Source organism: Legionella lytica (genome assembly GCF_044626755.1).
Taxonomy (GTDB): domain Bacteria; phylum Pseudomonadota; class Gammaproteobacteria; order Legionellales; family Legionellaceae; genus Legionella; species Legionella lytica_A.
On the sequence record NZ_JBGORX010000013.1, the window covers coordinates 1 to 57,671 of the forward strand.

Below are 57,671 nucleotides of genomic sequence, written 5' to 3' on the forward strand. Positions count from 1 at the left end.
ATCCATAAGAGACACAAATGCTGCAGCTGATGGGGAATCCATAAGAGACACAAATGCTGCAGCTGATGGGGAATCCATAAGAGACACAAATGCTGCAGCTGATGGGGAATCCATAAGAGACACAAATGCTGCAGCTGATGGGGAATCTATAAGAGACACAAATGCTGCAGCTGAAGGGGAATCTATAAGAGAATCCAGTGTTGCAACTGGTGGTGAATCCATAAGAGGCACGATCAGTTCTCATGAGTTAGGAACTTTCGAAGATGGCACCCCAACGAAAGCAGATAAGAAAGAAAGTAGGTGGGGCATTTCAGATGACATTTCTTCTAGTCAATCACTAAAAAACAAAGTTAGAAAAGATGATAAGTTCTTACTCCCTAAAAAATACAAGCAAACCAATAAAGATACAAATAAATATGCATGCTTGATTGGAAATGCAAAGAAAATCGTGGATGAAATCGCCTATATATGTTTAATAAATAGTGCGCTGGAAACACATTTTATAGAGAAACATCTTTTTTCTAAAAATACAGGAGTTACAGTTGGTGCAATAAAAACAACGGTTTGTCGACTTAAAGACAAAGGAGTTTTGATAAACTACGAGGCCTCTAAAGGACGGCATTCAGCATGGAGATTTACATTAAATAAAGATGTATTTGAGCAATACCTAAAATGTCATAGGGGTGATTCTTTACTATAGCTCTTCATAATGCTTGAGGGATAGACAGTTATTTTGAGTCAATTTATCAAAAAATATTGAGGGTTCCGAGAAGGGTGGAGCTTTTAGAGAATGGTGGCGAAAGCTAAATTGTTAATGCTAATGCGTGTGGGGTAATCCTGATATTTTGCTGAAGATATTCAGACAGCCATTACAAATGAGAGAACTAAATTATGGGAAAATATTGTATAGCATTTTTGCCTAGTAACGATAACGAATTAATTTCGTTGTCTAATTCATTTACGAATTTAAATAAAGAATACAAATTGGGCATTGAATCAATTCCGCACGTAACTGTATGTCAGTTTTTTTATGAAGATAGTGAAATTGAAAATCTATGGGGTTTAATAACTAAAAATATAGAAACCCATCAGATTAATTTATCATTTGACTCATTCAGTTGTATTACTTTTGATAATGAAATTTTTTGGATATCATTATTACCCACTGAAACAGAAGATCTTCATAACATTAATCAACAGATAACTTCTATGTTGAAGATAGAAAGCAGCAGATTATATGATCCACACTTAACTTTATTAAGTACGAAAGATGCTTATTATGAATCAAAGGCAGAACAAAATATAGGGGAGTACAAAAAAATAGCTGATGATTTCATCTTATCAATGGGAGAGTGTGATGAAATAGGTCAATTTACGAAGATTTTATTTCAATGCGAATTAACTAGCTCATGCAAAAACGGAATTTAATCTAAACTAATTTTAACTGCTTAGAGCTTAGTTTATTTTCATTTGACTTTTCTTTAGCCTCATTGATTCCCGCCAATATACCGATATAGCATGATTGAAGAGGGGAAAATTTATCAATAAAGTTATTATCCCTCATAATTTCTAAGGGAGATGAAGATTTTATAGTTTGATTGTCATGCTGTACGTAAAGTAAGTTTCCCTTGCGGTCTATGCCATGTATTAAAAAAAAGGTCTTTTCATTTATTCCGAGATTGAACCAATCCTTAGTTGAAATATCATTATTCTTATTTGAAAGGTAATATAATCCGTAATAATACCCAAGGATGGAGGCATGCTTGGAGGAAAAGCTAGCCACAAATTCAAAATCATTAATTATATCTATGTACTTAATGTATAAGGGCTTATATATGCCTCTCGTATAAATGACAAAAGCTTTATTCTCCTCATCCACTTTTTCAATTCTGGAAAGACGAGCATGATTAAAAAAATTAGTATGAAAGATATATTTCAAAACCTTAAAAAAGCTAATTTTCCTTTTATAACTCATAAGACTATTTTCCTTAACGCTACATAACTTTTTTTGTAATTTTAGTTTCTCTATAAGCATTTAACTCATAAACATTTTCTAGAGAGAAGGGGTTGTAATTTGTTTTTAAATCAAATATCTCTATACCTTCATGTATTTTAATTTTATCTATAAGATACCATGCAATTGGTAATAGAATAATTTCACACAGGAATTTTTTAATGGAAGCTGCTAATAACAATTGACAATATACATTGAAAGGAACCGCTCCTAGGAATGCCAATGAAATAAAACATGTAATATCCACAGTATTGGCAATTGTATTAGATATCAAAATTCTTTTGGGTAAATTTTTTCCTTCGCATTTAATTTTCATGGTAGATATATAATAAGCATTAAGAAAAAATGAAATTACAAAGCTAACAATGGAAGCAAAAATTATTCTCGAGCTTTGTAGTAAAATATGATTATATTCGCTTTGCAGGCCCCAATGAGGGGATGAGGGTATTAAGCCCACAAAGAAAATAAAAAACACAAAGAAAATGTTAAGCAATAAACCACACCAAGCAGCTTGTCTTGCATTTTTGAATCCATATATTTCAACTAAAATTGTGCTACTTATGCTGGTAAGGGGAAAAATTATAAATCCCCCAGTCAAAGTAATACCGAATATAGAAACAAGCTTTACCGCAGCTACACAAGAGGTCAACCAACTTGCAGAAAATAGCGTAAATATTAAATATTTATATTTAAAATGAGATTTAGGTTGGGCTGAGTTTGAAAATAAAAGTTCATTATCAAACATATTTTTCCTTAAAAAGCTGTTAAATTAGAGATAGTTCCTATCTTCTCTTGCGCAAAAGCGATAAAACGACAACACCGATTATATCATGTTTTTGTTTATCATAATAAATCGTTTCTGATCCTGGTATTATTGCTTGTAATTGCCATTTCGGATAATCAATTATGAGTTCGCGCAGGGATAAATTACATTCATTTTTAAACTTAATTAATATTAGGTCTCCATCAATTGGTTGGACAATTGGATTTATGAAGAATAAAGTTCCCATTGGAAACCTAGGGTGCATTGATGGTCTACTTTCAATAGCAAATGTATACTCATCTATTAAGTCTTGATCTCCCGCGATTGTATACCATTCTGGCCAGTCTCCCAACGATAAATTTTCAACACCCTGATCTTCAATTACACTCCAGGTTAAGATAGGAACAACCAGTGGGGTGTTTTTGATCATTGTTCTCAGTGATTTTCCATTATTATCTTCTATTAGCGAATCTATACTTACTTGAAAATAATCGGTAATTAATTTTAAAGTAGAAATTCGAGGATCTTCAGTTTCCCCCGAAATAATTCGGCGGATAGTCATCACGGAAGTATTGAGAGCTCGTGCGATTTCAATTTCTGAAACCCCTCGACTCTCCATCAGTTTTTTTAAATTTTTGGCAATAGTTCGGACTTCTGTTTGGTCCATTGTAAATGCTTTGTTGTTATTCATGCCCTAGTACCATTCTTGAAGTTTCAATTATTCTACCTGTTGAATGAACTAGTCATCAATTAATTTCATATAAAGTAACATAAGTGGTGTTATTTTGGAAATTACATATCTTTAATGTTATTATTAATAACAAACTTGTTATTTATCTCGGTGCATTGTATCATTACTGATATTATGGTTCTTGGATTAGAGGGATATGAAAAACACACTTAAAGGACTAGATAAATTCTATTTTGCGCTAGAGAAAATAGAGTTGCCATTTAAAGGATTAGCACATACATCTTTGTTGCTAATAAAAAAACTAATCACCTGTGCAGACCCTATGACAGGCATAGTAAGTGGAATTACCTATGGTGATTTGGCCATTTCATTAGCTATTAATGCTGGTCCCGGTAGAAGAGTAAGCGGTACTCCGACAAAGCAAACGATCCGAAATTATATAAAATCTATAGAAAGAGAATGTAATATATATTTCAAAGTAGTTTCTGAAGGCCAAAAACTTCAATTTTTATTTCCCTATCTACCCAAAATTTTTAATGAATTTTTTGCAAGCTCAGAAGTTAACATGGATCTTAATTCGCATAAAACCCTGAAGGGCTCTGATGTTAAGGAAGATTTTCGAGTACTGCCTAACATAGAACTTAACACACCTAGTAGCACTGTAAAGAATATTATTTTTAATAATATAAATAACAACAATAACAACAAACAAAGCATCAGCAATAATTTCACACCCAACTCTGAAACCATTTCACGAGCCAAGGCTCTAGGTTATAGCAATGTAGAAGATTCCGCAGAAATCCAGAATTTTATTTCATACAACAAGGCATGTGGTGCGCAATGGGCTGACTTCAATCCCATTTATTTACGCTGGTTGGCTAAAAGCCAGGAGCGCCAACAACAAACACCACAAATGAAGAATACATGGAGTTTTAATCATGAAAACCAACAACGCAACAAAACCAAGACCAATACATCAAGTGTTCGTGAACGCGTCATTCAAGCCTACGCAAACGAATTTACCTTCTGCGAAGAGACAAGACGATTCGATTCAAAAGCCGAACAAGAGCAGCGGATTTATTGCGACTTTGTGGCTCCAATTAACTGATATCTACGGTTCACGTTTTATCAACATACATGGCGACAAAGATTCAGGCGTGTGGTTTCAAGCACTCTATGATGTGAACGAGGAAGAAATTGCGTTGGGATTAGGAGAAATGTTTCGTGATGAGCGTTTTGAAACATGGCCACCGAATTGCACCCAGTTCAGACACCTTTGTCTTAAGCGAAGAAAAAAAGAGCTTCCTAGCGTTCATAAGGCGTTTAATGAAGCCAGAAGTAATCTTAATTTTTCAACCATTACATGGAGTCACCCAGCCGTAAAATTTACAGTAAAGCACTTAGGTGTTGAGGTAGTGAATGCGGCCAGAGCAGACCTTGCTTTTGCAGAGTTTAGTAAGCTGTATGTCAAAGTCTGTGAGCGAATTCTTGAAGGTTTTGAAGTTCCCTATGTGGCTGATGAGGAGCTGGTGATACACCGAAAAATAACAGGAAAAGATATTCCACGATTATCTCAATTAATTAAGGTGAACTCATGAACAATTCTCCATTGAGCGTGTACCAACCGTACGACTTATTAAGACAATTGCGAATTTGCGCCCACAACTTACTGATTGCCTATGATGCGACATTAAACAATGACCTATGGATTGCGTTTGAAAAAGCCGTTGGGGTGTGCGAAGCCCTGATGAACCAATCACAACTGAAAGTATCAACAACGATTCACTAACCACAAAAGGGAAAAACAATGAGCGCTGCTCTGATGTATTGTCACAAAAAATTTAGAAAAGCCTTGAACACCGCGCATGAGCGTAAAGATATTTATGAGGCGTTTCATCAACTCGAACTAGAAATGAAACAACTGGACCAATTGGTTCAAATCAACCTGTATTCAGCCGCCACTCAGTTTATTGAAAGCTTAATTGAGGCCCCAGAGTATTCTATTAATGCTGTGGAGGTGTTTGATTTAAGATGCCGAACCATCCTGGATTCACAATACAACACCTCCTACTACATCGTGCTGGGTCTTTCCGCGATTGTGATCGCTTGCGCCACGCTGGCAATTGGCGGTGCGCTGGGGATAGGTATTGGCATGTTATCTGGTCTATGGCAAACCCCGCTTCTTTATATGGCCTCCCTGATGGCTTATGAAGTACCTGCTGTGAGCGTTGCGGCCTTAAGCACGACATTAGGCTTCGGAACAGGACTCATTTCTGCCTATTCATTTTTTAAAGAGCCAGGAGTGGTTACAGCAAAAAATCACTGCATTGACGTGATTAACGCCAATTATTTAGCAGAGCAGGTAGTTGAGGTGGGGCAGGAAGAGCCTGCTCGTGCAATGAATCAATAGAGATGCGGAATACAACTTTGAGTAGCAACCTGCTTAAGGGAACTGAACACATGAAACATAGGGAACATGAATGAGATTAAATAAAAGAAAACAAGCGATTACTATCGCAACCTTATTTTCTGGACTGCATTTTAGGGGAGTAGGTTTCTGTACGCAAGTGGATGAAGATGCTCTTGCTGTTCGATGTGAAAGAGTCTACACCACGTTAGACCGTATGTTTGAAGAGCAGAAATTTGCTCTTTGTGCCGATGATGTTGAATTTGCGCGATGGGTGATGGAAGACACCGGGGCTTTAATTCGAGCCTACCGCTATTCAGATGCGTTAGGTCATTTAAAAACAGCCGTCCGAGAATTAAGTGATATTTACCATAAAACGAATGAATGCGCCTATTTCTCTCCAAAGGTAAAACCCTCTTTAGACGAAGTCCATACCTTAGTCCATGAGCTTGAAGAAGTTCTAATGAATCAAACAGTCCATTAATAAAGGAGAATACGATGTTGATTTTTACTCGCAGAATTGGTGAAGCAGTAATCATCGGGGATAACGAAATTAATGTCACCATTTTAGGAGTCAAAGGGAATCAGGTGCGCTTAGGATTTAAGGCCTCGAAAGAAATAGCCATCCATCGAGACGAAATTTACAACCGCATTCAGCTTGAAAAACATCAACCCAATGCAGCACAAGCCTTTTCAATTGAGGAATCAATCATAGAGGAATTAGAGTTGAAATTTAAAAAAAACGCGCCTCGCGAACTTGCTCATTAATAACGGGAAACAAATCATAAGGAACCTAGTGATGAAACAGCACACAGTACACAGCGTGAAAGTAATTAGCCTCAGCGCCTGCATCGGGGCGATTGCCTTATTGACCAGCTGTGCGGCCACGCAAACTGCTTTGGAGCACCATAATTTAGAAGTAAAGACGAAGTTGAGTAAAACCATTTTTCTCGACCCCGTACCACCGTCGCAAAAAACCCTATTTATTGCGGTTAAAAATACCTCCGATGAGGCATTTGAATTGGGCAAACCGTTAACTCAAGCCCTCACTGCTAATGGGTATCGTGTGGTAACCAATCCCAATCAAGCACATTACCTGATTCAGGCCAATATTCTAAAGGTGGGTAAAATGAGTCGGTCTGCCTCGCAAAATGCATTGGGTGGAGGTTATGGTTCCGCACTGGTAGGTGCTGGAACTGGAGCAGCCCTTGGTGCCTTTGGCAATTCAAAAACGATGCTTGCAGGAGGCATTGCCGGTGGGATTGTGGGGTTAGCTGCGGATTCGCTAGTTAAAGAGGTCAATTACACGGTGATTACTGACGTTCAAATTTCAGAGCGTGTAGGTAAAGGAGTCACCGTAAAGGAGCGCTTTAATTCGGCACTGGAAAATGGAACGGCATCCAGCACCTATCAAACCTCGTATAAACACAGTGATTATCAACGCTATCGAACACGAGTGGTGTCTAATGCAAATAAAATGAATCTATCTTTTGCACAAGCACGTCCGGCGTTAGAGCAGGGGTTGGTGAAGGCATTAGCAGGGATATTTTAATCACAACAATTAGATAAGGACGTACTCATGAAAAAAATAATGCGTTTCACATGGCCTTTGGCATTTGGTGGCTTGCTGGTCTCTCAAATAAGCTTCGCAGGTTACCCTAATAAAAACAGGCTCGCCGATGAGTGTCATTTCGAAGAACTTAAGCTGATGCGCCTTATTGAAAGCAACCCTCATAATAAATGCTCTGGAGATGTTGCAGTAGCTGCAGCTTATCTGGGGGCCGCAGAAAACCAAATTCGTCATGAGCACTTCGACGAAGGACTGGTCTCGCTGCACTACAGTGAAACGGAGCTCAAGGAGATTGCTTATACACGAACCTATTGCACTCATTTTTCCTCACTCATAAAGCCTGCGATTGCCAGAGTAATCAAAATCAGCAGTGAGTTGGATGTACTGGAACGCATGAAGCTTAGGTCCCAGCTTAAATAATAAACCCAAGTTAATAGTGTAAAAAAATTGAGCAATATAAGGCTCAAGGGAATTGTGCAGCCTGAAGTTATAAAAAGGCTGCGAAACAACGCAATAAGTGAACAAATTAATTAAATAATGGGCGTGATCTTGCGCCTTGCAAAAGGAGAATCTTAATGAGTCAGGTGAAGGAAAAAAAGGGAAGAGTAATGCATACAGCCCTTTTATCAATACTCAGTAGTATGCCCACGATGAGTCATGCTGCAATCAGCCCAGAAAGCATTATTAGAGCAGTTACTCACTATCTAACGGGTTCTCTTGCTAAAGCGATAGCTATATTAACCATAGTGGGCCTGGGTTATATGTGCATCCAGCAACAGAAATTCCCCAAGGAATATTTCGTCTGGACCCTGCTTGGATTGGGAATAGTTTTTGGTGGAAGCCAACTGTATCAAGTATGGGTTAAGTAGGTTAAGCCATGAGCCAATCAATAAAAATAAATACCATTTTTGGAGCCTTAACGCGCCCCGCGATGACGGCAGGGGTGACCTTGGAGTATCACAGCTTAAACCTGATGATCTCGGTGATTACGTTCATCTTGCTTGATAACGTGTTGTATGGGTTGATTTTTATCCCAATCCACGTGTTTGGATGGTTGGTTTGTCGGTACGACAATCAATTTTTCTCCGTGATCGCCAAAGCGTTTTCAATGCCCAACATACCAAATAAATCCATCTGGGGAGTAAGAGCTTATGAACCCTATTGAAGCACTTAAGCGCGTACGCAACGAAGTCGGAATTTCCTCCATTTTTCCGATCACACATTTTAATACAGCCAGTGTTTTTGAAACCAAAGCAGGGCTATTAGGAAGTGTCATTTCGGTCGCAGGCACCTCGTTTATTACTGAAGAGCCCCACACCCTAAATGCCTTATCACATAGCTTACATCAAGCAATTTTAGGCCTTGGTGAGCAGTTTATGTGTTATGTGACCGTCCATCGCAAGAAAGAAAAGGCAACCCTTGAGGGGACGTTTTCCTCTGCATTGGCTCAGCGCATTAACGACAAGTACCATGCCCGATTTAAAAATAAGTCGTTGTATAAGAACCATCTTTACCTGACGGTGCTGCTTAAAGGTGATACCTCCAATTGGTTCGCGAAAGGCATGGGCTGGATGAAGCGTTTAGCGGACATTGGTTCTTCAGAGGCTAAAGCATTAAGTCGTGTGGAACACCTGAAAACCCTGACGAATGCCACCAATCAGCTCATGTCCTCTCTGAAAAAATTTACGCCGAAACTGTTAGGGGAACAGGATGAGCAGTTAGGGTATAGCGAATTGTTTGAGTTCTTGTCTTTAATTCCTAATGGTGGGGATGCTCTGCAATTTCAACAACCTAATCATTGCCCGGCCATTGCTCACAGCATTCCGCAAACCTTTATCGACACCGCACTTTACCCAGAAGGAAATCTAGGCCAATACCTGTGTTCCAAACAAGTACTTTTTGGTGAGTACATCCAATTTCAGGGAGCAGCATCCGCCGACACACGTTTTGCTGCCATGCTCTCGCTGAAGCAGTACGGTAGAAACAGTTCGAGTCTTCTTCTTGACCCGCTTTTGAGCCTGGATTGTGAGTTCATTACCACTCATACTTTTGCCGCGATTTCCTTAGAGGCAGCCCTTAGGGCCATTGATTTACAGCGCTCGAAACTCATCAGTTCCGCCGATAAAGGGGAGAGCCAAATTGAGGAGTTGAAAAAGCTCGAAGACGCGCTTGCTCGTGGTTTGGCGCAAATGGGACATCATCATAATAGCTTGATGATGATTGCACCAAGCATCAAGCACTTGGAGCGGGCCATTAATCAAACGGTCACCATCTATTCACATGTGGACGCCGTGGTGGTCAAAGAAAGCCCGAGCTTGGGAGCCGAACCCGCATTTGCGGCCCAAATTCCCGGCAACCAATCGTATATTGCGCGGGCAAGCCTGATTACTTCATTTAATTTCGTGGATTTTTGTTCGCTGCATAACTATCAAACGGGATTTCGCGATGGGAACAAACTTGGGGAAGCGGTGACCTTACTTGAAACCCCATCCAAAACGCCCGTATGGTTTAACTATCATGGTAAAGGAAGCAAAACCAACCCTTCAAATGGTCATACCTTGGTCTTGGGAAGTAGTGATGCGGGAAAAACAACCTTTGTCTCCTTTATGGACTCGCAAATGGGACGCTACAACGGTCGGTCCATTTTTTTAGACCGAGACCAAGCCTCTAAAATCTATATTCTTGCATCTGGAAATAGCTCCTATACGGTGATTGCGCCTGAAAATCAGCACAATATTCGCATGAACCCCTTGCAATTACCCGATACCCCAGAGAACCGAACTTTTGTAAAAACCTGGTTTGCCTCGCTGATTAAACAGTCCGGTGAAGTTGATTTACCGGCAGACATTGCAGGCCAAATCAATGAGTGCATCAATTACAACTTTGACCATCTGGATAAGCCGTACCGACGTTTAAGTCATCTAGTAAAAATTCTACCCCTTGATTTTCCACGCTGGCCTGAGCTGCATCAATGGCTCAAAGGGGATGATTTACGTGCCGATGGGGAATACGCATGGCTTTTTGATAATGAAGAGGATGTGCTGGAATTAGGATTTGAGCGAGTGGGTTTTGATATTACCTACCTTACGGATAACGTCAGCACACTCATTTCAACCCCGGTCTATCTTTATCTATTACATCGAATTCACCAATCACTTGATGGACAATTAACAACCATCAACATTGATGAAGCCTTTGCAGTATTTGACTCACCCTTCTGGATAGAGGCCCTTAAAAAGGACATTCCCACCATTCGAAAAATGAATGGCCATTTTGTCTTTATGACGCAATCACCCCAAACCATTATTGACTCGGTGATTAGCCCAACCATTCTCAATAACCTCATGACGATGATTATTTTTCCCAATTCCGAAGCCTGTCATACCACCTATACCCGACATTTAAAATTGAGTGAAACTCAATACCACATGGTTAAAACCAGCACTCCTGAATCACGGGTTTTTCTGTACAAGCAAAAAAACGAGGTGATTTTGTGCAAACTTGATTTGAGTGCATTAGAAGAAGAAATTCGCATCCTATCAGGGAATAAAGAGTCGGTTGCCTTAATGGATGCACTTCGCGCCGAGGTAGGAGATGAGCCTGAGCAATGGCTTCCTCTGTTTCTTGAACGGAGTGCCGCATGAACCCAATTCTTACCAAAACGACCTGCTCGTTCGCTTTGCTGTTCTCGCTCATTTCGGTATCGCATGCCGATCTGCTCGGGGTGGAGGATGCGGCATTACTCGCCAATGCGATTAAGCAATTAGATGAATTAAGGCGCCAATATAATGTACTGCAAGATACCTACGACACCGCGAAATCTCAAGCAGATACGCTCAAAAGTCTTAAAGAGTATAACAGCGGAAGCTATGGCTATGGTGCGTTTGATAATGGCTTAGATGCATTAAAAAGCTGGCAAAACCCTACCGATAATTGGAAAGAGGCTTTGGAAAAAATTTCCGGAGGAAATCCTGAGCGCTATGCGGAACTGGTTAAAAGCTATGAAGCAAGCCACCCCATGCTCAATGACGTGGACTATGCCAAAGGGACTACCTCCAACCAACTCACTCAATACAAATACAGTAAGAAGGTGAATAAAGCCGTCAGCGTGGAAACCACGAAAACGTTTAATGAAATCAATACGCGCTTAAAAAACATCAACAAATTGGCCCTAAAGATTGATGAAACACCCAATACCAAAAGTGCGATGGATTTAAATTCACGGATCACCGCGGAGCTCGCCTACATCAACGTCATGAACCTCAAACTGCAAACCTTATTAACCCAGCAACTGGCACAAAACAGCGCCAATGACCTGGCTGAAGAGGGTGAACTGGTTCGGTTTAATACGTCATCCCATTAAGTACAGGAGAAAGTAATGAAAATTAATCGTCACTTAATTTACTTGTTCAGCGCCATAGCTCTCGCCACGGTACTGGCAAGTTGTGCACGACCCCATGACTTGGATACGCCTTGCCCGGATTACGGCAGACAGTGTTCCCAAGCATTAATCAATACCTAAACCCGGGCATAAGGAGAAAACCCATGAGTAAAACAATTTCACTAATTGGCTTCGTGTTACTGACGTGTTTTTTAGGAGCTTGCCATAAAAACCCGCTCAACACGAAGTCTGTGCAATCCAGTTCCCGATTTTTAATCAATGCCTCCGTGGCTGCCGAAAAGAGCTTGCACTTAGGTCTTAGCGAGGTCTCGGCCCAAAGAGCCTACCTCAATTGCATGGACGGTAAAAACACGGCCTTTGATTGCAAAGCATTCTATCAAGCCATGGTCGATTTTACCCAAAGCGGGGCGTTCCCTGAATTTAAAGCCATTACCGTTGCGGACTTAACGGATAAATCAGCGTTTGACAGGGTTCGTGAAGAGTATGAGCAACGCTTCTTTTTTAATAATTTGGAGAACTAATCATGGGCTTTTTGTACTACGACACCGTAGTCACAGGCTTGGTACGCCAAATTGATACGTTAATGGTTGAATTTGTACACCATGGGTATAACGCTCTGACGCTTGCATTGAAAGGGCCACTGGCTGCAGTAGGCGCTTTATCGATTGTGCTCATTGGCTATGGCATTACCTATGGATTCATTAAGGCCCCAATGAAAGAGCTGTACAAATGGATTATTCGCATGGGATTTATTTACTTCTTTTTCATGAGTTGGGGGCATTTCTCAGAATATGTGGTGGGCTTATTTGATACGGGGGCAGGGCAGTTGGGCTCAGCCATAATGAAGGCCACCCACACACCGCTGGCGGGCAAATCGATTGCGCAAGGATTGCAAACCTCATTTACTGATGTCTTTCATGTGGGCTTATGGACCATCAAAAAAGCATCCCTAAAAAACTGGTGGCCTATTTTAACCGCGTTGTTTATTTGGTTATCCGGGACGTTGGTCACCGTGGTTGCACTGTATGAAATTATTGGGGCTAAAATTTTGCTCTCGATTTGCCTGGCAACAGCTCCCTTATTCATCATCTTTGTCCTCTTCGATAAAACACGAGCCTTTTTTGATCGCTGGCTTGGCCAGGTGATTGGCTATTCCCTGGTCATCATTTTTGTCTCCACGGTGATTGGTCTATCCAATAGCCTGATTCACGCCTCAATTGCGGGCTATCTCCCAGAACAAGCCGAGAGCATGAACAGTGTGGGGTGGGCGCCTATTTTCCTGGTGGCCTTATTGTGTACGGCCTTACTGGCTCAAGCTGCATTGATTGCCAAGCACATTGGCGGGGCTTGTCACACCGCAGGTGGTGGTGCCATGGCCGCGGCGGCCATTGGTGGTGCGGCTGGGGTATTGATGATGATGAAAAATTCGTATCAAAAAATGAAAGATTCTCCGCAGTCTAAAAGCAATTCAGGGGGCTCCAATGCCCAAGAAAATGGCCTTCAAGACACCACTCATTATGCAACGCGAGGTGAACTCTAATGACTCAAAAAACGAAACACACGCCTAAAGATTATTTCAGTCGGGCAAGAACTTGGGCGGATGATAATTTCAGTCAACTGCAGCAATCAAGAAACCGGTATCAGTTGGCTTTTGTGCTCTCCATGGGGCTGAACATGGCCGCCTGTCTTGCCGTGGCCGTACTTGCCAATTACCAAACCTTGGTGCCCATGCTGGTGCATCATTACGACAACGGCATCACAACGGTTGAGCCGCTGAGCAACACCAATGCACCCATGAATAAGGCTCAGGTTGAATCGGATATTGTGCGCTACGTAACCAATCGCGAATCCTATGACAGCAGCAGTTATCGAGCACAATTTGATTTAATCGGCTTGCTGTCCAACAGTACGGTGGGTGAAGAATACCTACAGGAACAAGACAAAAACAACAAAGAGGCCCCGATTAATCTTCTGGGTGCGAATGCTCATCGCCAGGTACACATCTACAGCATTAACTTTCTTGATGCCACCTTGTTTAACGAACAAGACATTTCTAAAAATCACCAAAACGTGGCTGAAGTGGTGTTTACCTTAACGGACACGGACAAAGAGCATGGAAAACCCATAGCTCATCACTACAGTGCGCTCATTTCCTGGCACTACGTCACCCCAAGTACCTCGCCTTTAGAGCGCTGGCACAACTGGGATGGGTTTCAGGTGATCCGCTACAACAAAACCTTTAGGAATGTCTAATGAAGACTCAAAAGAATAAGGAGTACCCCATGAACCGAATGCTATTAAACTCATTGGCCGCAGCGGCATTGCTGATAAGTCCGCAGACTGAGGGGGTCGCACAAAATACCCCGAAAGCCTATTCTCAAGATGGGCGTATTTTCCGGGTCAATTATCAAGACAATAACGTGGTGCCGTTGCGCGGAAAAGCATTCACCGCAACTCAAGTGGTGTTTGGTAAAGAGGAGCACATCATCGACATCCAAGGTGGGGACAGTGCGGCCTGGATGGTCACCCGCCACCCAATGATTGGAAACAGTGTGTTTATCAAACCCACTATTTTAGGGTCGGATTCCAACATCACGATTGTGAGCAACAAGCACACGTATTATTTCCATGTCACCAGTAATAAAACGCTGGATGAACAAATGACGTTACGTCCCTTTGCCATTAAGTTTATTTACCCGGAAGAAGAACTCCGTGAGTCGAAAGCCCGCGCAAATGCCGCGATGCGCGCGCAAAAAGAAGTCATTAATCCCCAGAAAAATCCTGAGAAATACAATTGGAATTACCGATTTAGCGGCAGTACGCAACTGACTCCCGTGCACGTTTTTGACGACGGCACCTTTACCTATTTTGAACTGGCAAAAAATCAGGCGGTTCCTGCCATTTTTGCCGTGGAAGACCGACAAGGAAAGGAATCAACCGTCAACATCAGACGCCAAGGCAACTACCTGATTGTCCAACGTATTGCCCCCCAATTTACGCTGAGAAATGGGGGTATTGTGACCTCGGTATTTAATACCAATGAAATTACTCGCATTCAACAAGGCCGGAGACCCGCATGAGTTCTAAAAACAACAATGAATTAAATGACGCCGAAAAGGCTGCTCGCGAACGCTCACAAGTCACGCCCAACAGCGCATTAAAAAAGAAAAAAGACAAACTGATGTTTTTGGGTGTGGTTGTCCTCTCCCTGGTGGTCTTGGTACTGATGTTTTTACCCGCCAAAGAAGAGGCACGTGCTGAAAACGAAAACCAATCAGGGGCTACTGTTCATGAAACCCTGGCGCAGAATCTTGAGCTCATTGCGAAAATGAGAACGGATGCGGAGAATGCTCTGCGCGCGACCGTGAGCTCCGCTCCCCATCGTGGACCCAATCATCCGCCGAGGCTACGCAGTAAAAACCAATCAGCGCCTAAATTAAATCAGGAACTGATGGCACGCATGAATGCGTCAAACTCATTTACCTCCGAGTCGTCCAGTTTCAATGCAGACAGTACCTCCGGAGATGCTGACGAGAGCCATAGAACGCTTGCTGGAACCGGCGCGAATGCTCAATTTATGAATCAGCAAGAGGACATTGTTGCCGTTGAAGCAAAACACATCCAGCACCCTACGTACACAATTCCTGCTGGAGAAATAATTCCTGCGACCTTAGAGGTGGCCATTAATTCGGATTTGCCAGGGATGGTACGTGCCATCACCACCCGAGATATTTATTCCCTGTCTGGGGTAAATAAACTCATTCCCAGCGGTTCAACCATTGTCGGTCAATACAGTTCAGGAATCGTACAAGGGCAAAGCCGTTTGCTGATGATTTGGAATCGCATTGAGCGTTCTGATGGCGTGATTGTCACCCTCAATAGCCCCGGAACGGATGCGATAGGACGTGCGGGACTGGGAGCCGATGTGGTTGAGCGCCACTTCCTGGAACGATTTGGAGCCAGTGCGTTGCTGTCCATTCTTGGGGGGTATACCGCCATCGGAGGGGTTGGCAGTCAGGACCAGTACAATTCCAAATCTCAATACCGCATGGGCGTTGCCAGCAGCTTACAACAAACCGCAAGTCAAACCTTAGAAGACAACATTGGCATTAAGCCCACACTGTCCATCAACCAGGGTGCGCGTATTAATGTATTTGTTGCCCACGATTTAGATTTCAGTTCGGTAGGGGCCGTCTTGGATACGGCGGCACCATCAGGTCGTGTTGGAGGTGGATTATGGAAGTAGTGGCTAAGAACAACTATTTCACTCCAGGCTCGGAAGGTCTGTTATCTCCTCTGAAGCAGTTTTTTCAGGATAAGGCCGTGAGTGAGATTCTCATTAACAAACCCTATGAAGTATTTGTTGAGCGGCATGGGGTTATGGAGTGTCACACGATCCCAACACTCGATCCCATGCATCTGAGACGGTTATTTACGTTTATTGCGAATGAAAATGGGCAATGCCTGTCTGAAGAAATGCCCATGCTTTCAGGAAATTTATACGATGGGTCACGGGTGCAGCTGGTGATTCCACCGGCAGCACGTTTTCATACCTTATCCATACGTCGGCCATCCATAAAAAAAATGACCCTGGAGGAGTACAAACAATCCGCATTTTATGACCGAGCACGGCCTTTTAATTTACATGCGGACAATCAAGAGCACTTAAGTGAGGAGGATTTGGCTTTGGCATCCCTTCACCAAAAAGGAAGGTGGGGTGATTTCATTGCCTTGGCCGTAGAGGCAAAGAAAAACATAGTCATCTCAGGCCAAACCTCCTCAGGAAAAACGACTTACTTGAATGCCTGCATTGGCAATATTCCACACCACGAGCGCATTATTACCCTGGAAGACACGTATGAAGTAGTCATTCCTCACCAAAATTTGGTGAGCTTACGTGCGCCCAAAAAAGGGGAGGGACAGGTCAACGGGTTAAGTATGCAGGACTTAGTGCAATGCTCCTTAAGACTGCGCCCTGACCGACTGATTATGGGTGAAATTCGAGGAGCGGAAGTTCTTGATTTTATCAGTGCCTGCTCCACTGGACATGAAGGGTCCATCACCAGCATTCATGCCAATAACCCACGCATCGCCTTCATGCGAATGACGCAACTCTACAAGCGCAACAACGTACCCAGCATGCGCGATGAGGACATTCTGAGGGAACTCCATGAGGTCATTGACGTCATCATCCAGGTAGCAAGAGATCCCAACGAACGGTTTGCCGATTCGATTTATTACAAACACGCCCACATGAACCATTAAGGAACCACTGATGAACCATTATTTAACGAGTATTTTATTAGGCGCCACACTCTGTGTGCCGCACACGCTACAAGCAAATCCCGCCTCAACGGACTATGTGAATCAACGCATTAGCGAGGCGGTAAACACCTTAACGAGTACGCTAAAGAGTGAAATTAATCGATTAGCCACTCAAATTACAAGCCAACGCATCCCAACGCATGCACTTGGTGAGCGCTATCAAGGTGGTGTGATTTTCTTTGTCGATGACAGCGGTTTGCATGGGCTTATTGCAGCTCTTCGTGACGCAAACAAGGGCGAGGGCATTCAATGGCAAAATGGCGTGAGTGGTGAAAAAATTGTCAATGCCCGCGCCAATGGCATTGGTGCTGGCGAAGGCAATACCCGCCTGATTATTAGCCAGCAAACAGTGGACGATCAAGAGGGGAATTTTGCAGCCTTAGCTGCCTTGAATTATTCCGTACTGGCCGATGGAACCACGCCCTGTCCTTACTCGGTGAAACCTTCAATGATGTGTTATGGCGGGTGGTATTTACCTTCCCTTTATGAGTTGGACCTCATGCGACGCAACCTCACCTCAAAATACCAATTAGCATCGCTTCCGTATTGGAGCTCTACCGAATCGAGTGTCACCGAAAGTTGGGCACAAGAGGTGGTGGGAACTCCTTTGCTGCTGGACAAGTCGACAGGGATTGTGCACGTCAGAGCCATACGTTCTTTTTAATTATTAACCAGAAACCCAATGAGGTTAGGAGCCAATGATGAGTCGAATTTTGTTACTGATTATGAGTATCTTTGCATCCTGTGCCACCTATGCAGAAGATGCAGGTGAATGGTGGTTGCTCTCACGTCTTCGCGTCATAGACAAAGAAATTGAGGGATTGAAAACGCAAATCGCCAATATTCCCCATGGAAAACAAGGGGAGCGGGGAGTACCTGGTGCACCAGGGGTGCGCGGTGAGCGAGGAGAAAAAGGAGAGCCAGGAATACAAGGAGTACAAGGTGTTCCAGGGGCGCGCGGCGAGAAAGGAGAACCCGGTGAGTACACTGCAGGCGATGGCATCTCCATTGAGGGGAATGTGATTAAAGTGCTCCATAAAACCCATCAAATAGGGGAGCTGTATCGCGGGGGCATTATTTTTTGGCTGGATGAAACCGGAGCGCATGGACTTATTGCATCCAAGCAGGACATTAATCACGGCCAAGGCATGCAGTGGCGAAATGGTGTCAGCGGCAATAAGGTGACAAATGCGCGTGCTGATGGAATTGGGGCAGGAGAGGGCAATACCAACATCATTATTGCTCAGCAAACAATAGACCATCAATCAGGTAATTTTGCAGCACTCATGGCGGTGAAATATCGTGTTCAGGAAGATGGCGAAACATCGTGCACCACACCCTCTGCGTTGAATGTGACCTGTTATGGTGCCTGGTATCTCCCCTCCATCCAAGAATTAGCATTACTGAGAACCAACTTAAGCCAACAAGGCTTTGCTCATTTTGCCCCCGATTTTTATTGGAGCTCGACTGAAGAGAGTGCGTCTACTGCCTGGATGCAAAATTTTTCTACGGGCGAACAAGTGGCTTTAAAAAAAGACAGTACGCAAGGACAGGTGCGTGCAGTAAGTCGCTTTTAATTCATTAATCAAGTAAGGAATGTACCATGAATTTTATTATAAAAAGCAGTGTGGTGACGCTATTGGGTGTACTGTCAATGACTCAAGTGCAAGCGAAAATAAATAATGCGCCAGAGCCGTATACGCCCTGGCATATCAACGCAAGCATGGGCTTGCAATCCACCTTAGATGCCGAGGCCCATCATGGGGAATCCGCAATTGGTCGTCTGTCTTTTGAATACATGCCAATCCAATACCTCGGTGTGGAGCTTGGAATACAATCTGGAAATGCCATGCGCTTTACCGCTGACAAAGAAACGATTGACACGCTGGGTGGTGTGGGGATTGAGGGGCGCATCAAACCGATGATTGATGTGCTGTTGACCGTCAAATCGCCCAACATCAGCAGTGCCCTTCCTTTATACGCCACGGCTAAAGCAGGCGTTGCTTATCGTCAATTGCAACTGGATAGAGAGTCCATTAATGATGTGTCACAAACCAAGCCCGAGTTTCAAGCTGGACTTGGCTATCGGGCCAATTCGCATTTAGAGATTACGCTGACCTACCAATACCTCTGTGGAGGCAATCCTAAAATCCGCGCAAATCCACTTACAGAGAGTGGGCATATTTCCAATATTCCCATTCAACGCGCACTCCTTTTAGGCCTAACCTACACGCTGGGGTAATGATGAACAGGAACAGACACGGTAAGGGAATGATTCTTCTTTTGGCTGTGATGGGGTGTATGGAGTTCATGAGTGCACTCGCATTGCATGCATTGGATTTAAAGCTTATCCCCTATCCTTGGCATTGGATGGTTTTATTAAAAAAAGGGTTTTATTCTGAGGTGGTCTTCGGTGCTCTGGTGGTTATTCCCTTACTGGGAGTGGGGCTTGGGTATGTGAGCAAAGGATTTTATCGTTATCTGAGTTTGATTGGCATCGGGGGTATTTTCTTCGCCATGTTCAGCGGGCTTTTAGGGTTATTATTCTTTGAGCTGGGCTGGGGCTATGAGTTGGAACTTACACGACTTATTCCTGAGTTATGGGCGTTAAAAAATAATCCCAATGACTTAAATCACCTGATTTGGGCACAAGGAGCATCGTTTCTACTGTTGATGTGCTTTGGGAGTGTTTGGGCCTTTGAACGCTGGCGTCCCGCGCGTAGAGCACTGGGGAATGCTCATTTTGCCAATGGCTTTGAGATTAAAAAGGAAGGTTTTTTAGATAAGAAGGATGAGAGCATCATTATTGGTAAAACCTTAGGTACACCTTTGTATTCAAATGGCTTTGAACATGTTTTAGCCTTTGCCCCTACAGGAAGCGGTAAAACGAGCTCAATTGCTATCCCGAATCTGTTTCATTACCCCTATTCGATGGTGTGTAATGATTTAAAGCTGTCCTTATTTAAAACCACATCAGGTTATCGCGAACAGGTCTTAGGCCATAAGTGTTTTTGTTGGTCACTCACCAATGCAGAAGGATTTACTCATCGGTATAACCCCATGTCGTTTATCTCAAGCGATAAACTGTTGCGCATTACCGACATTCAACGCACCGCCCACATCCTGATTCCTGATAATTCTAAAGAAGCCGGTATTTGGGCTAAGGAATCGCGAAAATTATTCAAAGCATTGGCGCTGTATTTACTGGATACGCCTGAGCGTCCGACGTCCTTAGGGGAAATGAACCGCTTGGTGAAACAAGAGCAATTTGATGCCTGGCTCAATCAATTGCTTACGGAAACCGAGTGCTATGATCCTGAGTTTTATCGTAATGGCTTCTCCTACATTAATGCCCATGAGGAAACGCGCACCAGCATTTTGATTTCGTTTTCAGGTTATCTGGAGCTTTTTGATGATCCGATTGTGGATGCTGCCACCAGTGCCAGTGATTTTGATATTCGCACCTTACGCAGCGAAAAAACAACGATTTATATTGGCTATACCGATGAGGACATGGAGCGTCTTGCCCCCATCCTCACCTTGTTCTGGCAGCAAGTGATTTCTGCAATGATTAAAGAGGTCCCCGATCCGATTAAAGAACCCTATCCTTTATTGTGTCTCATTGATGAATTCTCATCGCTAGGCCGTATTGAGCGCCTACGTCGCTCCTTAAAACTACTGCGTGAATACCGCGTGCGTTGTGTGTTGATGTTTCAATACATCTCACAGACCTATGAGCGTTATTCCCATGATGAGGCCAAAGCGTTTACGAACATTAAGACGAAAATTGCCTATGGCTGTGATGACATTTCCGATGCGGAGTACATCAGCAAAATGCTGGGAACGCGCACTCAAAAAGTGATATCTCGCTCTATTTCGAATCAAGCCAATGGCGGGGTTAATGACAGCAAAAATATAAGCTATCAGGCCATTCCATTAATGCGACCCGATGAAGTGATGCGTCTGAAACAAAGCCAGTCGCTCATTATGCGTTCAGGCACATCCCCCATCAATGCATCACAATTCATTTGGTATAAAGAACCGTCCATGAACAATTTATCCCGTACTCCAACCGTTGTTCCACAACAAATCATTCAACAAACCCCCTTTAAACGCGCCACGCTCAAAAGCCTACCTCAAGCCAGCAGCACCATGAACGACGAATCGGAGTTTGAGGAATGCGACGAACTGGAATGGATTGATAATGAATAGGATTGAACCCATGCAGATAATGAACACGTTAAATGAAGTTCTGGAGTGGAAACCGCAGCCTAAGTCACGGATTTCTCAGCTTTTATCAACACTGAGTTACTATTTTTGGTTGTATGTGCTTATCCGAAAAAAATCCCACCAAAAACGGGTGAGGCAGGCTATGCGCGTATTTCAGACCCTTCAGCGCCCTGAGTTCAAACAGGCCCCGGGTAAGCTTTTTTCCTACATAAGAACCCTCGACCCTTTTGTCTTTGAGGAATTATTGCTGCTTGCGTTTAAATCTCGCGGACTTAAAGTAATCCACAATAAACGCTACACCGGAGATGGGGGAATCGATGGCATGGTGGTGCTGCCTTCAACGCATCGAATTGCAATCCAAGCAAAACGCTATCAACAGCACATTAAGATACAGCATCTTCATGATTTTTCACGCGCCATCCAAGCATTCGGGTGTCATGGAGGCTATTTCATCCATTGCGGCAAAAGCGGGCCTGCAGCCTATCAACAGCTCCCCAAGGGAATTAGCTTAATTAGCGGGAATAATCTGCATCGTTTATTGACCGATTTTTAATGGTTTGTCCTACCTTGTGCTGGAGCTCGATTTGATGGGGTGCTCACAAAGACAAGGTATCATGTTACCGGAGGTTATAAGATGACTGAAGTAGCGTGTGTTTTGTGCACCGAGTGTTACTGTGCGATGATAAGACATCAAAAGAATCAAACAATCTTGTGGGTTTGTTCAAATTACACCACTTGCCCTGTAACTGCATTTTCCTATTTGGGAAAGCCTAAATTTTGTCATACAGCCCCTCATATAAAACCACCCAAAGACATGCCGTTGTAGGTGTTTGATTAGAGGCATGTAACAAATTAAGGAGAACTAATGAGTATCGATCAATTAAAAGAGTATTTTTTATGGAAGGGTATAGTATGAAGAAAGTATTGGGTTTATTTAGCGTATTAATAATCAATGGGTTTGTTCTCTATCTCATCTATCTGCATACCATGATAACGTGCTCCACAATGGCAAATAATATATGCCACGCTCCGTATGAGCCCTCTGGAACGCAATTACTTTTTTTTGTTTTTTCACTTCCTTTCTATGTGGTTCTGGGGTTTCTTAGTATCGTACTGTGTAATTATTTTAATTTAAAAAAAGGGCTGTCATTTGGTATTTTCATAATTTGGATAATTTATTTCCTATTCCTAACTTATGTTGATCAGGTAGACCATTACCGTACCACCCTATTTTACCAGGGCAGCCTGATGATTTCGTTCGGGGCATTTTTATTTATCGTATATAAAACCTACTCCCAGTTAAGACAGCTAATGAGCGCATCGGTACGAGGGGAGCAATAAATCATGAATACGGAGCAACTACTTCTAGTCCGCAACGCGAAAGAAATAAGTATGGAAGGGCATCTATATAAGGAGGCTCTTTGGTTTCTTATCTCAGCAAGCAGGAGCGAAAAAGAATTATCCGCAAATGATTTTTTTGATAAAAACTTCAAAATACCTCGGAGCGTAAAAAAATTTCGAGAGGAATACCGAGCTATTTGGTGTGCGACGCTCCTCGAACAAATTAATTTATTGCCTATTGAGAATAAAAATTTACTTTCAATGGCGCTTGTTGAATTACAGCAGCCTAAGCATGGTTTTAGCATCCCAGGGCTTTATTGAAATGTGACATTATTGTCTGCAAAAAAAACAGTGCTTAAATGCATACAAGCTATTCCCCACCTAACCTACAAACACATCATTTAATCCCTCGGGGATGTTTTTGTAGGTTTTGAGTTCGTTGCTTAATATCATGAGCCAGTTGAGGTAATTCCTTTTGCAAGGTAGCCATTAAGTGTTTATCTTTCGCCAGTTCCTTACATAAGGTATTCAGCTGCTTCTCCATTTGCTCTCGAGCAAATCCCGTTACTTTGAGACGTGCTTTCGAATCCTGTTCGTACTGCTTTAACATAGGATGCTCTTTAGTCAATTGATTCAATTGTTTTTGTGGTGTTTGAACTGCTTCAACCACCGCCGGTTTAAGGCTAACGAGTTTTTCGAAGCTCATTTTTAAACGCGACTTCTCAAGTGATTCATGATTAATTGGGGTCATTCGAGCCTCTTGGTTTGTTAAATAAAGTTCTGCTCCTGCCTCAATAAAGCGAGCACAGGAATGAGCAATCCGGATTTGTTGGTCGCGATCGCAACGTTCACTCACAACGGCTACTTTGATCGGATGAATCTTTTGTTCGCTCAAATAATGTTGGAGCTGCCCATGCTCCTCGATTTTACTGAGCACTACGGTTGCCTGAGGATTTCTTTGTACCGCTAATTTAGCGTTCAATAAGCTCTCTGCAATAATAAGCATCTCGCCTGTGCCGCGTTGTGCCATATAAAATCCAGGAGCATCTTTCTTAGTTCCTTCGCTTAAAATCTTTTTGCCATCAGCGGATAGCGCATACACTGTTTCACCACACAATAAGCCGGCACTGTTGGTGCGTGGGGCAAGCAGGGCGGGAACTTTTTGCCCCTTGTAGGCGATGGAATCCACAAAGCGGACATCGCTTAAATCAAGGGATGTGTCCGTCGTTTTAAAGAGGTTTTCCCCAAGCGTTCCGGCACAAGGACCTGCCTTTTCATAGAGGAATTGCGTCTTTGCCAGTTGCTCCTTAAATTCCGCCCTAAATGCCTCTTGACCACGTACCACCACCAGGTCATTCCAGTCTGTTTTTTGTTTTTCAGGCAATGCATTGGGGTACACGAGACGCACATCAATGCCTGCTGCGCGCAAGGTAGCGCATGCCTTTTCAGTCGTGATGCGGGATAACGCGTGTTCCCCATCATTATCTGCGGCAAGATAAACGCGTGTTGGGTTGTGGCTTTGAATCACCTCAACCATATTGGCAATATTACTGACGCTAAATGAAACCAGCACGGTGGCATTTCTATCAAAACGTGCAATCGTCGCACCCGTCTCAGGGCCTTCCGCGATGTACAAAATGCCGTTCGTACCGGTTTGAATAACGCCAGGAGCCCCTTTATTACTGCCCTTGGTGAGCTTTGCATCCTTTAAAAAGGTATTCTTTCCAGCGGTTTTTTCATCTAAATAAATACGTTGAACGCATTCAACCTCACCCTGGGCATTACGCCCAGCAATCAGTGCTGCGGGGAGTTTATTAACTCGCGTAATGGGTGCGCCTTGTTCATCAAAATCAACCCACGCAGCCCCTTTTGGCCAATAGCGAATCTCCATTCCATTAATATCATCGATTTTTCGGTGTTCCACAAAGTAACGCTCAGCAATACTTCCGGAAGCCTCAAGCGCCCCATCCCAAATGCTTCGAGCGGATGCAAGCCCTTTATTGACTTTAGGCTCAGCGACGGGCTTCGGTTCTTGGCGCAGTGGGAGGATTTTATCATTTGGTATTTTCGCCTCAAAATCCGAAAGTCCTGCAAGGGATGCGCCATAAGAAAGTGCTTCCGGAAACGACAGATTAAGGTATTTTTGCATCGCACTGATTGGCCCACCACCCACTTCTTCAGTGAACGAATACCATTTGCCCGCATCACTGCCTTTGGTTGCGACCACAATGGCTCCATCAAAACGCAGGTGATTGGTCTTGTGATGTTTAGGCTGCCCAAGAATAGCTGTGTAGGTATCAATAGGATTATTCATTAACGCCTGGGTAATGCGCTCAATATCCCATAGAGCGGGACGTTGTTTTGCAACAACGGGTTTATCGGTATTCTGGGAGACTTCGTTTAGGTGGCGTGCCTGCTCAAACCGTTTCGCCTCTTTTGTTAGGGTTTCAAATGAAAGATTGTGAGCAAAGACCAGGTGGTAGCCTGCTTTATTCGTTAAAATTGTAGATGCCAGTGAATCTCTAATCTCTTGAGGTGCTGCTAAATAGCGCATAATCAACGTATGAGCCTCATGTTGACTTGCTTCACGCTGTAATTGACTCACCTCTAAATTAATCCCGGTGGTTTCTTTAGTGAGCCATTCTTGATTGGAACAAGCGGACAGCAATGCATGTGCTGCGGCATTACGTTGATTCATCAATTGTTTTGCTTGCCGTTCAAGCCCATGGGTATCAATGTTGCGTTGCTTGAGCGCTTTGACCTGGCCCCAAACAAGCCCCGCTTCTCTTTTTTTCTCTTGATAGTCCAACGCCAGGCGAATCAGTGATTTAATCTCCTGCTCTGGGGCCTCTTTGATTCGTTTAAGGTAACTGAAATGAGCGGCATACTCTTTAACTTCTTGGTATAAGCCAAAAACGGCAAGACCTGCCTGGAATTCTTTGATGTGTTCATTAATGTGATGTGCCATACGTAATTTAAGCGTCTCGCGTGTTTCGGCACGATATCGGCTTAAGTAATCGACGCATAATGCTTGGCGATACAACTTATTCGTATCTACTTTTTCCATCGACAGTGCAGCCACATGGCGGGGCAGGGCGCTCATCAATTCATGGGCTAATAAGGAACGTTTCCAGCTTAAGCCTTGTGCTTGTTTAAACCCTTTGTTTTTATGAGGTGAGTCCTTCTGGCTTCGGGCGATTGCTTTTTGCCATTGGCTATACGCACTGCTTGCGGCTACTTTATATTGGCGAACTGTGCGAATACTGGATTTTAATGCAGGACTTCCTTGAGCGATTGTTTTACGCTGCTCATACAACCAATTTTCAATATTAATGCTCTTCCAGCCCTCAGATAAGAATTCATCAACATAAATACCAAAGCGCTTGGGCTCACTTTTAATTCGATGTGCGGCTGTTTGTTTGATGAGATTGCCTTGGGTTTTCGAACTGGCTTCATATTCAGCAAACGTTTTCACAAATTGTCGGTCACGATACTTGTCTGCATGCTTTTGAACACGCTCCGGCTGCAGAGCAAAATGGGCGACAATCTTCTCAAAATGTGGGCTTGCTGCCAGCTCATAGGCGAGCTTATCGCGTAAAACACCATCACGGTATAACTCGCTCTTCTCAAGAGCGGTTGCCGTAGCAAGGGCTTTAATCTGGGCGCCAATGGATTGATCCAGTGCTTTATAGCGGGTAGCGGCATTGATTAAGGGGCGATGCTCAAGTCCCATTGAATCGAGCGCTTGAGCTCGTCGATAAATGTCTGCAGACAATTCCATCTCAAGCAACCAGGCGGTGCGTGCCTCTTTATCCGGCAGTTGCTGACACACATGGCCGTAGTAGGCTTTCAGTTGATGAACGAGTTCAAAAGCTTTTTCTGGGGCAACGGTTTGAGCATTGTGCTGCTGGTCTAACAACGAGGCAACCAATTGGTGGCCTTGATGAAACTTCAAGGCCTTCTCCACATGCTCCCGAGTTACCCGATTACGCTCTAAAGCCATGGCGTAACGCTCAGGATGTTCGTCAATCGTGGCGGCAATAGCCCCGTTGCGCTGTTGTAGGGCATAAACTAAACCTTGTGTGACGGCCTTATCCAGGTCCTTCTGCGTCTTCATCTCATGAAGCAGAGCCGCTAACTCCTGACGGTTATCGCAAAATTCAGCAACAACCACCGCATCTTTTCGTCGCGATTCCAGCTCGCTAAGAGATAACTCATACGAAGAAGTGCCTTGCTCCAGTGCAGCCTGGTAATTAAATAAATAACTGATGGGGCTAAAGACACGGCGCTTCATGGTTTGAAGTGCCAGGGCTGCTTTGGTAGCGAGAGGCTCCACATCAAAGCCACGACGTTCGGCAAAGGCCACAGGAAAATCAGTCAATACATCATTAAGCCCATGTCGACTCACGGTTTCTTTCAGATGGGCTAAATCGTTAAACTGCTCACCAGAGGCATGAATGGTCAATGACTGTTTATGACGGGTTGCTGCAACCAGAAACTTATGTCGGTCCCAACCCTGGCCATCCACCATGACATGACATTCCGTGGCCGTATGCCCTTGCAGTTTATGTACTGTAGAGGCATAAGCGTAGGTAAATTTACGGTACTCAGTGCAATCAAGGTTAACTTGAGCGCCACCATCCAATTGCACCGTTAATTGATTCGTCTCTGCAGAAAAGGACAACACGGTGGCAAAACTGCCATTTTTCACCCCAAATTTACTGTTATTTTCAGTGAACACCAGTCGGTCGTGTACTGCAATAGGTATGGCTCCGTTTTCCGTGGTGACTAAAGTACCTTGTTCAAGGAGTCCATGCGCTACCAGGGTCGCGCGTGCCATTCTATTTAACTCATTTACCGTCTCGTTCTTAAAGGCGGCCATGATAAATTCACTAAGCGGCAGTTCATTTTGAGAGCGATAATTCGTATACCATCGGTCAATAAGTTCTTGCTTTGCTTGTTCATCGGTCTGATGTAAATGCACACATCCATGGCGTTCATATAAATCAAAACCCAATGCGGTTTGATTGGTTTCGAAAAAGGTGGTGGCTTGACGTTGCCACTCCACCTTTTGGCGGATAATCGTGTCAAGGTAGACCGCCCCGAGCAGCTCAACCATCGCACGCTGAGGTGCGCCGCGACCCACAGGTTGTGTTTGCTCGATGTCACCTACCCCTGCAAATTTAGCCCCACGCTCACGTACAATATTAAGTACCGCACTCATATCATCCAGTGAAGTCATTCCCATTTCATCCATAATTAAAATGGTGTTTTTATCCACAGTAAGGGTGTTGTTTTGCACGGCGCGTAAAAAACCATAAATCGTTTTTGAGTTAATTCCTGTTTCAATTTCTAAGCCAGAAGCCGCTTTACCTGCGGTTGCCACACCCACCAAGTTATATCCGGACTGCTCCCAAATTTCCTTCGCCGCTTTGAGCATGTAGGTCTTACCCGTTCCTGCATAACCACAGACAACAGCCACATTTCCTGAGCGAGTCAAATGATAAAGCGCGCGTTGTTGAGCGGCATTTAAACCATACTTAGCTCCCACGGTGCGTACCAGTCTTTTCGATACCTTGAAGGTCGAACGCAGAGACAACGCATGGGTTGTTTTAAGTAAATTATTTTCTAAATCAAAAGCACTTCGCCCAACATAATGCTCACGTCCATCCTCACCTAAACCTAATGAAATGATGTGCTCATGAGAAATAATGTGTGTGTAAATTCGTTGAAATTCATCTTCAGAATGAACCTGTTCTAACACTTTTCGTTTCAAGGCTCGTTCATTAAAAATGCCGTCTTCTGTTTGAAGGGTTTGCAGTAAACGTTCAATAATGGGATCGGAGTATTCACCAACCGGTTCTTCGTTCGCATGAAGTTGTTCTAAAATCACATGGCGGTTAATTTCATGAACCACAGCTTCTGAATCAAATACGGTGTGTTCTTGTAGAATCTTGGACGACAAGATGTCTGGGTTATTTTGGATGGCGTGGGTATTTACTTCTTTAATTAATTCATTTTCCTGCAGCTTACGCAGAGCAATGCTTTGATCGGGAAAATAGCCGAACTTTCCAACCTTTACTGTAGGAATTAAATCGATACCACGCGCTTCATAACTTCGATGATCGATGCGCTCATTAATTCCCAACGCATGCATTGTATCATTCGCACACACAGCCCAAGCTTCACGAATTCGATTCACCTCGTGAGCCAATTCTGATTTGGAGCGACGTATTTTTTTGCTAAAACCTTCATCGGTCAACGCACGCATCGGCATCAACACATGAAAGTGATGATTGTTCTCATCCCAGTGAATGGCGACATCACAAAATACACCATGAATCGCTAAGTGATTCGTGACAAACTCATCAACCAATTCAATCGCTTGTTCTTTAGTTAAGGCATTAGGAAGGGCGTAATCCTCATGAAAATATATTTGAGAATCAACCCGCTTTTCAGCAAACTCAATTTGATTCCAGGCATACGTTGAAAATTGTTCACCCGTTAAATCAGTGTGTTTCGTGCCTTCACGATTAATGACCGAACTGTTGCGTAGGCTTAAGGCCCAAGTAGGGGCATCTACGGGTAGGAAGGTATTTTTGTACACCACATCAGGTTTATCACTGAAGTCTTTCGTCTCACCGGTTCGATCGCACGTTCGTTTCTCACCCCGAATATAGGCGGCCCCAAACACCGCATTTTTGCCAGCGCTTCGTTTACCTATTTCGCGATGATAGTGATAAATGGCCATGGTATTTTGGTAACCTGAGGGACTCGTGGTTTCACTCAATGTCTTTAAGTACTAATGTACCATAGCGCGCGCACATTGCATAGCAATGTATAAGTGCGCATAGGATGAATGAATGGTTCGCTGCGCTCATCGTTTTTTTATTGACAGTGAGGCGTTGCGGATTTAATATAAATTAAAAATAAAAGGGATAGTTACACGATGAATACTAAGTCCGCATCAGCAAACACTAAAAAGCAAGCATTACTCGATCAACTCAGTAGAATTCAATCAAGGCTGGACAACCTTGATAAACAGCGTGCTGAAAAAATTGCGAAACTGGCAAAGAAATATAATTTGCTCGAGTTAGATGAACACATTATTGAAACTGAATTTTCTTTAATTAAAGAAAAGCATCGTTTGGTTATTGAGAGTAGCCTTAATCACGATCCGATTAAAAAAAACTAATTCGGCAAAAAAATAGGGTATTGAATCGTTTATCAATCAACCAAACAAAAGAACGAAAGTATCATTCGCGAAGTAAGTTTTTTAACGGGATGTATGCGGAGTACAGTGGGCTAGTGCTCACCTCAAAAGGGTACATGGATTCTTCGGTGTTCACTAAACTACTCGAAGAAATAAAAACGCTGCTTGATGACGAAGTCAGTAAAGAACATGCTCTATTTACTCTGGGCAAAACATTTCTTGAATCAAAAAAAAGAAATGAAAGTCACCTGGAAAATATAAAAAAGATGCTCGGCGATGATTGGAATGCCGTACGATTTAGGAATTTAGTGAGGTTAGGTGCTGATATAGAAAACTCCGGGTTAGGTTCGTTATCAAGAGCCACACTCGTCGGTGCCTTTCTCTATCAAAAGGAAAAATTACTGGGAGGTTAAAATGGATTATGCACTTCAAGTGACCGATAAAGACATCAACGAGCTGCAGCAGCAAATTGATGAAAAGAAAAAAATTCAAGAGTACGAACGTCTCAAACAAGAACTCCACGACATAACGTTCAAAGCCCAACATACCTTAACCGAATTTGACGGTGGGATGAAACAAGTCGACACCGAACAGGCACTGAAAACTAAACGTTCACAACCAACATTCTCCGAATTAATGATTAACCGCATCATTAAAATGTGCAATGTAAGGCCCATTATCGGCAATCTCATTGCTCTTGGTTTATGTGTCGTTGGTTTGGTCTTTTTAACTAATTTTCTCATTGATCCTGAATTAAAATCACTGAAGTCAGGCCTTACCTATTTCATTGAATTTGCGGCTGGCGTACAAGTATTAAAATCAGCAAGCCGAAGCATTGTATTGCCCTTGGTCACGACGGCAATCGGGGCTATGATTTCCCAGCAACTGGGTATGCATCATTTGCTCAATCATCCTGCTGCATTTTTCCAAACCATGATGGTTGTTGGATTGATTGGCATTTCAATTTCTGTTTTTTCTATTGATTAAAAATAATAATATGTTGTAATCGCTACAACAAAGATGCAGCTTAAATTGCAATAGTCAATTCCATATAAAACAAGGACGCCCATGATAAGAACTCTTTGTAGTGCCCCATTTGTAATTGCAATAACAATTATTCTTTTGTACGTTTTTCACCTAACTGGACTAGAATCAAATCCCCAAGATATGCTTAATCCCGTTTTCAAACCACTTTGTGACTGGATTCATGGAGCAGTTTTTCCAACATTATTCGGATATTGGACAGCTTCTTTTTTCATCAATCGAATCTATAATTAATTATTTTGGGTACAACTTGGGGCTCTGCCCCAAACCCCGGGATATTTAAAGACGTGATGGGTGTCTTTATAACGATAAGGGCAGCGTAAGCTGCCCTTTATCACGTCACGGTCATCGGCGTCCCCGCCTGTACCGTTTATCCATCATAGCAAATTATTTATCAAAAAGTTACGTACTTTACTCTTTATTCTTTTCGGCTCCATTGGCACTCGACTGTTCGACAATAAATACCTTCGTGGCATAAGACTTTGGGAGAAAATATCCGCAACGGGATCTACGTGCACACTAGGCCTATAAATAAGTTATCATCATATGATAAAATTATGAGCATTATTTAATGGTAATAAATAGGATTGAGCATGTTTAATTCGTTTCATATCGATGGAGTAAAAGCATTTGATGAAAATAATTATGGAATAGCTAAAGATTTTTTTCTTCAATCAATTGATATAAATCCAGAAGTAGCAGAAAGCTATATTTATTTAGGAAAATGTTTCTTTTTTTGTGATGAAAAACAACAAGCTATTTCTCCTTTAAAAAAATTCATTGAATTAAGACAAAGTAATTCAGATGAAGTAGCCAATGTTTCTTATGCATTCGATTTATTAGTCAATGTTATGAGGCGGAAAACAAGGACACTGCTGCACTAAGATGTTACGAGACGGCAACCAAAATTTATCCATCTTGTGCTTCTGCTTGGAACAATATGGGTTTATTTTATATAAAATCTGCTCTGCATTATCTTGAAATAGACTTGGCAAACAGCGCTAAGCTGTTTAAGGGCGCGCTCGCTTTTATTAAAAAAGCCTTAGAAATATGTAGTGACAACCCTGTATTTTTACAAAGTGCAGCCAGTTGGTATGAACAATACATTGAAGTTCTTGAAAGAGTTGTTGAAGACGAAGATGCTGTACAGAAGAATATAGTAAGCAATTTTAGTTACGCAATACAATATTACCGAAAAGCATTATCAGCATGTCATGAACAAGATTTCGCATTAAGAAACATTATTTTATCCAATCTTACAGAATGCTTAGCGCAATATGGTCATCATATGTATAAAAATAAAGATTATAAAAAAGCGCAAGAAATTTATTTGGAAGCAATGCATCTTGATCCAGAACATCTTATTGTCACTAATCAATTGGGAATGTCTCTCTTTAAACAGGATTGCTTCCCTGAAGCAAGAAAGTACTTTTCGTCCATCTTGGAAAAAACGGAAGATAAGCAAGAAATTGCGGATGCTTGGTTAAATATTGCCTGTACTTATAGATTAGAGAAAAAGTGGGAGAACGCTGAGGTAGCACTTAGCAAAGCCAAGCAACTCGCACCTGAGGATTCTTCTATTACCAAGGAAGAAATGAAGTTGAATGAATCAAAATTGGCAGCTCTTCTTGTATCTACACCTCACACATTATTTGGCATCTCAAATCCTGATTCTAAAGGTGCAGGAAGTAAAACAGCTCCAGAATCAAATTTCCATTTTGAGTTTAGTTAAAGTTTTCTGAAGCATATTTAGTTCATTGCCAGTTTGGGCTGGATATGCGGGCGCGACACGAGGTCGCTTGAAAGAGTTGCTTCTACTCACAAGGACAGAGGAAGAAGCCATCTGTGCTACCAGATGAACCTAGGGGCTTGAATAAAGAGCAGCCCTGATAATGTAACGAAGTGCATCTGCATGGGGTATTTATCGTAAGAAAGATACCTTTCTGGTAATCATGAACCGGATAAGTGCGAGGTAGTGGGTATGGTGAACACATGTGAATCTACGTAACGATAGTCACTAGCAATAAGCGTAAATGATTTACACGAGGTGGTAGAACTGCCGGAATTGATGGCATACTCTGGCAATCGAACGATGAGAAATTAGCCGCGGCAAACATGTTACATCGTCGAGGCTATCAAGCCGAATCTTTGCGACGTGTTTATATCCCAAAAAAGAACGGAAAACAACGCCCGCTGGGCATTCCAACTATAAAAGACAGAGCCATGCAAGCACTACATTTGCTAGCTCTCGAACCTATAGCGGAAATGACTGCGGATAAGAACGCCTATGGCTTTCGTCCAAAACGTTCAACAGCTGATGCCATTGAGCAATGCTTCAAGTCGTTAGCCAAGAAACATTCACCTCAATGGATTTTCGAAGGGAATATCCGTGCTTGCTTTGACACCATTAGCCATGAAAGGCTTAAAGCGAACGCTCCAATGGATAGTAAAATGTTAGAGCAATGGTTAGCAGCTGGTTATATGGAAAAACAAGCCTGGTTCTCAGAAGCAGGCACCCCTCAAGGTGGCATCATCTCATCTCGCCATCGTTATTGACTATAACGCTTCGGGGTTTGGAAGCAGCAGTGAAAAACGCAACCAAAACCAGAGATAAAGTGAATGTCATTTCCTATGCAGATGATTTTGTTATTACAAGAGCCAGCCGCGAGATATTAGAGCATCAGGTAAAACCTGCGGTAATTGCTTTTCTTGGGTTTAAGATACGGAAATATGATAACAATAAATTGCTTATCAAACCATCCAAAAGAATGTTCATGCATTTCTTGATGACATTAGAACTCTAATTAAATCAAATTCAGCAGTAAAGACAGAAAGTTTAATTCGGTTACTGAATCCAAAGATCAGGGGCTGGGCAAACTATTATCGCCATGTTGTGGCAAAGGACACGCTACACCATATAGATAGCCAAGTATTTGCAGCACTCATTAGATGGATTAAGAAAAGACATCCAAATAAAAGTGCAACATGGATGCAAAAAAACCTACTTCCGTAGTCTCGGTCAAAGAAAATGGCTTTTCTATGCAAGACTTAAAGGCAAACAATCTGGTAAAGAGTTCCTTTACCTATTTACCGCAGCAAAAGTTACCATCAGACGGCATATTAAGATCAAAGCGGATGCAACACCATTCGACGAGCGGTATACCGATTCTTTTAAAGAACGTGAACAACGAAATAAAATAATTTTAAAAACTGAAAGAAGATGGCGGGCGAACGTTCCTAACATGGCTCACGAAGAAAACTGTCTTATTATAGCTGGGTCAATCGATGTTGGCTTTAAAAAGACTTGAGCGGAGTGCGGTGAATGTCGCACGCTCCGTTCTTAGAGGAGCTGGTCTTGGTAACCAGATCAGCTTACTCGACGAAAACCCGTCTTTTATTTATAGGAGTATAGCGATGCTTAATATCAAATCTTATTGAGCCCTTATTGATCATTCGTTATAATGGAACTAGCACTTTAGCTGGAGAGACCTAAATGTCATTGAGTAATGAAAAATTAACCATTTTAGAAGAGCTTAAAAATAATACTGATAATGTTCCGCAGTTCACTCAAGAGTTAAGCGACGATGCAGAGTTCCTTTTGGAAGCTCTTAACATTACGGTTAATGTATTGCCACAGGTATCCCGCAGGCTAAGAGAAAATAAAGAGTTTATGCTTTTGGCAATTGAGAAAAAAAGTTATGCTTTTGTTTACGCATCGGAAGAATTACAAGATGATGAGGAGGTAGTTTTAGCTGCTCTTAAAAAAGATAGTTCTTTAATATTTCATGCTTCTGACAGACTGAAAGCAGATGAATCATTTATGATTAAAGCTACTAAAAGAAACAGTTGGTTTCCTATAATAAAATTTAGCAAATTACTAAAAAATAATCTTTTGGAAGGTATAAGTGATACATTTGCAATAATGTATGGGGATTATTGCATAGCAACTCGATTAGATGGTGGCGAGATATCTTTTAATCGGCTCAAATATGGCTTAGTTGATATGACACTTATTCCATTAATTTCTAATGCATTCATAAATTATGGCTATCCAGCTAAACTCAGGACATTCAGATATATGAGAGACGAAGAGAATTTTGATGATAAGCGTATTCTCAGAAATATGGTGGGGGCTATTGGTATAGGGTTACAAGCCATACGATGGGCCCTTGCTTTCCTCGCCACCGTAATAGCGATTCCTTTTGTAGTTCTAGTTCATGCGTTTAAGCTTCCTTATGTTTATTACCAACAAAGTAAACTATTTGCACTTGAAGGCGAGTTATATAGAGAGGGCGCGGCAATGCCAGTCAAAACAGCTACATTCGGTGATTTTGCTAAACAAACCAATTCATCATTGAATGATTTTTGCTTAGGTAGTTATCATGCAACGCATAAGAAAGACATAACAAGCCTTTCCCTAAAGAATACTGATTCGGAGCGTTATGGCCCTTGGGTGAGCACGCGCTCGTTATTATTTTTTAGACCTACAAATGAACATTCAACAACTCAAAAAGCCGCTCTTCAGGTAGTTAAAGATTTAGAGATTAATGAGCCCTATAACATTAATAATTTTGAAGAAATTGCTATCGGAAGAACATTTATTTAGGTATGGGGCACCGACAAGCTAAATTGACGATGCCTTATGAATTAATGATTAGACAAATGTATAGGTAAATAGGGCGCCGTCAACTTAACTTTTTATAACGCAATCAAAAGGTGCGTATCGAATTTCAGGAGTAAAGCAGCCACGCGCAGAAAAGAAAAGTGCCTCATTCGTTTTAAAACACCTGCTGGAGCGCAGAACGTCATCGTGCTGATGGGGAGTACCAGAAATCTCTTTGCAGTCGCCGTGGGTTGATACGCAAAACCAGCCCACTAAACCTCCCGAAGATCCAGAGTGCCCAGGAACTTGATCACCAGCCTCTGCCTCTACTACAGCTTCATGATGACTCTGATCTTTGTTAATCCAGATACCATCAATACCAAATAAATCGCCAGATTTAACCTGTGTTCCCTGTTGTGGGTTAGATACGCTATTCATTTTCTTTCCCCTAAAACATGATCCATCTTTTTAATTATAGGCGATTGGAGAACCCGATATTATTACTTGGATACATATATTTAAGTGTATTATTTACACATATTTTTCAACAGGCCGCCCCGTTTTGTTTGCTAGTGCATTAAGAATTCTGAAAAATGTACCACTAAGTGAGGTACTTTATTAAAAAGGATAATGAGTGGATATTTTTAATATTAATGCGTTTTCTGAATGGGCTGTGTGGGGTGAGAAGTTTTCTTATTGCTTATTTGCTCGTTATTTTGTTGGATAAATTGTAAATATGGAAAGGACATAATTGATAACCCCATGGCGTTCAATGGGATTAATTAAACCGGAGGGGGCTTTATAAGCCAAAAGCTTCAGTATCATCTTTTAGCTTTAGGTCATAAAGATTTCATGAATAATCTATTATGAATTTTTTTGGACATGAAACTAATTTTTCCATGCACACACGGATTTCTTTTTTACTTTTTGTTCTGCTTTAAGGTAGCTGATTTAGAGTGCTTTCCATATTCACAATTCCCGTCAGCCTTTACTCGCGCTGCCATAATACCTTCATCAAATCTTATTGTTCTATACTCAATCTTTCCAATAATTCTTCCATTAAACTCTGCTGCACACTTCTGAATTAATTTTCTCTTTGCAATAGACCTCGCTTCTGAAAGGGCGCCTCCAAAGGGGTTGATGATTGTGCGAAAAGAAATATTTTTTTCTCCTCTTGCACTTAATTTTTCTATATGAACTTCACTGGCAAATGTCGAACAAGATAAAATAAGAAAAGTTATACCAAGCATATTTTTTTTCATTCGTTACCTCTTCTAAATAGTGAGATTAATCTAACAATGAGCACTTAAAAAATTCATAATAGCATAAAAATTACCAAGTTCTGTTAATATATTTTACGATTTATTTAAATTACGATCATTTCGTGGGGGGGAGGAGTTGTTTTCTCTACGTATTTTTTTACATCCCGACCCTCGGATGATACTTCTACCTCTGGTGACGGGTTGAATATTAATTTGAGTGCTAATTCGCTCTTTTAGGGCATACAGATGAGGGGATTATGTCAATTATTTTCCTTGAAGCAATTCTCCGGATTCTGTCGAAAATATTAAAGTTAAGTTATGATTTTTGTAAAAAGGCAGAATATGATCTGTTTTAAAGGACTTCATTCCCCAAAGATTTAATATCGATGGCAATCCGCTGAAAATCTCAAATTACATCTTAAATAGCGCACATTGTTTGAATTTGATTTATTGGAAATTATAGAAATCTGACTTGTGGGGGGGGATTTTGGATTAAAAAAGTCATATTTGAGGCTCTGTTGTAAAAACGGAATTAGTCTAAAAATGGAATAATTTCCATTTATGTATTAACAACTCCTGGATCAAAGATTTAAATCACTACTTTATCTATACGAGGAATTAATTTTTAGAGAGGAGTCCCACTTTTCAATAGGAAATTGAATAGTTTCCGTTTTTGCAACTGAGTCATTTTTAGTATGCTAAATAAACCCAACCAATTGAAATGTAAAACAAAATTAAATTAATTGAAAACGGCGAAAAACTAATCGTTAACTCAAATTAAACGTAAGCGAGGAGGCTTCACCAAATTATGAGTTCAGAGCAGAAAAAAGGGAATTTGGGAGAAATACGCAAATAGAGCAGCTGCTCTATTCCCAGCGGAGGCTCAAGCACTTAGTTCCACAAAGGTTACAACATCTCCTAGTTATTCCTCTGCTATAGCATTTGTCCCGGAGACAAACCCCATAAATAATATGACACTGCCGAGCTTTTCACTCGATGGAGGTAAGAGGGTTGACGATATAAACATTTTCCAGATTAAATTTCAAAGCGTCAGTCATATAATAGAAATTACTAAAGGATATCCAGAGCACTTTGAATCTATAATATTTAAAGTATTAAATGAAGAAAACCTTTTCCCATTGCTAATTCAAACAAGGGAGAACTTGTTAAAACTCGCGGATTATTTCCCACTACATGGTGGAGCAATCGTAAAAGCACTCCTTGATACACCAACATATATACTACAACTTGTAATAAACAAATCTGATTTAGAAGCCATTATTAAAGCCTTTCCTGATCATAAAAATGTTATTATGGATAACTATGATGCTTCCATAAATAATGCCCTAAATGATCCGAGCGTATTCTTTGAATGCTTTAAACAAATTGAATCCTTAATAACAGCAGCGGAAGTTTATCCGAAGTATGCGGAGGCTATTTTTAACAAGCTCATTAGTAAAAAAGTTGTGTTTCAAAGGATTATTCCATCAACCAGTGACCTTATATTATTTATTAGCTTTTTCTCAGATTACACTGAAAGCATCATTGATTATATTCTTCGGCTCCCCGCAGAACTTAGTCGTTTAATATCCTCTAAGCCTGCTTTAGATACAATACTCGAGATTTTTCCTGGGTATAAACAAATTCTTACAGAGGCATTCGAGAATACACGAGTGAAGAGAGTACCAAAATTAGATTTTTCTAGTCGTTTTTTCGTTTCCCATGAAGAAAATCAATCAACAATACGACTTGAATTTCAAGAGCAAATGGAAGAGGCAAAAAAACGCTCGATAGATACCTTACAGAAAGAAATTATTGATGCCTATAAAAAGTCAGACAATACCCTTTCAGAAAATGAATTTTGGGAGTTATCTGATGAAGATACCTATTCTGAGGGAAAGTTCTCAGAAGAATCAGAAAAAGGATTAATCCTATAAGAGGTTTCGGCCAGCAATTTACCATTTTAGCCGGTATGGATTTAACGCGATGAATTTAATAATCTTTTCCAAATGTTAAAAAATTACATTTTATCCTAAAATAGTCTCCTGTTTTGACCTAAAAATTATTCACATAATACATACATATGGATCATGATGGTTTGTTAAACTCATTTAAAGCCACATTAGAGCAACAGGATCTCTCTGAGTCCTCAATTACCAGCTATCTTGCTAAAAAACTGGGGCAATCTTTTTCAGTCATGCCAGTTTTTTCGAATACGCCTCATAGCTACGTTCAGCGAGAAAACATTCGTGATTATCTAGGGTATGGTGAATTTAACGAATTAGAATCAATCAAATTAGAGGAATGGCTTGTTTCTCAATTACGAAAAGAAACGCTGGATAAAGAAGACTCATTGAGCTTGCCACAAATCACTTAAAAAGCTGTCGTATCGTTTTACCATCCCCTATTACCCTAGGCCGCGTGGTGAAGCAGAAGGTCAATCAGGCAATAGAAGGTTTTTATGGCAGTATTGTAGAATCTTTATCGCCATCGCTGCGAGACAAACTTGAGTATTTAATTATACCTGAGCTTAAAGAAGCATACGCACAATTAGCCGATCTAAGAACATCACCACAAAATGCCAGTAGTGACATGATGAATCAGTATCTTGATTATTTTGAGGAAATTGAACAGCTGGGTATTTTGGACTGCAACCTGGCAGCAATACATCGTGATGTTATTAAAGAACTTGCTCAAAAAGGTCGTTACTATGATGCGTTCCAGTTACGTGATATGGCTTCGAAAGTAAAACGGGAAGCTATTATCATTTGTTTTTTGCATGAAACTGCCAAAACGATTCTTGTTATTTAGTTTCTTTATTCAAGCGCATACTACTGGATATCAATCGTCGCGCTAAAAATGAAGTATCAGCAGACCTTTAAAGGAAGAGATGACCTGAATTTTAATACCCATGGCACGAATCAAAAGCAGGCGCTTATCTCTCAAACGGAGGATGGCAGTTTTAAATTGAGGTACGTCTTGAGTCAGAAACCATTTGGTTAACTCAAAGGCAAATGCCAGAATTATTTGGTACATCAATCGATAATATTGGTCTGCACCTAAAAAACATCTATGCTGAAGGCGAGTTATCAGAGAAGGCAACTGCCGAGGATTACTCGGTAGTTCGTCTTGAAGGAAAAAGGAAGGTTAATCGAACAGTGAGGCATTATAATCTGGATGCTATTGTTTCTGCAGGATACCGAGTAAATTCAAAGCAAGGAACGCAATTTAGGATTTGGGCTAATAAAGTGCTTAAGGAGTATTTGTTACAAGGGTATGCTTTGAATGAATCCTGATTGATACAACAAAAAGAACAAATAAATAAATTAAAGGCAACCGTGATGCTTTTTCAAAAAGCTCAACTTGAAGTGCTGGGATATTCTGAGGCAAGTGGTCTTTTATCCGTGTTAACAGAGTACACCCATAGCTTTGCCTTATTAAATCAATATGATACCGGTAATTTTCCACAGGGTGGATTAAATGAACAGGTCATTGATGTGATTAATCCGCACGTGGCTATGCAAGCGTTTGATCATTTGAGAGAACAGCGTATGGCTCAGAAAGAGGCCACTATTTTATTCGGCAACCCTAAAGATGATAGTTTCCTCGGAATTTTAGGATCTATCGTTCAAAGTTTTGGCGGTGAATATCTGTATCCCAGCATTGAAGAACAAGCAGCTCACTTACTTTATTTTATTGTAAAAAATCATCCTTTTACAGATGGAAACAAACGAATTGGTGCCTTTATGTTTATTGGTTTCTACAACGAAACAAACATCATCTGAAAAAAATGGTGAGCCTAAAACCTTTGACACAGATTGTAATGTCGGAAGTCGTTGCTTAAAAGGAAATGGACACCTATATGGGGTATGTGCTGGTGGTATGAATCCTGGTAATAGCTATGATACACAGCCCGTATATAGCCCAACGGATATAAATCATTCTTATGGCAATACATGTCAATTTGATACTGACTGCGGAGTCAATACTCGGTGTATGAAATCCGGTGGTTCTATTAATGGGACTTGTATGTAATATGCAGAATAAAATACTTATTAAGCATGGCCAGTTGAAGGCGGCTTTAATGCGGTAATTAAAGGGAGAGCTACCATGTCAGCACAAAATAATTTAGATCAGATTAAAAACCAACTAATTGCTATTAAAACTCATGGGGGACAGATATTCCCAATATGATACAGTCTTGTTTCAATTATTTGTCAACTCTTATAAAAACAATTATTTAGACTCGAACTCCAGCCCTTGCTGAACTGCTGATGGCATTATGAATTCATTAGCGCAGGACAGCCAATACCAGACCTGTCCAAATAAAACCCCATATGATTTAAATGATAGGTTTTATCAAAAGTGGCTACACTGGACAGAAGCTTTTAAAATGGGTATGCAGAATCATTATATTCAGTGGGTATAAAACGATTTGTACAACCATAATTTGGCTTGTTATTTGGGTCGACTTAAACATGATAATGGAAAGTTTCGGTCACAAAATGCTTTTGAAATTTTTTATTTTTCTAGGACGTAGTTAACCAATTGATATTAAATATATAAATATTAGATAGACTGCAACATTAAAAGTGATGGCAATGTTTAAGACCTTTATTATACAAGGGTTTAACAGGTGAGTCAGGACAAACCAGTGCTATCTGGATAAACCCCCTAAAATTAATGATAATGCATTGGTGGCACAAAGCAAACCAGCTCAAAAAGAGATTATGGTTGATTTGATCATCAATTTAATAAAAGAGCAATCTGGGGCATAATTGGGTATTTTTATCACGGAATAACGTAAGGGTTGATTATTCACATAATATGCCACCGGCTAAAATGGTAAATTGCTGGCCGAAACCCCAATATGGACCAAAAGTTAACTTGACGAGGTGGTTTAGCACGCAACTAAAAGCAAATTGTGCGAGTAAGAATAAGTTCCATTTGGAAAATAGATCTTTCCTAATTAGAAATTTAAAGCAGATACAGCTCAATTATAAGCCGATCTGAATAAATGTTGCTCATAATGTGGGCTAAGATCACATATGTCTCGTTGCTGTAAACCAACCCTTGGTTGACCAAAAATAATTTAATGTGAATAATTATATTCCTTTTAAGTATCAAAATAGACGAGCTAAAACCTCGTAAGGAATAAATATGAAAGATTTTTCTCCTGCCTCCTTAGTTCAGCTGGTTTATCAATTAGCTAAAAGCAAGGATCAAATTGAGTTAGCTAATCTGGAGAACGAAGGATTTTCTCTCGGAGTCTTTTACTGTGCAGATAATGCGGTGATGTTACTGGCGAAAGAAAACAATATCGAGGCAGTTGAGTTTTTGTTAACACGGTTTAATCTGAGTATAAATTACGCAGCACAGGGATATGCGATGGGAGGACATATTCGTATAGTTAACCAACTGATTGCGCAAGGAGCCAGTAAAGATCACGCCGCAAAAGGCTTTGCGAGAGGAGGTTATGTCGACGAGGTTAACCAATTAATTGCACAAGGTGCCAACAAAGATTATGCTGCAGAAGGCTTTGGGATAGGTGGTCATCTTCATGAAGCCAAGCAGCTCCTCGCGCAAGGAGCTAGTAGAGATAAAACAGTCAGAGGGTTTGCAGTAGGTGGGCATGGGCATGAGGTCAACCAACTGATTACCGAGGGAGCGAATAAAAATTATGCTATTCAAGGCTTTGCGATAGGTGGGCACGTGCGCGAAGTCAAGCAACTGAATACGGAAGTCCTTGATGTAAATGATGCGTTGGCGGGATTTGCGATGGGTGGACATGTGCATGAAGTTAACCAACTGATGGTGCAAAGCAGGCCCATAGCATGTACTCTAATGGGCTATGCGGAAGGGGGACATATCCTTCAAATCAAGCAACTGATGCCCCAAGTGAGCTCGTCCATGAGTAAGAACGATTTGGTTATCAGCTATGCACGAGGAGGACATGTTAACGCAGTCAACGAACTCATCGCACAAGGAGTAGGCCCAGAGTGTGCTCTATCGGGTTATGCGAGTAGAGGATACCTGAAGGAGGTCAATGAGCTCTTGTCCCAAAAAGGGGCTGCCCACTATGCAGATTGGGCTGCATCTAGTTATGGATTGGGAAAGTATATCAATGAGGCGAATTTATTATCTCTATTGAGTTTTACCGATGCTCAGGAACTAAGAACGTGTATTGCAGAAAAGTATGTTATGGATTTACCCGATTTAAGGGATCCTACTCACAGTGAAATACAAAGAAAGAAGATTATAGAAGAGTATATTCTTCAGCACCTAGCTCCCCTAATGAAGAAGGCAGAAAAACTAAATCAACTGATGAGAGAAAAACACCTCAATTTGGAACAGGCAAAAGGATATTTATCAACAGCCGCCAATGTCTGGGCATTTCAAGGGCAGCAATTAGTTAGAGAGGGCAAAATTCTACCAGAAATATACTTTCACATTTTTTCTTTTATTAATGGATGCTCTGTTAATGACAATATCAAAATTATTGATGCTGCTAATCAGACATTGAGAGATAACGTGATTAGTGCTTCGAGAACAGGATTTTTTTCTTGGTTTAAATCTCAAGATATCTTGGAAAAATTAGCAATAGAAGCTGAAGAAAGGTACCAGAATAGAATAAAACCATTTTCTGAGTAGATGTTTTTAAATTTCTTTCGCTGGTCAGGGTAAGTTGATCGAATTACAAGACCAGCGCACACCTTGGAGAATTAATCGCCTTAAAAATGCAGCCATTGAAAGGCATCGTCAACTTAACTTTTCTTACAAAGAAGATGAGCTGAAGAGCTCTGCCAAAAAATATTAGATTTAAATTTATAAAAATAAACTCCATTATGAAAAAGATTCTCTTTCCATTTTTGTAACAGAAGCGACCTTCAGACTAGTCATGGCTCATTCAAAATAGTTACAGGATCTTTATTCACTATTTACCCATAATTTCAATTTTAGAAAAAATCACTTTCAAAAATAGGGCATTCACAAATCGAGACACGAAGAATAACATGTGAGCAGTTTAACAAATAAAAGAACACATTGATCCGTGAAAAAACCTCTTAATTTTTATTATCAGATTCAAAGTAAGCGTGCAAATTATACGCACGTGCCTTCCGGTACTATTAATATTCAACAATTAATGCAGGGAAAGCCGTGTTGGCAAGGTCTTGCTCCACTAGAAAGTAAAGAAAAAATCCTCCTTCTTAATGATTGGCGAATGAATAGTCAACGAGAAGACTTAGTTCCCATCTATGGAACTATTCTTAAACAATTACTTCAGGAGGGTTTTACCGTTTATGTATGGAAGGATCAAAGAGCCTATCGTTTAGATTTAGAAAGTTTTTCTATTTATGAATTTAGTATACTCAATAATATGGAACCTAAAAAAGAAGAGGAAATAAGAAAGGATGCAGCAGTCCAGCTATGTGTTAATAAAAATCAGATTCTTGTCCTTGATGATTGCTGGGTTACTTATCTTTTTCAAAAGATCACTGCTCCTACTGCTCTAAAATCAACTGAACGGCAACTTAAATTGCGTGATTACTTATGGAGTTCATATGACGAATCGAAAGGTAGTTTTTTATCGAGTAAAAATCAAACTGTTTTAAAGTATATTGAAAAAATACCTTATACACACTTTATTAGCGATGAGTTTGACAGTTTCCATCCTTATTTACTTAAGATCCAACAACTTTTTCCTGAAGCAACACGGATTATTAACATAACATATCTTCACCTAGATGGTAATGAAATCGAAGATTTAATGAACGATAAAACATTGGCATGCGGGGAAATAAAACTCAGTCAACTTGATTTAAAAAAAGTGGAAGTTCTTGAAATAGCGGGATTTAATGAAGAGCAACTCACGTGGATTTTGAACCAATGCCCTCAACTACATACTCTCAAAATACTACAGTGTAATCTAGAGGATTTTCATCCCCCAACCCCCATAGCACTGCCTTTGTTAACCTCCTTACACTTTAAGAATTCGACATATTATGATACAAAATTTCTTGAAGATCTGCTTCTACATTTTGATACGCAACTGGAACAATTAATTATCTTTAATTGCGGTGGCATTGATGCGGATTTTACGCAAACGCCTAGACTTCCCAAGATAAGAAAATTAACGCTTGATGGACCCGATATAAGTATACACAACATCAGTACCTTACTTAAAGCAAGTGCATCGCAATTGCATTATTTATACATAAATAATGACGATCATGTGTTAACGCAGGATACCTCGGAGGAATATAGCCCACGGAACCTAGAATATTTATTAATCGAAAACATGACAATTCCTCAAGCCAGTCTGGATGGGTTATTAAAATTTTCGGATAATTTAAAAATATTGCAATTAAGAAACGTTGAATTAACAGGGAAGACACCTTGGGTTCGTTACCAATTCACTAGCCTAAAAGATTTTACACTACACAATAAAAGTCCTATCGTCGAAAACAAGACCATTTATAACATTTTCAATAATAAAAAGCTGAACTTTATTTCCTTAAGAAACTCCTTGGTAATGTATGATAATAATAATGATCCTTTAGACCTACCTTCTTTGCTTACTTTAGAGCTATTAAGTGATGTTAAGAACCTTAACAAATTTGTTGATAATGCCCCACAATTGCAACGCTTAGTTCTGGAAGGGAAGAGTGCCGACTTTTCTTCACTCCCGCCAGAAACACCTCATTTGGCAGAAATAGTTTTAAAGCAGTTTGTTTTTTTCAGTAAGGGCATGGAGGCTTTTTTAGAAAAAAATATCAATCAACTCAATGAATTTGCATTTACGTTTACAGATGAAATAAACATTTTCACCTTGTTAAAAAGAGCAACTAATTTAAAAAAATTATATTTCAAAGGTCCTAAAAAACACAATGTACTAACGCAAGATTTTTATACGGATTTACTGGATTCATTAACGTACTTACCTCAATTAGAATATCTGGAGTTAGAGCAATTTGCTAATATAAAGTTTGAAAAACTCCATGCAAAACGGCTGGCCGAAAGAAACACTCAATTATCCAAACTAAGTACGCTCACACTAATATCGACAACTTTTTTAGATAAAAACGGCTTTGCTATTTTAATCAATTTGTTCCCGAAGATAGAACAGCTTTTATTGGCCAAAACAACTTTTTGCGATAAGTCTAAGCCAATGAAAGGAACTATCCATAGGTTAGATACTTTAAAGTTAATCCAATTATCCCTAATGGTTTTTCCAAGTAATTTGCTGAAATTATTACTGGATGCATCACCTAATCTGCAAATAGTTGATTTAGGAGGGTCCACCGCACTTCAAAATGACAAAGAAGTGATGACCCTATTGCATCCTTATGAATTACTCGAACTGAGTGAGCCCGAGCACTATGATGGGGATAAAAAAACTACTGTGGATGCTGATACCGCAAATAAGAACACCAATTACACTATTAATGTTATTTTTTATAACTTAAATGGCGAATCACTTAAGAATGAAGCCCTCTATTATCGAGAGAACATCTTCGATGAAGTTATTATTTCCTCCCAACGATGTACTCCAAATAATCCATTTGAGTTGATTGAAATTAAACCTGATGATCTAATACCTTGTTATCCTACTAAAATTGCAAATTTAAAAAATAGAGTAAACCAAGAACCACCTCTTCAAAAAAATATGGGAGAACATGTTTATGCGCAGGATTGCCTCGTTTTAAACTCTGAATGGCAGGCACTTCCTTCCCTCTCTCCTGAGGAAAAATTACAATGTTATTCTCTCTCTGTAGATCTAGAGATAGAACTAGCCTATTCTGAAAAACGAAATCAATATTTTATCCGCTCGAAAAATAAACAGATCCAACCAGTTATTTTTGAATTCCTTCTTTGGATTCCCCAGTTGCCGCAACCCATAATGCAGCCTGAATCATCCGTACTGGCTACTGCACGTAAAGTTATTTTATCCTATGGTGAGGGTGCGTTACCAAGCACTGTTGATCGACGCGATTGGACGGGACGTGACTACTTAAATGCCATACTCCAATACAAAGTGGGAGCTTGCCGCCATAGGGTGATTGTTTTTTGGGATTTAATGAGGAGGATAGAACAAGCAGGTATATTACCTGCAAACGTCGAAATGCGTATTGTATATAATAAACTTCATGCCTTTTTTGAGATAAAAACAAAAGGGAAATGGCATATATATGATTTAGGGGGTTATGAATCAGAAATTAAACTCATTGAACCCCAATTTCATAAAGAACCATCGATAGAAAAGCAAGACGTAGAAGAACCTTCACTTTTCTTATATAAATCTTATTTTAATACCAGAGTAACACCCAACAGTGAAATAACCTCTGTTCCCCATTATTGCCAACAATTAATTCAACGAATTTACGCATCAAATCAGAAAAATGGTTTGATTAGCTTAAATACTACCGATGAAATGACGAGTATGGGCTTACAGTTAGAACGCTTTTGTCAAACCACAAGTCGCTCTGTTTTATTTATTAATAATCCAGATGATCTTGTTGAATCTTCTGTCTCGATTCACCGCGAAGGCTCTAAAGGAACATTAAAGCAAAAACCTGGAGGTGCTCTAACTCATTTTATCGCAAAGAATCTGGAAGAAATGGCACTTATCATTATTAATTATGATGAATTTTCACTCCAAGATTTACTAATGAGTATTGCCATTTTAGAAAGAAAACAAAAAAATATTCTTCTCATTGGATTGGTAAATCCTCGCAATGCCAATCATTACAATGGCGCAGATTTCCATGGTTATTTTGATATTCGTGAACAGTCTAACTTTTCTCTACACGTATTGAACGAAAACTTACCCCCCCTTGCCCCTCAATTAGTTACTAAGGAAACATCAGAAACCATAGTACTGAATCTTTATAAACGGCCTGATTGGCACCGCTATCTTTTAGGTGGTTGGGAAATTTCCGGCGTCGAACTTACGTTTAAAGAAGGGGTCATGAAGGAGACGATTAAAAAATGTTGGCAAACACAACGACCTTTAGAAATAAGAAATGGCACTTGGGAAGATAAGGATTTTGTCTTATTTTGGCGACAAGCATTGATTCACCACCGAATAGTTCTCGAAGGAGAGTCACTGATTCTTCCAGAATATTTCTCTCTTGTGCGACAGGATAGTTATAACTGGGAATACTTAACTCAAGGTATTTCTGTCTCATATGGCCTGCATGCAGGAAAAAAAGTGCTTAATCGAGCTACCTACGATGATTTTTTTATTCGTTATACTATTAGTGATCAAAACCTCAAAACAGAGCCAGGTATTCTAAAAGCAGCCCATAATAGCGTTCTGGAACTATCAATTACAGGAACTTTAACCTTAGAAGAATGGACCCTTTTCTTACACGAATGCCAACAAAACCAGATTCAACTCCATTGTGATTTGGCAAAAGATATTGAACTGCCTGAGGAAATGAGACATTTTTTAAAAATTGAAGCGCCTCCAAACCATGTGATTAACCCCTTACTCCCTTGGCTGAATATTTACGAAACTCCCGATACGGATCTTTTTATTGCGTCACTTATATCAGAACAAAATTATCGAATTCTCGATATCAGCGAATGCAATAGTGCCGATCTTTTAAAACAACGTAATGGAGAAATAAAAATAGATGGCGGTGGCTTTAGTTTTGAAGAGCGCGACACGTTTATACCGACATCAATTGCTTCGGGCATAAAAATTATTTTAAAAGGTCAGTTTTCATCCCTTCTCGCTGATGCGTTAACAGCTTATTTTCTTGAAAACGAGCTTCCAGATAATTCTGTTAATCTCGTTACTGAAGATAGTAAACACTTTTCCTGTTTCCCTATAAAAAAGGTTGCGCTTAATAATAAATTAAAATATAAATGCTTGCGTCGCCACTATAAAGAAAATGAATTATTTTCATTTAGCAATGAGTTTTTTGCGCAAAAATCACTAGCTCAACTTATCGCCTGCCTTAATTATGCCCGCCGCGAATTCAACCTAGCTCAATCCAAAACCGAGTTTAATTTAATAGAACAATTAAATAGCGACTTAGCCTGGCAGGGAATGCACGGCATTATTGGGGGAATACGATTACCCTCCTTCGACTATGTCAATAGTGCCGAGCACGCACAAGCATTCATACAAAAACGAATTGATGCTTTTGAGGCCGCAATAAAATATTCCCCTTTTGTTTTTTTTACTGGTTTGACCGGGGTAGGAAAAACAACCTTTGTTACCCAAATATTAAAAGATATAGGTTATTGTATTCATGAGAACCTAAATAATCTTTCTTCGTGGATAAATGATTGTCGTGAAGGGCAAAAAATACTTTTTCTTGATGAGGCCAATCTAGATCCAAGTCAATGGTCCATCTTTGAAGGATTATTTAATAAGCCCGCTGCGATCTTATACAATGGAACCTATCATCTACTAAGCAAAGATCATAAAGTTATTTTTGCGGGTAATCCTCTGAATTATGGCGCCGGTAGACAATTAGCGAGCTTATTTAGTCGTCATGGATCTGCCTTGCAATTTGAGCCCTTATCACAAAGTTTTATTTATGAAAAAATAATAAAACCTGTCTTTGCAGGAACGATAATTGAGGATGAAAGTCAGGAAATTGCTAAGAAAATTTTGGCTGTGTACCAATATATTTGTGAACATTCATTAAATGAAGTCTTAATGTCACCACGCGAAATAAAAACAATGGCCTTATTCACACTCATTAATAAATTACAAAACCCTATGCACGAAACAAAGCAAATCGCTGCAAGTTATGCCTTTTCTTTAGGAAAATACCTCATCCCTAATTATCTTTATCCTCAATTTAAAGAACATTTTGAGACTCAACTGCAAGTCAGGAACCCGATTCACACACTGAACAGTGATCGTTTTTTGCTGACCTCGTCACGTCGTGAAGCGCATCAGCTCCTTTCAGACTTTCTCAACACCAGAAACCTTAGTACGTGCAGCCACGGCTCTCTAGGCGGTGTTATTCTCGAAGCCGAACCCAAAGAAGGAGGCACTTCCCTGGTCATTAATACACTGAAAAGCTTGAAGTACATTAAGGAAAGTAAAAAAAGAGAGAATTCAGATCAACCTACTTATTATCTTTTACCTTCTAATGTATCACTGGGACGACGTGAAGAAATTTTACGTAAAGCCTTTCATGAGGGAGCTGTGGCCATAATAAAGGGTGAGTCATCCTTACAAGAAAGCTTATTAAATGCCCTATTAATGGGAAGAACCCCAGAAGGTGAACCAGCAGCAAAGCCTGGGTTTAGATTAATTGTCTTACAAAAAACCATAAGTCAAGATCTAAGTACCAATCAGCAAAGTCAAGCATTGCAACGACGACTGCTTAAATGCCGTTTACCTACTTATAACCCTACTGAAATGCTTGCTATTTTATCTCAGAAAGGAGTACCTGAAAAAAAAGCAAAAGGCTTAATCAAAGCCTATCTTGCTCAACGGGAAGAAGCTAAAATTAATCGATTATCGCCAGAGCCAGCTTTTAGTGATTTATTAAAAGCGGCAAAACTTGTGTTAAAAAGCATGCGCTCCAAAGAATGCGTGTATGGAAAATGTTCTCATGATGAAGGAGAAAAGGATGAACAACTACCCCCCACAAATTTGTCACAAGCGAAAAAACGCACTAAAAAGGATGACGCTCTTAACGATGAAATGGATATAGAACTTCCCTCTCCCCAGCAGCGAAATAGAGCGTTTTTTTTTAGTGCTTCAGCGCAAGGAGATAATGATGACTTGGAGATTCAACCATTAATGAAAGCGCCGTTATAATAAGTCGAGTAGCCACTCCCCATTACTGAGGAGCAGCTACTCGACTAAATCGACGATTTGAGCTGGTTCCCTTGACTGTCTTAACCAGCCGACAAGTCCAGCTAATCTCGCCAGATTAATTGTTTTCCAATCCAGATCTTTTTCAGCTAAATAATCCCAAAATAATTTTAAACAATAGGCATAGCTTTTCACTGTACACGGAGATTTATCTACATTATTTAGATGGCGATCAAACTCGGTAATTGGTTTAATCGGTAAGTGATTGTCATCAAAAACTATCCATGTGACATCATAAGAATTCAGTTTAATTTTTTGTACTTTCATAAATACCTCAATGAAGAATGCGGATATACGCTTAATTTCTATCATTGAATACTATGAATACTATTAAGGTCTGATTATCGCAATAATCAAACAATTCATTTAATTTTCAACCAATTAGATTCGCTATAGCCCTTCTAGAATCTAATTGAAGAATTAATCCGACGCAACAAGAGGAATCTGTCATATTTTATTATTTGCTTTTACTGCCTCAGGGTAAAGCTTCATTTTTTTCCTTTAATTTCTAATCTATAGATTATTTTTTTACTTTTAGTCAATTTCGTTTGGTAAATCAAAATTATTTTTTCTATTAAATTTAGATACTCTTGCAATTTTTCCTTTGGATACCCGTTTGCTCTTCGGTTAAGTGCGCATATTTCAGGAGCTATAATATTATCAGGGTCTCTTAAAATATAAGTACCGACAAACTCATATGATTTATCTGTATCAGCATAACCAGCATGAGCTATAAAAGTGTTCCTAATATGCATTAACTCCTTATGTATTGCTCTCTCATAATGATTAAGTGAGTCAATTCCTATTTGACTTCTACCCGCCTCAGAACAATTAAAAGCTCGCGCATAAGAAACAATCGCCGCTTTGCATAGAGAATCATTAATTATCATATTAGATGGAATTTCTTCTTTATCTTGAACATAAGTAATGTTGCTTCCGAGAGCGTTTATTGCTATGGAAAAGCAACTTTTAGCAAATTTTATGTCCTCTAATGCTGAATTTAGCTCAGCATATCGCTCGCCTTCTTCTGAAGTTACTCGATATACTAATGCTGGTTTTCCATTAATAGTAAATTCATATTTAAGCGTTTCCCTTTGCATTCTTTTCTTAACAGTCTCTTTATTTTTCTTTCTTAGTTGTTTAGATAAAAAAACAAAGGATAGGGCTGTAGCAAAAAAAATGCTCCAATAAAGCATATTGTACTCCTGTGTTTCTGGAAAAACCTTTTATATCTCTTTGCGAGGATTGGCTTTATTTAGCCTCTACATTACCAAGGCTAATTGTGTAACATACACTTAACGAATTCATTGGCAACTTGAGCTTATCATCATTCAAATATAATTTTCCTAGCATCTTTTAAAAGAAGAAATAACTGATTTTCCCTTAGTGGAGAAGGTTCAAACCCAAATCGCTTATAAAAAGCATTCGCCTTTTCATCTATGGCGTGAACTAATAAAGCTCTAACACCCACTTGTTCTGCAGTATTAAAGGTTTTTAATATTGCATCTTTAAGCATTCCTCTACCAATGCCTTTACCTTGATAAGCATGATGAACAGCTAATCTAGCTAAGATTACAACGGGGATAGGATATTTACCCATGCCCTTCTTGATGCGTTCGGATGCCTCATCAATATTCACCTGCCCCACCGTAAGACTATAAAAACCAACCACAAAGTTATTGTCAGCAACAATATAAGTGGTAGCAGAGCCGGACGCTTTGGCTTGAAAAGCATATTTTTTTAACCAATCATCCAATTCTGGATAATTACTATCAAAACCAATTAAATCGTGATCCTTATTTAAAGTTTCAGGTTTTTTTAGCGTCATTTAAATCCCAGGGAAAAGATGAAGAAAATAAATCCTTTAGCCCTTCATTTTCTTGCGCTGGGCGATCTAGAATTTCAGAAAATTTGTTGAATACATCCTCAGAAACCATAAAAAGCCGTTGATCTAAAATAACTTTTTCAGCAGCTTGATATGCACTATCCATTATGAAATCAGTCAAAGACTTATGGCTTATATCGGAGGCCATTCGGATTATTTTGGCTTGCGGTTCAGATGCACGAAAACCTAAGCGAGAAGTTTTTGGGCGTACAGTCCTTGATTGCGCGCCCCTAACCCTTCTGCGGCTTTTAGCCATAGGTGTTTTGGCCTGGTCCACCTTTCTCGCGTTTGTCATAATATTTCTCAAATAATCTCTCTAAATATATGTTAGTACAATTGACACACATTATCAATGTTCATAGTTTTCAAGAGTAAATAAAATGGGGAATATGTTTAATACCATGCCCTCCTCTGCTCTTCAACGGAAAAACAAGCAAAATGAGTTAAGAAATTTGATTAATTTTTCTCAGTTAATTAAATATTCAAATTTTTGAGATAATTTACTAAAGAAAATTAAATGCAGTATTAGTCTAGGTTTGGGGGATACGGCGCAAGTTCCGGAGTCTGAGGTCTATGTCAAAACTATAGTAAAAAAGGGGTATGACAATCATTGGAACGAAAAGGTACTCTAAGGTATTTGCAAAAAATTAAGTCAATAAAGACCTCCGGCAGGAATCTTTGTAAAAAAGGGTCATGATTGAATATCAATCATGATTATTCTTTATACACGCCTGGTATATTCGGTTGCACGCATACCAACTGGCTCAACTTAGAGATTGACTAGATCTAAGTTCTTTTACCTGTGGTTGAGTAACTTTATTAAAACTCATATAAGGGATGAGCAATTCCTCTAACTGACCTAAAAGAGCATTGACTTCCAAGTCCGCGTGATTATATCTCTTCTTTTCTTTATAATAGTGTTCTATAACCCCTGTCAGCTGGATGATTTCTTTAATTTTTTCATATACACCGGATTCTGTGGGAAAAAGGAATTGAGATTCTCGAAAGCCATTAACAGCTTTTTTTCTCAGCTTTCCGATCTCCACGTCATTAATCTCATGATAAATAAAAAATAGACAATAATCTAATATTTTAGAATACATATTAAATCTTAAAGAATATTGACTAACAAATGACTCCTTTTTAGCATTTACATAACTCCAGATTGACACCATCAATGATCCGGCGGAAATTACTGAAGGCCAAAAGATACTTGGATTAGAAAAAAATTCGTTCATGTTTAATTCAATTTAAAGAAAAGAGGCGATAAAATTATTTCGTGCTGGAACAATTGAGTAAATATACATTCATTCTCAATTTCTTTCCATTTGTTTATAGAAGATACACCATTAACTTCCTCTATCTGATTAAAAGATCCAGCCTCCCCTGACAGTAATTCGAATTTAGCAAAACATCGCATGTCTAATATAAAATACTTACGGGGAAGTGGATCAATATTGGGACCTATACCATAATGTATGAAAGCAAGGAGACCACTATATCTATAGGAAATAGAATGGATATTAAAAAATACATCTTGGAAATAATTAAAGATGAACAGACAAAAAGCAGTTATCTACAAGACTGTAATATTGCCGGGCTTTCAGATGATCAAAAGATATATCTCATTGCTAAAATGCTAAGAGAATTAGACGAACGAGAAGCTGATGTAAAAAAATTTGCAGATAATTTCGATAAAATTTTTGGCGCAAAAAATCCTATCAGAGAATCTATTTTATTATGCCACATGGCGATTGAACATTTTATGGACGAATATCTAAACATATTACTACCAAATCAGCTCAAAATCGCAGATAAACCACGTTTTACTTTTGATCAAAAACTATATCTATGTGTTGCATCTGAGCCTGGATTAGGCTTCTTTTATAAAGAAATCAAAACAATCAATAAAATACGTAATAAATTTGCTCATAATTCAATGTATAAAATATTCAATAATGACTTACAAATATTTGTAAAAAATGAATGGCTCATTTACGTTGATCCAGATTTACAATCCTTAAATGAAACCAAACCTATAATAGTTCAATCTTGTCGAGCCTTATGCTCTATCATTCATGGGATCATTAGCGAAAAACTTCGAGAAAAATGCGACGTTAAATTTCCTTCTTATAAACAATTTATTTAAACACTTTTATTTTTACGCGATTAATAAGATTTGAATATCGGGTTTTACCGCATATCCAGCCCAAACTGGCAATAAACAAATTATTTCATAACCGTTGTTACTGCACAAAGAGATTCCGACAATATCTCAATAGCGCACACTCTTATGATAGGTAGGGAATAATAAGCAAACACCTCTCATATAATTTAAATTCGAATTTTTGATAGTTAACTATCAAAGCATCCAGATTTAATTGATAAAACTGCGTGTATCGTGCTCGCTCAATACTTAACCAAATCTAAATACATCCTTTAATATACAAAAGAGGATGTCATTAGCACCAGAAAGGTTTCTAAGCGGTCTACATTTTTTGGCTTTGCAAATACATCCTTATTTATATAAAATCATAATAAATCAGGGTGTAGGTCGAGAAAAGCATGGCACGTGAAGGCAAAGCAAAGGTGTTAACCGAAAATGAGTTTAAATTGCTCACTTTAGTCGCCAAAGAAGGAACATTGGGTGTTCGCAACCTGGCGATGATTTATTGCTCATTCGGGTTGGGTTTACGTGCTAAAGAAATCGCTTCACTTACTCTGGGTGATGTGGCCAATAGCCAATATCAATTATTGGACGAAATCAGTTTGAAGCGCTCGATGACCAAGGGGGATAAACAACGCCATGTCTACCTTACCCATAAGAAAATTCGTGAAACATTGCAAGCCCATATAAACTCCCTAAAAGGAACTCCATTTAATAAGCCGCTGTTTCAAACCCAACGTAAAAGCCGATTCACCGCAAATACCCTGCAAAAATGGTTCCGTGCAGTTTATGATAAGGCAGGGATACATGGGGCCAGCTCTCATTCAGGACGACGCACCTTTATTACTCGCCTCATTGAACAAGGGGCAGACATTAAAGCCGTATCTCGTTTGGCAGGACATGCCAATATTGTCACCACTGCCATTTATGTAGAAGATAACCCTGAGCGTCTAAAACGAATCTCCTCTTTGGCATTATTTTAACGATGCCCTGGTTTCTTAATCCCATTTTTTTATTGCTTATTCAGTTTAAAAATAAAGAGTGCTATTACGAACTACGTTTTGAAAAAGACTCACGCTACTATGTGATTCGTCTAAGCAAGGATTATTGGATGACTGGGTGATTACCTTGATTAATGGACGCATTAAATCCAAGCTGGGACAGATAAGAGGATTGGCTTTTGCCTGTTTTGATGAGGGATGTGAACATTTTTGCGCTATGGCGAAACTAAGAACTCAGCGCAGGTATTTACTCAAAGCCATGACGTGTGACTGCGATCTAATGCTGCATGTGTTGGCGTATTGAATGTCCATAAAAGGTTCGAGCCAATTGCTGGAAGACAACTCAATTAACAAGACCAAACGCCGTGTACATCCAAAAACTTACAGCACGCTTGCCTCAAATCATCGCATAAATCCAATTGCTCCCCAACAACTAGCCTTTTCTTTTTAACTAAGGATATATAAATTTAGAGCAACTAGATCACCCAATGAACTAAAAATATTTATATACTGATAAAAGTCTCATTTTTAAGAACTAAGAAACGTAAAAATTAAGACTTGAATTTGCATTAGAGATCCTCTAATCGCTTAATATACGTAGTATTTGGAGGTCGATTTCAACCGTAATTTCATTAAAAGTCAAAAAAAATAATTCATTTGTTTAAGTTTTAAGCAAATGACTTTATCCCTCATTAAATAATTGCCATACTTGGTAAACAAACAATACAAAACCGACATCGCCATAGATATTTAATTACTGGATAACTCCATGTCAACACAAAATAATTTATATCAGATTAAAAACCAGCTAATTGCTATTAAAACTCATGGGGGACATATTTCTCAATATGAGACAGTCTTGTTTCAATTATTTGTCGACTCTTACAAAAACAATTATTTAGACTTGAGCTCTTGCTTAACTGCTGATGGCATCATGAATTCATTAGCGAATGACAGCCAATATCAGACCTGTCCAAATAAAACCACATATGATTTAAATGATAGGTTTTCTCAAAAGTGGCTACACTGGACAGAGGCTTTTACAATGGGCATGCAGAATCATTATATTCAGTGGGTATGAAACGATTTGTACAACCATAATTTGGCTTGTTATTTGGGTCGACTTAAAGATGAGAGGAAGCTTCCGTCGCAAAATGCTTTTGAAATTTTTTTTCCTAGGATGTAGTTAATCAATTGATATTAAATATATAAATATTACATAGAGGGCAACATTAAAAGTGATGCCAATGTTTAAGGCCTTTATTCTACAAGGGTTTACAGGTGAGTCAGGACAAACCAGTGCCCCCTATATTGACCTTCGACCAAAAAAGGGGCATGTTCATATTTAGATACTGTAATTAACTGAACATATGAAATTCTCTATTTATATAGTGTATTATTTATCCAAAATAACCAATCTTTGATGGTATTAGCCCAAGCTAAAAGTTAGGCTTGGACAAGAAATATCTAAAAGCATAGTATATACTAGGGGAGTATAGAGCTATTTTACAATTTGGCTATATTGCTCTTTAATTAATTGCCAATTAATAGTGTCTGTAAGTACCGGTTGTAGATTTTTATACTTTTGATAATCTCCAAATACACATTGTGCCAGTTTTTGTTTATTCAAATTCGCCAGTCGTGGCATTAAAGAGAATCCTAGAAGATGTGGAAAGGCAAAGCCCAACTCACTTTGGCCATGAGTATCAACATAATTCTTTTGAACCGACATTTCTGTACAGTGTTTTAGTACACCTTCAACCATGGCAGAAACCTCTGAGCTTGATACACTTTTTAATTGAGAGTGGATGCAACAGGCATTTTTTTCAACATGCCAGTAAATCATTACGCCTCTTCCCCCATAACGGGGTTAATTCCATATAGCGCTGGTTTATCAGCAT

The 57,671-nt window shown here is 40.0% G+C and carries 58 protein-coding genes and 1 pseudogene; 47 read left to right on the forward strand and 12 right to left on the reverse strand.

All coding sequences use genetic code 11. The features are described from left to right. Both ACD661_RS16160 and ACD661_RS16165 read left to right on the forward strand, forming a co-directional pair. Positions 1-700 (forward strand): hypothetical protein (locus tag ACD661_RS16160; protein WP_400188880.1); only part of this gene is annotated, 700 nt, incomplete at its 5' end. A gap of 191 nt (positions 701-891) precedes the next feature. Next, on the forward strand, positions 892-1,428 hold the full coding sequence (locus ACD661_RS16165; RefSeq protein ID WP_400188881.1) for a 2'-5' RNA ligase family protein: 537 nt from the start codon (positions 892-894) through the stop codon (positions 1,426-1,428). A gap of 1 nt (position 1,429) precedes the next feature. Here the strand turns inward: ACD661_RS16165 and ACD661_RS16170 are convergent, their stop codons facing one another. From ACD661_RS16170 to ACD661_RS16180, 3 genes are read right to left on the reverse strand one after another with little or no spacing between them, the layout of a single operon-like run. Beyond that, positions 1,430-1,975, reverse strand: a complete 546-nt coding sequence (locus ACD661_RS16170; RefSeq protein WP_400188882.1) for a hypothetical protein — start codon at positions 1,973-1,975, stop codon at positions 1,430-1,432. A gap of 19 nt (positions 1,976-1,994) precedes the next feature. Continuing rightward, the gene (locus ACD661_RS16175) at positions 1,995-2,759 is read right to left on the reverse strand and encodes a queuosine precursor transporter (RefSeq protein ID WP_400188883.1); all 765 of its coding nucleotides are present in this window, start codon (positions 2,757-2,759) and stop codon (positions 1,995-1,997) included. A gap of 37 nt (positions 2,760-2,796) precedes the next feature. Then, positions 2,797-3,468, reverse strand: coding sequence for an XRE family transcriptional regulator (locus ACD661_RS16180; protein WP_400188884.1), 672 nt, complete (start codon positions 3,466-3,468; stop codon positions 2,797-2,799). 196 nt (positions 3,469-3,664) lie between these two features. Here ACD661_RS16180 and ACD661_RS16185 point away from each other — a divergent pair, with 196 nt between their 5' ends. From ACD661_RS16185 to ACD661_RS16305, 25 genes are all read left to right on the forward strand, one after another. Beyond that, positions 3,665-4,576 carry a hypothetical protein gene (locus tag ACD661_RS16185; protein WP_400188885.1) on the forward strand — a complete coding sequence of 304 codons (912 nt, stop codon included), beginning with the start codon at positions 3,665-3,667 and terminating at the stop codon, positions 4,574-4,576. Positions 4,577-4,625: 49 nt separating this feature from the next. After that, on the forward strand, positions 4,626-5,066 hold the full coding sequence (locus tag ACD661_RS16190; RefSeq protein ID WP_400188886.1) for a hypothetical protein: 441 nt from the start codon (positions 4,626-4,628) through the stop codon (positions 5,064-5,066). Next, the gene (locus tag ACD661_RS16195; RefSeq protein WP_400188887.1) at positions 5,063-5,257 is read left to right on the forward strand and encodes a hypothetical protein; all 195 of its coding nucleotides are present in this window, start codon (positions 5,063-5,065) and stop codon (positions 5,255-5,257) included. The genes ACD661_RS16190 and ACD661_RS16195 overlap by 4 nt, the downstream gene beginning before the upstream one ends. An 18-nt stretch (positions 5,258-5,275) precedes the next feature. Further along, positions 5,276-5,878, forward strand: coding sequence for a hypothetical protein (locus ACD661_RS16200; protein ID WP_400188888.1), 603 nt, complete (start codon positions 5,276-5,278; stop codon positions 5,876-5,878). Between the two features lie 70 nt (positions 5,879-5,948). Further along, on the forward strand, positions 5,949-6,359 hold the full coding sequence (locus ACD661_RS16205) for a hypothetical protein (RefSeq protein ID WP_400188889.1): 411 nt from the start codon (positions 5,949-5,951) through the stop codon (positions 6,357-6,359). Positions 6,360-6,373: 14 nt separating this feature from the next. Beyond that, complete coding sequence (gene csrA, locus ACD661_RS17055) at positions 6,374-6,643, forward strand: carbon storage regulator CsrA (RefSeq protein ID WP_472975202.1); 270 nt, start codon at positions 6,374-6,376, stop codon at positions 6,641-6,643. 31 nt (positions 6,644-6,674) lie between these two features. Further along, on the forward strand, positions 6,675-7,427 hold the full coding sequence (locus ACD661_RS16215) for a complement resistance protein TraT (protein WP_400188890.1): 753 nt from the start codon (positions 6,675-6,677) through the stop codon (positions 7,425-7,427). Positions 7,428-7,454: 27 nt separating this feature from the next. Continuing rightward, a complete protein-coding gene (locus ACD661_RS16220; RefSeq protein WP_400188891.1) occupies positions 7,455-7,865 on the forward strand; it encodes a hypothetical protein in 411 nt (136 codons plus the stop codon). Between the two features lie 155 nt (positions 7,866-8,020). Then, on the forward strand, positions 8,021-8,314 hold the full coding sequence (locus ACD661_RS16225) for a TrbC/VirB2 family protein (RefSeq protein ID WP_400188892.1): 294 nt from the start codon (positions 8,021-8,023) through the stop codon (positions 8,312-8,314). A gap of 8 nt (positions 8,315-8,322) precedes the next feature. Further along, positions 8,323-8,610 (forward strand): VirB3 family type IV secretion system protein, encoded by a 288-nt coding sequence (locus ACD661_RS16230; protein WP_400188893.1) that lies wholly within the window; start codon positions 8,323-8,325, stop codon positions 8,608-8,610. Beyond that, positions 8,597-11,089, forward strand: coding sequence for a VirB4 family type IV secretion/conjugal transfer ATPase (locus ACD661_RS16235; RefSeq protein ID WP_400188894.1), 2,493 nt, complete (start codon positions 8,597-8,599; stop codon positions 11,087-11,089). The genes ACD661_RS16230 and ACD661_RS16235 overlap by 14 nt, the downstream gene beginning before the upstream one ends. After that, positions 11,086-11,808, forward strand: coding sequence for a type IV secretion system protein (locus ACD661_RS16240; RefSeq protein WP_400188895.1), 723 nt, complete (start codon positions 11,086-11,088; stop codon positions 11,806-11,808). Before ACD661_RS16235 ends, ACD661_RS16240 begins: the two co-directional genes overlap by 4 nt. Positions 11,809-11,823: 15 nt before the next feature. Then, positions 11,824-11,967: a hypothetical protein gene (locus ACD661_RS16245; protein WP_400188896.1), complete on the forward strand. Its 144-nt coding sequence runs from the start codon at positions 11,824-11,826 to the stop codon at positions 11,965-11,967. A 23-nt stretch (positions 11,968-11,990) separates the two neighbouring features. Beyond that, positions 11,991-12,368, forward strand: a complete 378-nt coding sequence (locus ACD661_RS16250) for a protein LvrD (protein WP_400188897.1) — start codon at positions 11,991-11,993, stop codon at positions 12,366-12,368. A 2-nt stretch (positions 12,369-12,370) separates the two neighbouring features. Beyond that, complete coding sequence (locus ACD661_RS16255; RefSeq protein WP_400188898.1) at positions 12,371-13,387, forward strand: TrbL/VirB6 family protein; 1,017 nt, start codon at positions 12,371-12,373, stop codon at positions 13,385-13,387. Further along, positions 13,387-14,100 carry a VirB8 family type IV secretion system protein gene (locus tag ACD661_RS16260; RefSeq protein WP_400188899.1) on the forward strand — a complete coding sequence of 238 codons (714 nt, stop codon included), beginning with the start codon at positions 13,387-13,389 and terminating at the stop codon, positions 14,098-14,100. Before ACD661_RS16255 ends, ACD661_RS16260 begins: the two co-directional genes overlap by 1 nt. Positions 14,101-14,129: 29 nt before the next feature. Next, the gene (gene virB9 / locus ACD661_RS16265) at positions 14,130-14,927 is read left to right on the forward strand and encodes a P-type conjugative transfer protein VirB9 (protein WP_400188900.1); all 798 of its coding nucleotides are present in this window, start codon (positions 14,130-14,132) and stop codon (positions 14,925-14,927) included. Then, entirely contained in the window at positions 14,924-16,093 is a 1,170-nt protein-coding gene (locus ACD661_RS16270) for a TraB/TrbI/VirB10 family type IV secretion system protein (RefSeq protein WP_400188901.1), read from the forward strand. The genes virB9 and ACD661_RS16270 overlap by 4 nt, the downstream gene beginning before the upstream one ends. After that, entirely contained in the window at positions 16,084-17,112 is a 1,029-nt protein-coding gene (gene virB11 / locus ACD661_RS16275) for a P-type DNA transfer ATPase VirB11 (RefSeq protein ID WP_400188902.1), read from the forward strand. Before ACD661_RS16270 ends, virB11 begins: the two co-directional genes overlap by 10 nt. 10 nt (positions 17,113-17,122) lie before the next feature. Then, the gene (locus tag ACD661_RS16280) at positions 17,123-17,836 is read left to right on the forward strand and encodes a lvrE (RefSeq protein ID WP_400188903.1); all 714 of its coding nucleotides are present in this window, start codon (positions 17,123-17,125) and stop codon (positions 17,834-17,836) included. 34 nt (positions 17,837-17,870) lie between these two features. Continuing rightward, positions 17,871-18,749 (forward strand): Lcl domain-containing protein, encoded by an 879-nt coding sequence (locus tag ACD661_RS16285; RefSeq protein ID WP_400188904.1) that lies wholly within the window; start codon positions 17,871-17,873, stop codon positions 18,747-18,749. Between the two features lie 26 nt (positions 18,750-18,775). Further along, positions 18,776-19,414, forward strand: coding sequence for a hypothetical protein (locus tag ACD661_RS16290; RefSeq protein ID WP_400188905.1), 639 nt, complete (start codon positions 18,776-18,778; stop codon positions 19,412-19,414). A 68-nt stretch (positions 19,415-19,482) separates the two neighbouring features. Then, positions 19,483-21,384, forward strand: a complete 1,902-nt coding sequence (locus ACD661_RS16295) for a type IV secretory system conjugative DNA transfer family protein (RefSeq protein WP_400188906.1) — start codon at positions 19,483-19,485, stop codon at positions 21,382-21,384. After that, on the forward strand, positions 21,377-21,955 hold the full coding sequence (locus ACD661_RS16300; protein WP_400188907.1) for a restriction endonuclease: 579 nt from the start codon (positions 21,377-21,379) through the stop codon (positions 21,953-21,955). Before ACD661_RS16295 ends, ACD661_RS16300 begins: the two co-directional genes overlap by 8 nt. Positions 21,956-22,746: 791 nt before the next feature. Next, complete coding sequence (locus ACD661_RS16305; protein ID WP_400188908.1) at positions 22,747-23,064, forward strand: hypothetical protein; 318 nt, start codon at positions 22,747-22,749, stop codon at positions 23,062-23,064. Between the two features lie 76 nt (positions 23,065-23,140). Here ACD661_RS16305 and ACD661_RS16310 read toward each other — a convergent pair whose 3' ends face one another. Next, entirely contained in the window at positions 23,141-29,494 is a 6,354-nt protein-coding gene (locus ACD661_RS16310; RefSeq protein ID WP_400188909.1) for an AAA family ATPase, read from the reverse strand. Positions 29,495-29,692: 198 nt separating this feature from the next. On the opposite strand from ACD661_RS16310, the gene ACD661_RS16315 reads away from it, so the two are divergent. From ACD661_RS16315 to ACD661_RS16360, 10 genes are all read left to right on the forward strand, one after another. After that, on the forward strand, positions 29,693-29,938 hold the full coding sequence (locus ACD661_RS16315; RefSeq protein WP_400188910.1) for a hypothetical protein: 246 nt from the start codon (positions 29,693-29,695) through the stop codon (positions 29,936-29,938). 146 nt (positions 29,939-30,084) lie between these two features. Continuing rightward, entirely contained in the window at positions 30,085-30,369 is a 285-nt protein-coding gene (locus ACD661_RS16320) for a hypothetical protein (RefSeq protein ID WP_400188911.1), read from the forward strand. A gap of 1 nt (position 30,370) precedes the next feature. Next, positions 30,371-30,943 carry a hypothetical protein gene (locus ACD661_RS16325; protein ID WP_400188912.1) on the forward strand — a complete coding sequence of 191 codons (573 nt, stop codon included), beginning with the start codon at positions 30,371-30,373 and terminating at the stop codon, positions 30,941-30,943. 650 nt (positions 30,944-31,593) lie between these two features. Next, positions 31,594-31,884, forward strand: coding sequence for a hypothetical protein (locus ACD661_RS16330; protein WP_400188913.1), 291 nt, complete (start codon positions 31,594-31,596; stop codon positions 31,882-31,884). Positions 31,885-31,940: 56 nt separating this feature from the next. After that, a complete protein-coding gene (locus ACD661_RS16335) occupies positions 31,941-32,732 on the forward strand; it encodes a tetratricopeptide repeat protein (RefSeq protein ID WP_400188914.1) in 792 nt (263 codons plus the stop codon). Between the two features lie 383 nt (positions 32,733-33,115). Next, a complete protein-coding gene (locus ACD661_RS16340; RefSeq protein ID WP_400188915.1) occupies positions 33,116-33,556 on the forward strand; it encodes a reverse transcriptase domain-containing protein in 441 nt (146 codons plus the stop codon). Between the two features lie 29 nt (positions 33,557-33,585). Continuing rightward, positions 33,586-33,804: a hypothetical protein gene (locus ACD661_RS16345; protein WP_400188916.1), complete on the forward strand. Its 219-nt coding sequence runs from the start codon at positions 33,586-33,588 to the stop codon at positions 33,802-33,804. Then, positions 33,804-34,013 (forward strand): group II intron maturase-specific domain-containing protein, encoded by a 210-nt coding sequence (locus tag ACD661_RS16350; RefSeq protein WP_400188936.1) that lies wholly within the window; start codon positions 33,804-33,806, stop codon positions 34,011-34,013. The genes ACD661_RS16345 and ACD661_RS16350 overlap by 1 nt, the downstream gene beginning before the upstream one ends. Next, a complete protein-coding gene (locus tag ACD661_RS16355) occupies positions 33,934-34,308 on the forward strand; it encodes a hypothetical protein (protein ID WP_400188917.1) in 375 nt (124 codons plus the stop codon). The genes ACD661_RS16350 and ACD661_RS16355 overlap by 80 nt, the downstream gene beginning before the upstream one ends. Before the next feature lie 185 nt (positions 34,309-34,493). Beyond that, complete coding sequence (locus ACD661_RS16360; RefSeq protein ID WP_400188918.1) at positions 34,494-35,606, forward strand: DUF4116 domain-containing protein; 1,113 nt, start codon at positions 34,494-34,496, stop codon at positions 35,604-35,606. 84 nt (positions 35,607-35,690) lie between these two features. On the opposite strand, the gene ACD661_RS16365 is transcribed toward ACD661_RS16360, so the two are convergent. Together ACD661_RS16365 and ACD661_RS16370 are read right to left on the reverse strand one after the other, a co-directional pair. After that, entirely contained in the window at positions 35,691-36,041 is a 351-nt protein-coding gene (locus ACD661_RS16365; RefSeq protein ID WP_400188919.1) for a hypothetical protein, read from the reverse strand. 482 nt (positions 36,042-36,523) lie between these two features. Beyond that, entirely contained in the window at positions 36,524-36,865 is a 342-nt protein-coding gene (locus ACD661_RS16370; protein ID WP_400188920.1) for a hypothetical protein, read from the reverse strand. Positions 36,866-37,836: 971 nt separating this feature from the next. Here ACD661_RS16370 and ACD661_RS16375 point away from each other — a divergent pair. From ACD661_RS16375 to ACD661_RS16405, 7 genes are all read left to right on the forward strand, one after another. Beyond that, on the forward strand, positions 37,837-38,802 hold the full coding sequence (locus tag ACD661_RS16375) for a hypothetical protein (protein ID WP_400188921.1): 966 nt from the start codon (positions 37,837-37,839) through the stop codon (positions 38,800-38,802). A gap of 161 nt (positions 38,803-38,963) precedes the next feature. Next, a complete protein-coding gene (locus tag ACD661_RS16380; RefSeq protein WP_400188922.1) occupies positions 38,964-39,242 on the forward strand; it encodes a hypothetical protein in 279 nt (92 codons plus the stop codon). Between the two features lie 47 nt (positions 39,243-39,289). Then, positions 39,290-39,676: a hypothetical protein gene (locus tag ACD661_RS16385; protein ID WP_400188923.1), complete on the forward strand. Its 387-nt coding sequence runs from the start codon at positions 39,290-39,292 to the stop codon at positions 39,674-39,676. 203 nt (positions 39,677-39,879) lie between these two features. Continuing rightward, positions 39,880-40,161 (forward strand): RhuM family protein, encoded by a 282-nt coding sequence (gene rhuM / locus ACD661_RS16390; RefSeq protein WP_400188924.1) that lies wholly within the window; start codon positions 39,880-39,882, stop codon positions 40,159-40,161. A gap of 45 nt (positions 40,162-40,206) precedes the next feature. Then, positions 40,207-40,650: a type II toxin-antitoxin system death-on-curing family toxin gene (locus tag ACD661_RS16395; protein ID WP_400188925.1), complete on the forward strand. Its 444-nt coding sequence runs from the start codon at positions 40,207-40,209 to the stop codon at positions 40,648-40,650. Positions 40,651-42,025: 1,375 nt separating this feature from the next. Next, positions 42,026-43,516, forward strand: a complete 1,491-nt coding sequence (locus tag ACD661_RS16400; RefSeq protein WP_400188926.1) for a hypothetical protein — start codon at positions 42,026-42,028, stop codon at positions 43,514-43,516. Positions 43,517-43,916: 400 nt separating this feature from the next. After that, positions 43,917-50,660 carry a hypothetical protein gene (locus tag ACD661_RS16405; protein ID WP_400188927.1) on the forward strand — a complete coding sequence of 2,248 codons (6,744 nt, stop codon included), beginning with the start codon at positions 43,917-43,919 and terminating at the stop codon, positions 50,658-50,660. A gap of 36 nt (positions 50,661-50,696) precedes the next feature. Here ACD661_RS16405 and ACD661_RS16410 read toward each other — a convergent pair whose 3' ends face one another. The 5 genes from ACD661_RS16410 to ACD661_RS16430 form a co-directional block, all read right to left on the reverse strand. Further along, a complete protein-coding gene (locus ACD661_RS16410; protein ID WP_400188928.1) occupies positions 50,697-50,984 on the reverse strand; it encodes a site-specific integrase in 288 nt (95 codons plus the stop codon). A 221-nt stretch (positions 50,985-51,205) separates the two neighbouring features. Further along, the gene (locus ACD661_RS16415; protein WP_400188929.1) at positions 51,206-51,913 is read right to left on the reverse strand and encodes a hypothetical protein; all 708 of its coding nucleotides are present in this window, start codon (positions 51,911-51,913) and stop codon (positions 51,206-51,208) included. A gap of 131 nt (positions 51,914-52,044) precedes the next feature. Further along, the gene (locus tag ACD661_RS16420) at positions 52,045-52,545 is read right to left on the reverse strand and encodes a GNAT family N-acetyltransferase (protein ID WP_400188930.1); all 501 of its coding nucleotides are present in this window, start codon (positions 52,543-52,545) and stop codon (positions 52,045-52,047) included. Next, positions 52,526-52,897: a type II toxin-antitoxin system TacA family antitoxin gene (locus tag ACD661_RS16425; protein ID WP_400188931.1), complete on the reverse strand. Its 372-nt coding sequence runs from the start codon at positions 52,895-52,897 to the stop codon at positions 52,526-52,528. The genes ACD661_RS16420 and ACD661_RS16425 overlap by 20 nt, the downstream gene beginning before the upstream one ends. 469 nt (positions 52,898-53,366) lie before the next feature. Next, the gene (locus ACD661_RS16430) at positions 53,367-53,840 is read right to left on the reverse strand and encodes a hypothetical protein (RefSeq protein ID WP_400188932.1); all 474 of its coding nucleotides are present in this window, start codon (positions 53,838-53,840) and stop codon (positions 53,367-53,369) included. Between the two features lie 278 nt (positions 53,841-54,118). Between ACD661_RS16430 and ACD661_RS16435 the strand changes: the two genes are divergently transcribed. From ACD661_RS16435 to ACD661_RS16445, 3 genes are all read left to right on the forward strand, one after another. Next, the gene (locus ACD661_RS16435; RefSeq protein ID WP_400188933.1) at positions 54,119-54,751 is read left to right on the forward strand and encodes a hypothetical protein; all 633 of its coding nucleotides are present in this window, start codon (positions 54,119-54,121) and stop codon (positions 54,749-54,751) included. A 416-nt stretch (positions 54,752-55,167) separates the two neighbouring features. Further along, on the forward strand, positions 55,168-55,752 hold the full coding sequence (locus ACD661_RS16440) for a tyrosine-type recombinase/integrase (protein WP_400188934.1): 585 nt from the start codon (positions 55,168-55,170) through the stop codon (positions 55,750-55,752). Positions 55,753-56,539: 787 nt separating this feature from the next. Further along, positions 56,540-56,851 (forward strand): hypothetical protein, encoded by a 312-nt coding sequence (locus ACD661_RS16445; RefSeq protein ID WP_400188935.1) that lies wholly within the window; start codon positions 56,540-56,542, stop codon positions 56,849-56,851. 423 nt (positions 56,852-57,274) lie between these two features. On the opposite strand, the pseudogene ACD661_RS16450 reads toward ACD661_RS16445, so the two are convergent. Next, positions 57,275-57,637 (reverse strand): annotated as a pseudogene (locus ACD661_RS16450) (Tn3 family transposase); the annotation flags it as partial. Between the last annotated feature and the right edge of the window lie 34 nt (positions 57,638-57,671).

Coding starts and splice junctions, on each gene's coding strand:
- ACD661_RS16165 (WP_400188881.1), top strand. CDS start 892: ATGGGAAAATATTGTATAGCATTTTTGCCTAGTAACGATAACGAATTA.
- ACD661_RS16170 (WP_400188882.1), bottom strand. CDS start 1,975: ATGAGTTATAAAAGGAAAATTAGCTTTTTTAAGGTTTTGAAATATATC.
- ACD661_RS16175 (WP_400188883.1), bottom strand. CDS start 2,759: ATGTTTGATAATGAACTTTTATTTTCAAACTCAGCCCAACCTAAATCT.
- ACD661_RS16180 (WP_400188884.1), bottom strand. CDS start 3,468: ATGAATAACAACAAAGCATTTACAATGGACCAAACAGAAGTCCGAACT.
- ACD661_RS16185 (WP_400188885.1), top strand. CDS start 3,665: ATGAAAAACACACTTAAAGGACTAGATAAATTCTATTTTGCGCTAGAG.
- ACD661_RS16195 (WP_400188887.1), top strand. CDS start 5,063: ATGAACAATTCTCCATTGAGCGTGTACCAACCGTACGACTTATTAAGA.
- ACD661_RS16200 (WP_400188888.1), top strand. CDS start 5,276: ATGAGCGCTGCTCTGATGTATTGTCACAAAAAATTTAGAAAAGCCTTG.
- ACD661_RS16205 (WP_400188889.1), top strand. CDS start 5,949: ATGAGATTAAATAAAAGAAAACAAGCGATTACTATCGCAACCTTATTT.
- csrA (WP_472975202.1), top strand. CDS start 6,374: ATGTTGATTTTTACTCGCAGAATTGGTGAAGCAGTAATCATCGGGGAT.
- ACD661_RS16215 (WP_400188890.1), top strand. CDS start 6,675: ATGAAACAGCACACAGTACACAGCGTGAAAGTAATTAGCCTCAGCGCC.
- ACD661_RS16220 (WP_400188891.1), top strand. CDS start 7,455: ATGAAAAAAATAATGCGTTTCACATGGCCTTTGGCATTTGGTGGCTTG.
- ACD661_RS16225 (WP_400188892.1), top strand. CDS start 8,021: ATGAGTCAGGTGAAGGAAAAAAAGGGAAGAGTAATGCATACAGCCCTT.
- ACD661_RS16230 (WP_400188893.1), top strand. CDS start 8,323: ATGAGCCAATCAATAAAAATAAATACCATTTTTGGAGCCTTAACGCGC.
- ACD661_RS16235 (WP_400188894.1), top strand. CDS start 8,597: ATGAACCCTATTGAAGCACTTAAGCGCGTACGCAACGAAGTCGGAATT.
- ACD661_RS16240 (WP_400188895.1), top strand. CDS start 11,086: ATGAACCCAATTCTTACCAAAACGACCTGCTCGTTCGCTTTGCTGTTC.
- ACD661_RS16245 (WP_400188896.1), top strand. CDS start 11,824: ATGAAAATTAATCGTCACTTAATTTACTTGTTCAGCGCCATAGCTCTC.
- ACD661_RS16250 (WP_400188897.1), top strand. CDS start 11,991: ATGAGTAAAACAATTTCACTAATTGGCTTCGTGTTACTGACGTGTTTT.
- ACD661_RS16255 (WP_400188898.1), top strand. CDS start 12,371: ATGGGCTTTTTGTACTACGACACCGTAGTCACAGGCTTGGTACGCCAA.
- ACD661_RS16260 (WP_400188899.1), top strand. CDS start 13,387: ATGACTCAAAAAACGAAACACACGCCTAAAGATTATTTCAGTCGGGCA.
- virB9 (WP_400188900.1), top strand. CDS start 14,130: ATGAACCGAATGCTATTAAACTCATTGGCCGCAGCGGCATTGCTGATA.
- ACD661_RS16270 (WP_400188901.1), top strand. CDS start 14,924: ATGAGTTCTAAAAACAACAATGAATTAAATGACGCCGAAAAGGCTGCT.
- virB11 (WP_400188902.1), top strand. CDS start 16,084: ATGGAAGTAGTGGCTAAGAACAACTATTTCACTCCAGGCTCGGAAGGT.
- ACD661_RS16280 (WP_400188903.1), top strand. CDS start 17,123: ATGAACCATTATTTAACGAGTATTTTATTAGGCGCCACACTCTGTGTG.
- ACD661_RS16285 (WP_400188904.1), top strand. CDS start 17,871: ATGATGAGTCGAATTTTGTTACTGATTATGAGTATCTTTGCATCCTGT.
- ACD661_RS16290 (WP_400188905.1), top strand. CDS start 18,776: ATGAATTTTATTATAAAAAGCAGTGTGGTGACGCTATTGGGTGTACTG.
- ACD661_RS16295 (WP_400188906.1), top strand. CDS start 19,483: ATGAGTGCACTCGCATTGCATGCATTGGATTTAAAGCTTATCCCCTAT.
- ACD661_RS16300 (WP_400188907.1), top strand. CDS start 21,377: ATGAATAGGATTGAACCCATGCAGATAATGAACACGTTAAATGAAGTT.
- ACD661_RS16305 (WP_400188908.1), top strand. CDS start 22,747: ATGAATACGGAGCAACTACTTCTAGTCCGCAACGCGAAAGAAATAAGT.
- ACD661_RS16310 (WP_400188909.1), bottom strand. CDS start 29,494: ATGGCCATTTATCACTATCATCGCGAAATAGGTAAACGAAGCGCTGGC.
- ACD661_RS16315 (WP_400188910.1), top strand. CDS start 29,693: ATGAATACTAAGTCCGCATCAGCAAACACTAAAAAGCAAGCATTACTC.
- ACD661_RS16325 (WP_400188912.1), top strand. CDS start 30,371: ATGGATTATGCACTTCAAGTGACCGATAAAGACATCAACGAGCTGCAG.
- ACD661_RS16330 (WP_400188913.1), top strand. CDS start 31,594: ATGTTTAATTCGTTTCATATCGATGGAGTAAAAGCATTTGATGAAAAT.
- ACD661_RS16335 (WP_400188914.1), top strand. CDS start 31,941: ATGGGTTTATTTTATATAAAATCTGCTCTGCATTATCTTGAAATAGAC.
- ACD661_RS16340 (WP_400188915.1), top strand. CDS start 33,116: ATGTTACATCGTCGAGGCTATCAAGCCGAATCTTTGCGACGTGTTTAT.
- ACD661_RS16360 (WP_400188918.1), top strand. CDS start 34,494: ATGTCATTGAGTAATGAAAAATTAACCATTTTAGAAGAGCTTAAAAAT.
- ACD661_RS16365 (WP_400188919.1), bottom strand. CDS start 36,041: ATGAATAGCGTATCTAACCCACAACAGGGAACACAGGTTAAATCTGGC.
- ACD661_RS16370 (WP_400188920.1), bottom strand. CDS start 36,865: ATGAAAAAAAATATGCTTGGTATAACTTTTCTTATTTTATCTTGTTCG.
- ACD661_RS16375 (WP_400188921.1), top strand. CDS start 37,837: ATGACACTGCCGAGCTTTTCACTCGATGGAGGTAAGAGGGTTGACGAT.
- rhuM (WP_400188924.1), top strand. CDS start 39,880: ATGCCAGAATTATTTGGTACATCAATCGATAATATTGGTCTGCACCTA.
- ACD661_RS16395 (WP_400188925.1), top strand. CDS start 40,207: ATGCTTTTTCAAAAAGCTCAACTTGAAGTGCTGGGATATTCTGAGGCA.
- ACD661_RS16400 (WP_400188926.1), top strand. CDS start 42,026: ATGAAAGATTTTTCTCCTGCCTCCTTAGTTCAGCTGGTTTATCAATTA.
- ACD661_RS16410 (WP_400188928.1), bottom strand. CDS start 50,984: ATGAAAGTACAAAAAATTAAACTGAATTCTTATGATGTCACATGGATA.
- ACD661_RS16415 (WP_400188929.1), bottom strand. CDS start 51,913: ATGCTTTATTGGAGCATTTTTTTTGCTACAGCCCTATCCTTTGTTTTT.
- ACD661_RS16420 (WP_400188930.1), bottom strand. CDS start 52,545: ATGACGCTAAAAAAACCTGAAACTTTAAATAAGGATCACGATTTAATT.
- ACD661_RS16425 (WP_400188931.1), bottom strand. CDS start 52,897: ATGACAAACGCGAGAAAGGTGGACCAGGCCAAAACACCTATGGCTAAA.
- ACD661_RS16430 (WP_400188932.1), bottom strand. CDS start 53,840: ATGAACGAATTTTTTTCTAATCCAAGTATCTTTTGGCCTTCAGTAATT.
- ACD661_RS16435 (WP_400188933.1), top strand. CDS start 54,119: ATGGATATTAAAAAATACATCTTGGAAATAATTAAAGATGAACAGACA.
- ACD661_RS16440 (WP_400188934.1), top strand. CDS start 55,168: ATGGCACGTGAAGGCAAAGCAAAGGTGTTAACCGAAAATGAGTTTAAA.
- ACD661_RS16445 (WP_400188935.1), top strand. CDS start 56,540: ATGTCAACACAAAATAATTTATATCAGATTAAAAACCAGCTAATTGCT.